At 69.3% G+C, this 55,949-nt stretch carries 57 protein-coding genes, 3 tRNA genes and 1 pseudogene (2 of these 61 running past the window's edge); 33 read left to right on the top strand and 28 right to left on the bottom strand.

What is annotated here, in order from left to right; genetic code table 11:
• The 4 genes in view from ACW4TU_RS22680 to pdhA are tightly spaced (at most 51 nt apart) and all read right to left on the bottom strand, a layout consistent with a single transcriptional unit that may run on beyond the window.
• Positions 1-632, bottom strand: partial view of an NTP transferase domain-containing protein gene (locus ACW4TU_RS22680; RefSeq protein WP_457416291.1) — the 5' portion only. It extends 307 nt beyond the left edge of the window; 632 of the gene's 939 nt are visible here — the first part of the coding sequence; its start codon is at positions 630-632; the stop codon falls past the left edge of the window.
• A gap of 51 nt (positions 633-683) precedes the next feature.
• Complete coding sequence (locus tag ACW4TU_RS22675; RefSeq protein ID WP_457416289.1) at positions 684-2,000, bottom strand: dihydrolipoamide acetyltransferase family protein; 1,317 nt, start codon at positions 1,998-2,000, stop codon at positions 684-686.
• Positions 2,000-3,004, bottom strand: coding sequence for an alpha-ketoacid dehydrogenase subunit beta (locus ACW4TU_RS22670; protein WP_457416286.1), 1,005 nt, complete (start codon positions 3,002-3,004; stop codon positions 2,000-2,002). The genes ACW4TU_RS22675 and ACW4TU_RS22670 overlap by 1 nt, the downstream gene beginning before the upstream one ends.
• Positions 3,004-4,137 carry a pyruvate dehydrogenase (acetyl-transferring) E1 component subunit alpha gene (gene pdhA / locus ACW4TU_RS22665; protein ID WP_457416283.1) on the bottom strand — a complete coding sequence of 378 codons (1,134 nt, stop codon included), beginning with the start codon at positions 4,135-4,137 and terminating at the stop codon, positions 3,004-3,006. The genes ACW4TU_RS22670 and pdhA overlap by 1 nt, the downstream gene beginning before the upstream one ends.
• A gap of 175 nt (positions 4,138-4,312) precedes the next feature.
• Between pdhA and ACW4TU_RS22660 the strand changes: the two genes are divergently transcribed.
• Positions 4,313-4,813, top strand: coding sequence for an Lrp/AsnC family transcriptional regulator (locus tag ACW4TU_RS22660; protein WP_457416280.1), 501 nt, complete (start codon positions 4,313-4,315; stop codon positions 4,811-4,813).
• Between the two features lie 42 nt (positions 4,814-4,855).
• Here the strand turns inward: ACW4TU_RS22660 and ACW4TU_RS22655 are convergent, their stop codons facing one another.
• Both ACW4TU_RS22655 and ACW4TU_RS22650 read right to left on the bottom strand, forming a co-directional pair.
• Entirely contained in the window at positions 4,856-5,446 is a 591-nt protein-coding gene (locus ACW4TU_RS22655; RefSeq protein ID WP_457416276.1) for a TetR/AcrR family transcriptional regulator, read from the bottom strand.
• Positions 5,443-6,957: a 3-hydroxyacyl-CoA dehydrogenase gene (locus ACW4TU_RS22650; RefSeq protein ID WP_457416274.1), complete on the bottom strand. Its 1,515-nt coding sequence runs from the start codon at positions 6,955-6,957 to the stop codon at positions 5,443-5,445. The genes ACW4TU_RS22655 and ACW4TU_RS22650 overlap by 4 nt, the downstream gene beginning before the upstream one ends.
• A gap of 184 nt (positions 6,958-7,141) precedes the next feature.
• Between ACW4TU_RS22650 and paaN the strand changes: the two genes are divergently transcribed.
• A complete protein-coding gene (gene paaN / locus ACW4TU_RS22645) occupies positions 7,142-8,833 on the top strand; it encodes a phenylacetic acid degradation protein PaaN (RefSeq protein ID WP_457416271.1) in 1,692 nt (563 codons plus the stop codon).
• Here paaN and ACW4TU_RS22640 read toward each other — a convergent pair.
• From ACW4TU_RS22640 to ACW4TU_RS22630, 3 genes are read right to left on the bottom strand one after another with little or no spacing between them, the layout of a single operon-like run.
• On the bottom strand, positions 8,830-9,606 hold the full coding sequence (locus tag ACW4TU_RS22640) for a TrmH family RNA methyltransferase (protein WP_457416268.1): 777 nt from the start codon (positions 9,604-9,606) through the stop codon (positions 8,830-8,832). The two genes, paaN and ACW4TU_RS22640, sit on opposite strands and share 4 nt — an antisense overlap.
• Positions 9,603-10,871, bottom strand: coding sequence for an HTTM domain-containing protein (locus ACW4TU_RS22635; protein ID WP_457416266.1), 1,269 nt, complete (start codon positions 10,869-10,871; stop codon positions 9,603-9,605). Before ACW4TU_RS22635 ends, ACW4TU_RS22640 begins: the two co-directional genes overlap by 4 nt.
• On the bottom strand, positions 10,868-11,653 hold the full coding sequence (locus ACW4TU_RS22630; RefSeq protein ID WP_457416263.1) for a DUF5819 family protein: 786 nt from the start codon (positions 11,651-11,653) through the stop codon (positions 10,868-10,870). Before ACW4TU_RS22630 ends, ACW4TU_RS22635 begins: the two co-directional genes overlap by 4 nt.
• Positions 11,654-11,967: 314 nt before the next feature.
• On the opposite strand from ACW4TU_RS22630, the gene ACW4TU_RS22625 reads away from it, so the two are divergent.
• A complete protein-coding gene (locus ACW4TU_RS22625; RefSeq protein WP_457416260.1) occupies positions 11,968-13,116 on the top strand; it encodes an acyl-CoA dehydrogenase family protein in 1,149 nt (382 codons plus the stop codon).
• A gap of 30 nt (positions 13,117-13,146) precedes the next feature.
• On the opposite strand, the gene ACW4TU_RS22620 is transcribed toward ACW4TU_RS22625, so the two are convergent.
• The 4 genes from ACW4TU_RS22620 to ACW4TU_RS22605 all read right to left on the bottom strand — a co-directional run bounded on the left by ACW4TU_RS22620 (position 13,147) and on the right by ACW4TU_RS22605 (position 16,191).
• Entirely contained in the window at positions 13,147-13,476 is a 330-nt protein-coding gene (locus ACW4TU_RS22620; protein WP_457430243.1) for a rhodanese-like domain-containing protein, read from the bottom strand.
• A 36-nt stretch (positions 13,477-13,512) separates the two neighbouring features.
• The gene (locus tag ACW4TU_RS22615; protein ID WP_457416257.1) at positions 13,513-14,361 is read right to left on the bottom strand and encodes a J domain-containing protein; all 849 of its coding nucleotides are present in this window, start codon (positions 14,359-14,361) and stop codon (positions 13,513-13,515) included.
• A 74-nt stretch (positions 14,362-14,435) separates the two neighbouring features.
• On the bottom strand, positions 14,436-15,887 hold the full coding sequence (locus ACW4TU_RS22610; protein WP_457430241.1) for a DUF2252 domain-containing protein: 1,452 nt from the start codon (positions 15,885-15,887) through the stop codon (positions 14,436-14,438).
• Between the two features lie 221 nt (positions 15,888-16,108).
• A tRNA-Leu gene (locus ACW4TU_RS22605) sits at positions 16,109-16,191 on the bottom strand.
• Between the two features lie 479 nt (positions 16,192-16,670).
• On the opposite strand from ACW4TU_RS22605, the gene ACW4TU_RS22600 reads away from it, so the two are divergent.
• The 7 genes from ACW4TU_RS22600 to ACW4TU_RS22570 all read left to right on the top strand — a co-directional run bounded on the left by ACW4TU_RS22600 (position 16,671) and on the right by ACW4TU_RS22570 (position 26,020).
• On the top strand, positions 16,671-17,531 hold the full coding sequence (locus ACW4TU_RS22600) for an FhaA domain-containing protein (RefSeq protein ID WP_457416254.1): 861 nt from the start codon (positions 16,671-16,673) through the stop codon (positions 17,529-17,531).
• A gap of 10 nt (positions 17,532-17,541) precedes the next feature.
• Positions 17,542-18,063, top strand: coding sequence for an FHA domain-containing protein FhaB/FipA (locus ACW4TU_RS22595; protein WP_457416251.1), 522 nt, complete (start codon positions 17,542-17,544; stop codon positions 18,061-18,063).
• Between the two features lie 98 nt (positions 18,064-18,161).
• Positions 18,162-19,727 carry a Stp1/IreP family PP2C-type Ser/Thr phosphatase gene (locus ACW4TU_RS22590; RefSeq protein WP_457430239.1) on the top strand — a complete coding sequence of 522 codons (1,566 nt, stop codon included), beginning with the start codon at positions 18,162-18,164 and terminating at the stop codon, positions 19,725-19,727.
• A 27-nt stretch (positions 19,728-19,754) separates the two neighbouring features.
• Positions 19,755-21,194: an FtsW/RodA/SpoVE family cell cycle protein gene (locus ACW4TU_RS22585; protein WP_457416249.1), complete on the top strand. Its 1,440-nt coding sequence runs from the start codon at positions 19,755-19,757 to the stop codon at positions 21,192-21,194.
• The gene (locus tag ACW4TU_RS22580) at positions 21,191-22,663 is read left to right on the top strand and encodes a peptidoglycan D,D-transpeptidase FtsI family protein (protein WP_457416246.1); all 1,473 of its coding nucleotides are present in this window, start codon (positions 21,191-21,193) and stop codon (positions 22,661-22,663) included. Before ACW4TU_RS22585 ends, ACW4TU_RS22580 begins: the two co-directional genes overlap by 4 nt.
• A gap of 169 nt (positions 22,664-22,832) precedes the next feature.
• Positions 22,833-24,824, top strand: a complete 1,992-nt coding sequence (gene pknB, locus ACW4TU_RS22575; RefSeq protein ID WP_457416243.1) for a Stk1 family PASTA domain-containing Ser/Thr kinase — start codon at positions 22,833-22,835, stop codon at positions 24,822-24,824.
• Positions 24,825-24,970: 146 nt separating this feature from the next.
• The gene (locus tag ACW4TU_RS22570) at positions 24,971-26,020 is read left to right on the top strand and encodes a restriction endonuclease (RefSeq protein WP_457416240.1); all 1,050 of its coding nucleotides are present in this window, start codon (positions 24,971-24,973) and stop codon (positions 26,018-26,020) included.
• A 103-nt stretch (positions 26,021-26,123) separates the two neighbouring features.
• On the opposite strand, the gene ACW4TU_RS22565 is transcribed toward ACW4TU_RS22570, so the two are convergent.
• From ACW4TU_RS22565 to ACW4TU_RS22540, 6 genes are read right to left on the bottom strand one after another with little or no spacing between them, the layout of a single operon-like run.
• Entirely contained in the window at positions 26,124-26,873 is a 750-nt protein-coding gene (locus ACW4TU_RS22565; RefSeq protein WP_457416237.1) for a class E sortase, read from the bottom strand.
• A gap of 59 nt (positions 26,874-26,932) precedes the next feature.
• Positions 26,933-28,351, bottom strand: a complete 1,419-nt coding sequence (locus ACW4TU_RS22560; RefSeq protein ID WP_457416234.1) for a class E sortase — start codon at positions 28,349-28,351, stop codon at positions 26,933-26,935.
• Positions 28,348-28,986 (bottom strand): aminodeoxychorismate/anthranilate synthase component II, encoded by a 639-nt coding sequence (locus ACW4TU_RS22555; RefSeq protein WP_457416232.1) that lies wholly within the window; start codon positions 28,984-28,986, stop codon positions 28,348-28,350. The genes ACW4TU_RS22560 and ACW4TU_RS22555 overlap by 4 nt, the downstream gene beginning before the upstream one ends.
• A complete protein-coding gene (locus ACW4TU_RS22550) occupies positions 28,983-29,165 on the bottom strand; it encodes a hypothetical protein (RefSeq protein WP_164315836.1) in 183 nt (60 codons plus the stop codon). Before ACW4TU_RS22550 ends, ACW4TU_RS22555 begins: the two co-directional genes overlap by 4 nt.
• Positions 29,166-29,209: 44 nt before the next feature.
• Positions 29,210-29,929: a class E sortase gene (locus ACW4TU_RS22545; protein ID WP_457416229.1), complete on the bottom strand. Its 720-nt coding sequence runs from the start codon at positions 29,927-29,929 to the stop codon at positions 29,210-29,212.
• A 46-nt stretch (positions 29,930-29,975) separates the two neighbouring features.
• Positions 29,976-30,755: a DUF881 domain-containing protein gene (locus ACW4TU_RS22540; RefSeq protein ID WP_457416226.1), complete on the bottom strand. Its 780-nt coding sequence runs from the start codon at positions 30,753-30,755 to the stop codon at positions 29,976-29,978.
• A 142-nt stretch (positions 30,756-30,897) separates the two neighbouring features.
• Here ACW4TU_RS22540 and crgA point away from each other — a divergent pair, with 142 nt between their 5' ends.
• Positions 30,898-31,152, top strand: coding sequence for a cell division protein CrgA (gene crgA / locus ACW4TU_RS22535; protein WP_164315848.1), 255 nt, complete (start codon positions 30,898-30,900; stop codon positions 31,150-31,152).
• Positions 31,153-31,439: 287 nt separating this feature from the next.
• Here the strand turns inward: crgA and ACW4TU_RS22530 are convergent, their stop codons facing one another.
• Both ACW4TU_RS22530 and ACW4TU_RS22525 read right to left on the bottom strand, forming a co-directional pair.
• The gene (locus tag ACW4TU_RS22530; protein ID WP_457416223.1) at positions 31,440-32,342 is read right to left on the bottom strand and encodes a rhomboid family intramembrane serine protease; all 903 of its coding nucleotides are present in this window, start codon (positions 32,340-32,342) and stop codon (positions 31,440-31,442) included.
• A gap of 158 nt (positions 32,343-32,500) precedes the next feature.
• Positions 32,501-33,034 (bottom strand): peptidylprolyl isomerase, encoded by a 534-nt coding sequence (locus tag ACW4TU_RS22525; RefSeq protein WP_457416220.1) that lies wholly within the window; start codon positions 33,032-33,034, stop codon positions 32,501-32,503.
• Between the two features lie 389 nt (positions 33,035-33,423).
• Here ACW4TU_RS22525 and ACW4TU_RS22520 point away from each other — a divergent pair, with 389 nt between their 5' ends.
• A complete protein-coding gene (locus ACW4TU_RS22520) occupies positions 33,424-34,128 on the top strand; it encodes a DUF5324 family protein (protein WP_457416217.1) in 705 nt (234 codons plus the stop codon).
• A gap of 149 nt (positions 34,129-34,277) precedes the next feature.
• Here ACW4TU_RS22520 and ACW4TU_RS22515 read toward each other — a convergent pair whose 3' ends face one another.
• Complete coding sequence (locus tag ACW4TU_RS22515; RefSeq protein ID WP_457430238.1) at positions 34,278-34,799, bottom strand: GtrA family protein; 522 nt, start codon at positions 34,797-34,799, stop codon at positions 34,278-34,280.
• Between the two features lie 297 nt (positions 34,800-35,096).
• On the opposite strand from ACW4TU_RS22515, the pseudogene ACW4TU_RS22510 reads away from it, so the two are divergent.
• Positions 35,097-35,512, top strand: a pseudogene (locus tag ACW4TU_RS22510) (tellurite resistance TerB family protein).
• A 217-nt stretch (positions 35,513-35,729) separates the two neighbouring features.
• On the opposite strand, the gene ACW4TU_RS22505 reads toward ACW4TU_RS22510, so the two are convergent.
• A tRNA-Ala gene (locus ACW4TU_RS22505) sits at positions 35,730-35,802 on the bottom strand.
• Positions 35,803-35,984: 182 nt separating this feature from the next.
• Between ACW4TU_RS22505 and ACW4TU_RS22500 the strand changes: the two genes are divergently transcribed.
• Both ACW4TU_RS22500 and ACW4TU_RS22495 read left to right on the top strand, forming a co-directional pair.
• Positions 35,985-36,533 (top strand): helix-turn-helix domain-containing protein, encoded by a 549-nt coding sequence (locus tag ACW4TU_RS22500; RefSeq protein WP_164315866.1) that lies wholly within the window; start codon positions 35,985-35,987, stop codon positions 36,531-36,533.
• 278 nt (positions 36,534-36,811) lie between these two features.
• Positions 36,812-38,725, top strand: coding sequence for a serine/threonine-protein kinase (locus ACW4TU_RS22495; RefSeq protein ID WP_457416214.1), 1,914 nt, complete (start codon positions 36,812-36,814; stop codon positions 38,723-38,725).
• Between the two features lies 1 nt (position 38,726).
• Here the strand turns inward: ACW4TU_RS22495 and ACW4TU_RS22490 are convergent, their stop codons facing one another.
• Together ACW4TU_RS22490 and ACW4TU_RS22485 are read right to left on the bottom strand one after the other, a co-directional pair.
• Complete coding sequence (locus ACW4TU_RS22490) at positions 38,727-40,082, bottom strand: hypothetical protein (protein WP_457416211.1); 1,356 nt, start codon at positions 40,080-40,082, stop codon at positions 38,727-38,729.
• Between the two features lie 288 nt (positions 40,083-40,370).
• Positions 40,371-40,499: a DLW-39 family protein gene (locus ACW4TU_RS22485; RefSeq protein ID WP_003999697.1), complete on the bottom strand. Its 129-nt coding sequence runs from the start codon at positions 40,497-40,499 to the stop codon at positions 40,371-40,373.
• 349 nt (positions 40,500-40,848) lie between these two features.
• Here ACW4TU_RS22485 and ACW4TU_RS22480 point away from each other — a divergent pair, with 349 nt between their 5' ends.
• From ACW4TU_RS22480 to ACW4TU_RS22395, 18 genes are all read left to right on the top strand, one after another.
• Positions 40,849-41,190 carry a DUF6344 domain-containing protein gene (locus ACW4TU_RS22480; protein ID WP_457416209.1) on the top strand — a complete coding sequence of 114 codons (342 nt, stop codon included), beginning with the start codon at positions 40,849-40,851 and terminating at the stop codon, positions 41,188-41,190.
• 1,649 nt (positions 41,191-42,839) lie between these two features.
• Positions 42,840-43,676: a nuclease-related domain-containing protein gene (locus tag ACW4TU_RS22475; RefSeq protein ID WP_457416206.1), complete on the top strand. Its 837-nt coding sequence runs from the start codon at positions 42,840-42,842 to the stop codon at positions 43,674-43,676.
• A gap of 58 nt (positions 43,677-43,734) precedes the next feature.
• Positions 43,735-44,154 carry a TIGR03668 family PPOX class F420-dependent oxidoreductase gene (locus ACW4TU_RS22470; RefSeq protein ID WP_457416203.1) on the top strand — a complete coding sequence of 140 codons (420 nt, stop codon included), beginning with the start codon at positions 43,735-43,737 and terminating at the stop codon, positions 44,152-44,154.
• Between the two features lie 55 nt (positions 44,155-44,209).
• The gene (locus ACW4TU_RS22465) at positions 44,210-44,980 is read left to right on the top strand and encodes a GntR family transcriptional regulator (RefSeq protein ID WP_457416200.1); all 771 of its coding nucleotides are present in this window, start codon (positions 44,210-44,212) and stop codon (positions 44,978-44,980) included.
• Positions 44,981-45,144: 164 nt separating this feature from the next.
• The gene (locus tag ACW4TU_RS22460; protein WP_457416198.1) at positions 45,145-45,480 is read left to right on the top strand and encodes an SCO3933 family regulatory protein; all 336 of its coding nucleotides are present in this window, start codon (positions 45,145-45,147) and stop codon (positions 45,478-45,480) included.
• Positions 45,481-45,482: 2 nt separating this feature from the next.
• Positions 45,483-46,805: an FtsK/SpoIIIE domain-containing protein gene (locus tag ACW4TU_RS22455; RefSeq protein WP_457416195.1), complete on the top strand. Its 1,323-nt coding sequence runs from the start codon at positions 45,483-45,485 to the stop codon at positions 46,803-46,805.
• A 9-nt stretch (positions 46,806-46,814) separates the two neighbouring features.
• Positions 46,815-46,988, top strand: coding sequence for a hypothetical protein (locus ACW4TU_RS22450; RefSeq protein WP_457416193.1), 174 nt, complete (start codon positions 46,815-46,817; stop codon positions 46,986-46,988).
• A 78-nt stretch (positions 46,989-47,066) separates the two neighbouring features.
• Positions 47,067-47,753, top strand: a complete 687-nt coding sequence (locus ACW4TU_RS22445; RefSeq protein ID WP_457416190.1) for a DUF2637 domain-containing protein — start codon at positions 47,067-47,069, stop codon at positions 47,751-47,753.
• A 19-nt stretch (positions 47,754-47,772) separates the two neighbouring features.
• Positions 47,773-47,958, top strand: a complete 186-nt coding sequence (locus tag ACW4TU_RS22440) for a hypothetical protein (protein ID WP_457416187.1) — start codon at positions 47,773-47,775, stop codon at positions 47,956-47,958.
• A 3-nt stretch (positions 47,959-47,961) separates the two neighbouring features.
• Positions 47,962-48,150, top strand: coding sequence for a mobile element transfer protein (locus ACW4TU_RS22435; protein WP_457416184.1), 189 nt, complete (start codon positions 47,962-47,964; stop codon positions 48,148-48,150).
• 9 nt (positions 48,151-48,159) lie between these two features.
• Positions 48,160-48,315 carry a hypothetical protein gene (locus ACW4TU_RS22430; RefSeq protein ID WP_457416181.1) on the top strand — a complete coding sequence of 52 codons (156 nt, stop codon included), beginning with the start codon at positions 48,160-48,162 and terminating at the stop codon, positions 48,313-48,315.
• Between the two features lie 22 nt (positions 48,316-48,337).
• Positions 48,338-48,640 carry a SpdD protein gene (locus tag ACW4TU_RS22425; RefSeq protein WP_457416178.1) on the top strand — a complete coding sequence of 101 codons (303 nt, stop codon included), beginning with the start codon at positions 48,338-48,340 and terminating at the stop codon, positions 48,638-48,640.
• A 94-nt stretch (positions 48,641-48,734) separates the two neighbouring features.
• Positions 48,735-48,920, top strand: a complete 186-nt coding sequence (locus ACW4TU_RS22420) for a hypothetical protein (RefSeq protein WP_457416175.1) — start codon at positions 48,735-48,737, stop codon at positions 48,918-48,920.
• Positions 48,913-49,113 carry a hypothetical protein gene (locus ACW4TU_RS22415; protein ID WP_457416172.1) on the top strand — a complete coding sequence of 67 codons (201 nt, stop codon included), beginning with the start codon at positions 48,913-48,915 and terminating at the stop codon, positions 49,111-49,113. The genes ACW4TU_RS22420 and ACW4TU_RS22415 overlap by 8 nt, the downstream gene beginning before the upstream one ends.
• Entirely contained in the window at positions 49,110-49,802 is a 693-nt protein-coding gene (locus ACW4TU_RS22410; RefSeq protein WP_457416170.1) for a DNA cytosine methyltransferase, read from the top strand. The genes ACW4TU_RS22415 and ACW4TU_RS22410 overlap by 4 nt, the downstream gene beginning before the upstream one ends.
• Positions 49,799-51,223, top strand: coding sequence for a replication initiator protein RepSA (repSA, locus tag ACW4TU_RS22405; protein WP_457416167.1), 1,425 nt, complete (start codon positions 49,799-49,801; stop codon positions 51,221-51,223). Before ACW4TU_RS22410 ends, repSA begins: the two co-directional genes overlap by 4 nt.
• Positions 51,220-51,408, top strand: a complete 189-nt coding sequence (locus tag ACW4TU_RS22400) for a helix-turn-helix domain-containing protein (protein WP_457416165.1) — start codon at positions 51,220-51,222, stop codon at positions 51,406-51,408. The genes repSA and ACW4TU_RS22400 overlap by 4 nt, the downstream gene beginning before the upstream one ends.
• A complete protein-coding gene (locus tag ACW4TU_RS22395) occupies positions 51,408-52,565 on the top strand; it encodes a tyrosine-type recombinase/integrase (RefSeq protein ID WP_457416162.1) in 1,158 nt (385 codons plus the stop codon). Before ACW4TU_RS22400 ends, ACW4TU_RS22395 begins: the two co-directional genes overlap by 1 nt.
• A 55-nt stretch (positions 52,566-52,620) precedes the next feature.
• Here the strand turns inward: ACW4TU_RS22395 and ACW4TU_RS22390 are convergent.
• The 3 genes from ACW4TU_RS22390 to gyrA all read right to left on the bottom strand — a co-directional run.
• Positions 52,621-52,697 (bottom strand) — tRNA-Ile (locus tag ACW4TU_RS22390).
• Positions 52,698-52,841: 144 nt separating this feature from the next.
• Positions 52,842-53,753 carry a DUF3566 domain-containing protein gene (locus ACW4TU_RS22385; protein WP_457416159.1) on the bottom strand — a complete coding sequence of 304 codons (912 nt, stop codon included), beginning with the start codon at positions 53,751-53,753 and terminating at the stop codon, positions 52,842-52,844.
• Positions 53,754-53,771: 18 nt separating this feature from the next.
• Positions 53,772-55,949 carry the 3' portion of a DNA gyrase subunit A gene (gene gyrA, locus ACW4TU_RS22380; RefSeq protein ID WP_457416156.1) on the bottom strand. It continues 429 nt past the right edge of the window, so the window shows 2,178 of its 2,607 coding nt (coding positions 430-2,607); the start codon falls outside the window, past its right edge — the gene reads right to left on this strand; its stop codon occupies positions 53,772-53,774.

Here is a 55,949-nt window from a genome sequence, read left to right as displayed (position 1 = left end):
AACACGTGCCCATGCTCCCTGATGCGTGCTCTGGCGGCGGCGATGTCGTCCCAGGTGTCGCAGTCGAAGGACGCGACGGGGTCGGACACCCGGGTGAGTTCGAGCGCGGCGGTCAGCCGGCGCAGCGGCAGGCCGGTGAGGCCGCCGTGTTCGAGGGCGAGCGCACCCAGCTCGCGGCGCAGCGCGGACGCCCGGTACACGGCCACGAGCGGCTGGTCCCGGCCGCCGGTGTCGGTGAGCAGCGCACCCTCGGCACCGCTCGTCCGCAGGGCGTCGAGGAGCCGCCGTACCGTCGCCGGTCCGAGGAACGGGAGATCGGCGGAGAGTACGACGACGTGTTCGGCGCCGGTGTGTCGCAGGCCCGCGTCGAGTGCGGCGACGGGTCCGCCGCCCGGCGGGTCCTCGTGGGCCCAGGTGACGGGCCGTGCGGTGGGCCGGGGGCCGGCCACGATCACGGTGGTGCCGGCGTCCGCGCAGGCGGCGAGCACCCGGTCGAGCAGCGCGCGCCCGCCCACCCGTACGCCGGGCTTGTCGGCGCCGCCGAGCCGCCGGGCGGCCCCGCCCGCGAGCACGACGGCGTCGTAGCCGTCGGCGCCGGGCGTCCCTGAGGGCTGGGGCTCGTGGGCGGTCACCCTCCGAGTATGCGCCCCCGCTGATCACAGGGAACGAGCGCGCTGCCCTGATCACAGCGTGCGCAGCAGCACCGCCGGCTGTTCGACGCAGTCCGCCACATAGCGCAGGAAACCGCCCGCCGTACCGCCGTCGCACACCCGGTGGTCGAAGGTGAACGACAGCTGGACGACCTGGCGCACCGCCAGTTCGCCCTCGTGCACCCATGGCTTGGGGACGATCCGGCCGACGCCGAGCATGGCCGCCTCGGGGTGGTTGAGGATCGGCGTGGAGCCGTCGACGCCGAACACGCCGTAGTTGTTCAGTGTGAAGGTCCCGCCGGTGAGTTCGGCGGGCGTGAGGGTGCCGGCCCGGGCCGCCTCGGTCAGCCGCGCGATCTCCGCGCTCAGCGCCTCGGCGTTCCTGGTGTGGGCGTCCCGTACGACGGGGACGACGAGTCCGCGTTCGGTCTGTGCGGCGAAGCCGAGGTGGACGCGGTCGAGCCGGACGATCTCCCTGGCCTCCAGGTCGACCGTGGAGTTCAGCTCGGGGTACCGGGCGAGGGCGGCGGTGCAGATACGGGCGAGCAGGGCGAGGAGGGAGATCTTCGCGCCTCCGGCCCCGTTCATGTGCACGCGCGTGCGCATCAGTTCCGTCGCGTCGGCGTCCACCCAGCAGGTCGCGTCCGGGATCTCGCGCCGGCTGCGGGAGAGCTTGTCGGCGACGGCACCGCGGATGCCCTTGAGAGGCACGCGCGTGCCCTCGGCGGAGGCGGCGGGGTGCACGGCGGGCACCGGGACCGCGGTCGGGGCCCCGGGTCGCGTGGCACCGGCGTGCAGGACACGTTCGACGTCGGCGCGGAGGATCAGTCCGTTGGGCCCGGAGCCCGTCAGCTCCCGCAGATCCAGGCCGTTCTCCCGGGCGAGCCTGCGCACGAGCGGCGAGATGACCGGAACGGGGCCGCCGCCCACCCGTGCCGGCGCGGGGGCCTGTGCGTCCGTGCTCTTGAGGGCGGCCGGAGCGGCGGGCGCCGCCTGTTCCCGCCGTACCCTCCGGCGCCGTGCGGGCGCCTCGGAGGTGCCGTATCCCACGAGCACGTTCCCGGAGCCCTCGGCCGCGTCGCCGGCGGCGTCGGGGTGGGCCGGTGTCCCGACGGCCACCGTCACCAGGGGCGACCCGACGGGCAGTTCGGTGCCCTCCTCGCCGAAGCGGGCGGTGACGACACCCCCGTACGGGCACGGCACGTCGACCATCGCCTTGGCCGTCTCGACCTCGACGACCGGCTGGTCGACGGCGACGACCTCGCCGACCTCGACCAGCCAGCGCACGATCAAGGCCTCGGTGAGTCCCTCGCCGAGATCGGGGAGCCTGAACTCCAGTACCTGTGCCATCAGCGTTCCGCCTCCCACTGCAACCGTCCCACGGCGTCCAGCACCCGGTCGACGCCGGGCAGGTGGTGCCGCTCCAGCATCGGCGGCGGGTACGGGATGTCGAACCCGGCGACGCGCAGGACCGGCGCCTCCAGGTGGTGGAAGCAGCGCTCCGTGACGCGGGCCGCGATCTCCCCGCCGGGGCCGCCGAAACCGCCCGACTCGTGCACGACGAGGGCCCGCCCGGTCCGTCGTACCGAGGCGCACACCGTCTCGTCGTCGAACGGGACCAGCGAACGCAGGTCGACGACCTCCAGGTCCCAGCCCTCCGCCTCCGCCGCCCGCGCCGCCTCCAGGCAGACGGGCAGGGACGGCCCGTACGTGATGAGCGTGGCACTGCGGCCCGGGCGCCGCACCACCGCGCGTCCGATCGGTTCAACGGCCGACGGCTCGTCCGGGTTCCAGGAGTCCTTCGACCAGTACAGCCGCTTGGGCTCCAGGAAGACCACCGGGTCGTCGGAGGCGATGGCGGCACGCAGCAGGCCGTAGGCGTCGGCGACCGTGGCGGGCGTGACGACGTGGAGTCCCGGGGTCGCCATGTAGTACGCCTCGGAGGAGTCGCTGTGGTGTTCGACGCCGCCGATGCCGCCGCCGTAGGGGACCCGGACGGTGATCGGCAGGGGCATGGCCCCGCGCGTGCGGTTGCGCATCCGGGAGACGTGCGAGATCAGCTGCTCGAACGCGGGATAGGCGAACGCGTCGAACTGCATCTCGACGACCGGGCGCAGGCCGTACATGGCCATGCCGACGGCCGCGCCGAGGATGCCCGCCTCGGCCAGCGGGGTGTCCGTGCAGCGGTCCTCGCCGAACTCCTTGGCGAGCCCGTCGGTGACCCGGAAGACACCGCCGAGGGTGCCGACGTCCTCACCCATGACGTGCACGGTGGGGTCGGTGGCCATGGCGTCGCGCATCGCGCGCGTGAGGGCCTGCGCCATGGTGGCGGGTTTGACGGCGACGGTGGTCATCAGTGCGTCCCCTCCGCCCCGGCCGCGAGCTCGGCCCGCAGCTGGGCCCGCTGCTCGCGCAGTTGGGGGGTGGGCTCGGCGTACACCTGCGCGAACAGTTCCATGGGGTCGAGCGCCGGGTCCTGGTTCATCCGGGCGCGCAGATCGGCGGCGAGCGTCTCGGCGTCGTCGCGCGCGGCCCTGATGCCGTCCTCGTCAAGCAGCCCGCGCGCGGTGAGCTCCTGTTCCAGGAGGTCGATCGGGTCGTGCTCGCGCCAGGCGGTGACCTCGGAGTCGGCCCGGTAGCGCTTGTCGTCGTCGGCGTTGGTGTGCGCCTCCACGCGGTAGGTCACCGCCTCGACGAGCGTGGGACCACCCCCCGCGCGCGCGTGGCGGACGGCCTCGCTCAGCACGTCGTACATGGCGACCGCGTCGTTGCCGTCGACCAGACGGCCCGGCATCCCGTAGCCGACGGCCTTGTGGGCCAGCGACGGGGCGGCGGTCTGCTTGGCGAGCGGCACGGAGATCGCGAAGCCGTTGTTCTGGACCAGGAAGACGACCGGCGCCTGCCACACGGCGGCGAAGTTCAGCGCCTCGTGGAAGTCGCCCTCACTGGTGCCGCCGTCCCCGACCATGGCCAGCGCGACCACGTCGTCGCCCTTGAGGCGGGCGGCGTGCGCGAGCCCCACGGCGTGCGGCAACTGTGTCGCGAGCGGGGTGCACAGGGGCGCCACCCGGTGCTCACGCGGGTTGTACCCGGTGTGCCAGTCGCCGCGCAGCAGCGTCAGCGCCTGTACGGGGTCCACGCCCCGGGCGACCACGGCGAGCGTGTCCCGGTAGCTGGGGAAGAGCCAGTCGCGGTCCTCCAGGACGAGCGCGGCGGCCACCTCGCAGGCCTCCTGGCCGACACTGGAGGGGTACACGGCGAGCCGGCCCTGCTTGGTGAGGGCGGTGGCCTGCACGTTGTACCGGCGCCCGCGCACCAGCTGCGCGTACAGCCGGCGAAGCAGCCCGGGATCCGCCTGCGCCGCCGCCTCGGTGCCGAGGACGCGGTACGGAGCCGCGTCGGGCAGCAGCGGCGCGGGGTCGGTACGGGGCTGCCAGGCGGGCGGCGGCGTGGGCCGGTATGCGCCCCGCTGCTCCATGACCGTCATGACGGCACCTCCTCGTGGGAGACGGCTTCGGGCGCGCCACGGATGTGACTCGCCTCACCTACCGATTGTTCGGTCGTCGGCACATTTTGGCTACAGGCACCGTCAGGCTGTGGACAAACGGTTCTCCACAGCCTGAGATGGACGCAGTACGTCCATGGTAGGGAGGCGGGGGGACATGGCACCTGAACAAATGGCCGAACGAGCCGAAAGCGGCGGGACCCTGCCGCCCCCTCGTCCGCTGGACGCCATTGATCAGGCCATCCTGCAGATGCTCCAGGCGGACGGCCGCGCCTCGATCCGCTCCGTGGCCGAACGCGTGCACGTTTCGCGGGCCAACGCCTACGCGCGTATCAACCGCCTCATCGAGGACGGCGTGATCCGCGGTTTCGGCGCCCGCGTGGACCACGAACGCGCCGGACAGGGCACGTCGGCGTACATCACCCTGAAGATCGTCCAGAACTCCTGGCGCACGGTCCGCGAGCAGCTGAGGGAGCTGCCCGGCGCGGACCACATCGCGCTGGTGGGCGGCGATTTCGACGTGCTCCTGCTGGTCCACACCCCCGACAACAAGGCGCTGCGCGAGCTGGTGCTGATGCGCCTCCAGGCGATCCCGGAGGTGCTCAGTACACGCACCCTGCTGGTGTTCGAGGAGGAGGACCTGGGACCGGAGGCCTGAGGTCTGAGGCCTCCCATGGGTCCCCCGAGCCCCCTGGGTGGCTCACTCCGGGTTGCGCAGCCCCCCGAAGACCAGGCGCACCACCGCGTCGGAGACCTCACGCTCGCCCATGCCGCGTCCGTCGGGCCGGTACCACTCCACGACCGAGTTGATCATCCCGAAGACGAGTCTCGTGGCGAGCCGCACCTCCACGTCACCGCGGATGTCGCCCTCGGCTGCGGCGGCCTTGAGCAGGTCGGCGACCCGGTGGTCGAAGTCGCGGCGCCGTTCCAGGGCCCGGCGCTCGGTGTCGGTGTTGCCGCGCATCCGCAGCAGCAGCGTCACGTACGGCAGTTCGGCGATGAGCACCTCGACCATGCGCCGTACGACGTACTCCAGGCGCCCGGCGGCGGGCCCCACGCGCGCGTGCTCCTCGTCGAGGATCCCGAAGAGGCCGTCCAGCGCCCGGCTGACGGCCAGGCGCAGCAGCTCCTCCTTGCTGGTGACGTGGTGGTAGATCGACGACTTGGAGATGCCCGCGGCCCTGGAGAGGTGCTCCATGGAGGTGCCGTCGTAGCCGCGCTCGTTGAACACCTGGACGGCGACCTGGAGCAGCGTCGCCGGGGTGTACGTGTCGCGCTTGGCGGTGGTCATGGGGTGCCCTCCCGCTTGTCGGTGGCGTACGCGTGGCGGTAGAGCGCGAGGGACGGCGCGTACCGTCCGCTCGGGTCGCGCTGGTGCAGTTCGTCGAGGATCTCGTGCGCCCAGCTCCGGCCGAGCCTGCGGCTCCACTCGAAGGGCCCGAGCGGGTAGTTGACGCCGAGGCGCATCGCCGTGTCGACGTCCTCCTCGGTGGCGACGCCCTTGGCGACGGCGTCGTGCGCGAGGTCGACGATCCGGGCCACCGTACGGGCGACGATCATGCCGGGGGTGTCCCCGAGGACGCTGACGTCCTTGCCGAGCGCCTGGAAGAGGCCGATGGCCTCGGAGAGGGTCTGCGGCTGGGTGTCCTGGGAGGCGGACAGGGCGATGCGGGTGGCCCGCCGGTAGTCGAGGGCGAGGTCGAAGTAGACGACGTCGCGGAACTCGACGCTGGTCTGTCCGTCGGCGAGGACCAGCTGACCGCCTCCGGGCAGCACCAGCCGGGTGCCGTGGTCCTCCTCGTCCTCGCGGACGGGAACGCCCGCCTCACGGATCAGCGCGAGGAGGTCGGACGCGGGGCCCAGGTCGCCCTCGGCGACGACGTACGCGGGCGCCTGGGCCTTCTCCGCGGTGTGCGGTTCGGCGCGCTCGGCGTCGTCCCCGTACTCGTACCAGCCCTGCCCGGTCTTGCGGCCGAGGCGGCCCGACTCGACGAGCCGCCGCTGGGCGAGCGAGGGCGTGAACCGCACGTCCTGGAAGAAGGCCTGCCACACGGAGTGGGTGACGGCCTCGTTGACGTCCTGCCCGATCAGGTCGGTCAGCTCGAAGGCGCCCATCCTGAACCCGCCGCACTCGCGCAGCACCGCGTCGATGGTGGCGGGGTCGGCGGACTGGGCCTCGTACGCCGCGAAGGCCTCCGCGTAGAAGGGCCGGGCGAGGCGGTTGACGATGAAGCCGGGGGTGTCGGCGCAGGCGACCGGGGTCTTGCCCCAGGCGCGGGCCATCTCGTACGCGCGCGTGGCCGACGTGACGTCGGTGGCGAACCCGGAGACGACCTCCACGAGGGGCAGCAGCGGCGCCGGGTTGAAGAAGTGCAGTCCCACCAGCCGCCCGGGGTTGCGCAGGACGCCCCCGATGGCGGTGACGGACAGGGAGGAGGTGTTGGTGGCGAGCAGACAGTCGTCGTCGACCACGTCCTCCAGGTCACGCAGGAGCTGCTGCTTCACGTCGAGCTGTTCGAGGACGGCCTCGACGACGAGGGAGCAGTCGGCGAGTTCGGTGAGGCTCCCGGCGGCGTGCAGCCGGCCCCGGGCGGAGTCCCGGTCGGCCGCCGTCAGCCGGCCCTTCTCGACGAGCCGGTCGAGACGCTCGACGATCGCGTCGGCGGCGTCCTGGGCCCGCCCCGGCGCGGCATCGAACAGCCGTACGTCATGACCGGCGACCAGCGCGACCTGGGCGATGCCCTGGCCCATGGTGCCGGTGCCGACGACGGCCACGGGGCTGCTGAGGTCGAGTGCTGTCATGTGCGCGATCCTCCCGCACGGCGTTGTCCACAGATGCGGCGGACCCCCTTGTCCCGACCGATCGTTCGGTTACTCTAACTCTGTCGTCCCTTTTCTGCCCAGGTCATGTCCCTGTTCATGCACCGGGTCACGCCCCAGGTCATGAGCTCAACGAAGTGCTCTTGAGAAGAGGAGTTGGTCCCTGATGGCCGCCGAACTCACCGCGCACCAGCTGATCGCCCAGCACCGGCCCACCCTCGACCAGGCGCTGGAAGCGATCCGCACGCGCGCGTACTGGTCCCCGCACCCCGAACACCCCAAGGCCTACGGGGAGGACGGCAGCCTGGACCTGGCCGCGGGCAAGGCCGCCTTCGACGCCGTCCTGAACACCCGCCTCGACCTCGGCCAGCCCGGCACGGACGACTGGGTGGGCGGCGAGGTCTCCCCGTACGGCATCGAGCTGGGTGTCACCTACCCGCACGCGGACGTCGACGTGCTGCTGCCCGCCATGAAGGCCGGGCAGCGCGCCTGGCGCGACGCGGGCGCGGAGGTCCGCGCGATGGTCTGTCTGGAGATCCTGAAGCGGATCAGCGGCCGGACGCACGAGTTCGCGCACGCGGTCATGCACACCAGCGGCCAGGCCTTCATGATGGCGTTCCAGGCAGGCGGCCCGCACGCCCAGGACCGCGGCCTGGAGGCGGTGGCGTACGCGTACGCGGAGCAGGTCCGCACCCCCGGCACGGCGGAGTGGAGCAAGCCCCAGGGCAAGCGCGACCCGCTGGCCCTCACCAAGGAGTTCACGCCGGTCCCGCGCGGCGTCGCCCTCCTCATCGGCTGCAACACGTTCCCCACGTGGAACGGCTATCCGGGCCTGTTCGCGTCCCTGGCCACGGGCAACGCGGTCCTCGTGAAGCCCCACCCGCGCGCGGTACTGCCGCTCGCCCTGACGGTCGGCATCGCGCGCGAGGTCCTGGCGGAGGCCGGCTTCGACCCGAACCTGGTGGCGCTGGCGGCCGAGCGTCCCGGTGAGGGAATCGCGAAGACCCTGGCGACCCGCCCCGAGATCCGGATCGTCGACTACACGGGCTCGACCTCGTTCGGCGACTGGCTGGAGGCCAACGCCCGCCAGGCGCAGGTCTACACGGAGAAGGCCGGCGTCAACACGGTGATCGTGGAGTCGACCGACAACTACAAGGGCATGCTGTCGAACCTCGCCTTCGCCCTCTCCCTGTACAGCGGCCAGATGTGCACCACCCCGCAGAACCTCCTCGTCCCCCGCGACGGCATCCGTACGGAGGAGGGCCACAAGTCGTACGACGAGGTCGTCACCGGCCTCGCCGCGGCCGTCGGCGGCCTCCTGGGCGACGACGCGCGCGCGAACGGGCTGCTGGGCGCGATCGTCAACCCCGATGTGAAGGCACGGCTGGAGGCGGCGGCCGGGCTCGGCGAGGTCGCCCTCGCCTCACGGGAGATCGTGAACCCCGACTTCCCGGACGCGGTGGTCCGTACGCCCGTCATCGTGAAGCTCGACGGGAGCAAGCCGGACTCCGAGGCCGCCTACATGAGCGAGTGCTTCGGGCCGGTCTCCTTCGCCGTCGCGGTCGACTCGGCGGCGGACGCGGTGGAACTGCTGCGGCGGACCGTCCGGGACAAGGGCGCGATGACGGTCGGCGCGTACACGACCGACCCGGAGTTCGAACAGTCCGTCCAGGAGGCCTGCCTGGAGGAGTGCGCCCAGCTGTCGCTGAACCTGACCGGCGGGGTGTACGTCAACCAGACGGCCGCCTTCTCCGACTTCCACGGCTCGGGCGGCAACCCTGCGGCGAACGCGGCACTGTGCGACGGGGCGTTCGTGGCGAACCGGTTCCGGGTGGTGGAAGTACGCCGCCAGGCCTAGAAGGCCCGTCCCCCGGTGACGCTCCAGTGGTACAGCGTCATGGCCACGCTGGTCGCGAGGTTGTAGCTGGAGACCTGGGGGCGCATCGGGAGGGACACCAGATGGTCGCCGCGTGCGCGTAGTTCGGGCGACAGCCCGCCGCGCTCGGAGCCGAAGGCGAGTACGGCGTCGTCCGGGAGCTTCAGCCCCCGGATGTCGTCGCCCTCCGGATCGAGCGCGAACACCGGCCCGGACGGCAGCTCGGCCACCGCGAGGTGCTCCACGGCGGTCGCGAAATGCAGCCCCGCCCCACCGCGTACGACGGTGGGGTGCCAGGGGTCGAGCGTCCCGGTCATGACGACCCCGGTCACCCCGAAGCCGGCGGCGAGCCGGATCACCGCCCCGGCGTTGCCGAGGTTGCGCGGGTTGTCGAGGACGACGACGGGCGCGGTCCGGGGCGTGCGCGCGAGCGCCTCCAGGTTGGCCTCACGGGAGGGCCGGACGGCCAGGGCGGCCACTGCGGTGGGGTGCGGGCGCGGCACGAGGGACGCGTACGTCGGCTTCGGGACCTCGGTCAGCAGGGCGTCCAGGGCGCCCCCTACGTCCGGGGCCAGCTCGTCGGCGAGATCCAGGGCCGCCCGTCGGTCGGTGGTCACGGCCACCGGGATCCGCGCGCCGAAGCGGACGGCGTGCTTGAGGGCGTGGAAGCCGTCGAGCAGGACGGAAGCGCCCGCGAGCCGGTGCCAGTCGGCTACCGCCGCGTCGATCGCTGTCCCTGTCGCCGCGTCCGTCATGCCGTGAAGCCTACGTGCGGGGGCTCCGCCGTCTCGTCCACCGCACTCCCCTCGGCCCCCTCGGAGGTCCCCGGGTCCGCCGCAGCCCGTCCGCCGTCGCCCGGCAGACGGGCGAGAAGGCGCACCCGCGCGCGCGTGGCCCCGTCGCCGAGTCGGCGAAGGAAGGACGTCGGCAGGAACACGGCGTCCGCGGCGATCATCGCGAGGGAGAAGAAGGGCAGTCCGAGGACGACGGCGATCACGGCGTGCTCGGTCATCATCACGGCCAGCAGGATGTTCTTGACCCGCCGGTTGAAGAGCGTGAAGGGGAACGCGACCTGCACGGCCACCGTCCCGTACGTCACCAGCATCACCATCGTGCCGCTCGACGACATCAGGTCGGAGAGCGCGGGCCACGGGGAGAAGTAGTCGAGGTGGAGCGGGTAGTAGACGGCCGTGCCGTCCTGCCAGCGCGAGCCCTGGATCTTGTACCAGCCGGCCGTCGCGTAGATCAGACAGGCCTCGGCCATGATCACGAAGAGGGCCGCGTTGTGCACGAGGTTGCCGACGATGTCCAGGAGCATCCGGGGCTCGCCGCCCTGCCCACGGCGCGCCACGAGCCACCACACGCCCTGTGCCAGCCACATGCCCCAGAGGATCACCGGGACCAGCAGGTCGCCGTCGAGCTTGCCGGCCGCGATACCGCCCAGGAGGAGCACCCCGAGGACACCCCAGAGCACGGGACCCACCCGGTCGGGGGCGGCGTCGAGGAGCACGCGTGCGCGTGCCTTCCGGGCCCGCCGGGCGTCCAGGGACCACACCTGGCCGCAACGCGTGAACACCAGGTAGAGGGACATCAGGTGCAGGACGTTGTCGCCGCCGTCGCCCATGAAGATGCTGCGGTTCTGGAGCGAGAGCACGCCGACCATGAAGAGCACGGACAGGGTGCGGGTCCGCCAGCCGAGCAGGAGGAGAAGACTGGCGAGCACCGCGAGCGCGTAGACGAGCTCGAACCAGACCTGGCTGCCGGACCACATCAGGACCGTGAAAGCGCCGTTGTCCGCGATGAGCTGCTGGGCGAGATCCCAGCTCCAGGGGCCGTCGGGGCCGTACAGCTCCTGCCGGTGCGGCAACTCGCGCAGCAGGAACAGCAGCCAGGTCGCGGAGAACCCGATACGCACGACGGCGGTCTGGTAGGGACCCAGGGCGGTCTCGGTGACGCGGCCGATACCGCGGGAGACCGAACGGGAGAGCGAACGGGCGGTCTCGGGCACGAAGCGGGTCATGAACCGTCCCCCTTCGCCGCGCCGGCCGCGCCGGCCGTGCCCGCCGCCTCGGCGGCCTTCTCGTCGTCGGGGACGGGCCACCAGGACAGCACGCGGTAGGTGGGCGTCTCGGGCACCTGCTCCTGGCTCCACTCGGGGGGTCGGACGTTCGTGCTGCGGGAGCGGACCTGGACGCGGTCGATCGTGCCGCCGGGGCCGGCCGCGTCCTCGCGGTCGAGACGCGGGACGACGATGCGGCGCAGGTACTGCTCGGCGAGGGCACCGCGCAGGCCCGAGGGACGGTTCTGGGCGTCGTGCGAGGCGAGGAAGAAGTCCCAGGCCCGGCGCAGCTCGTTCTGCTGGGTGTGACTCGGTACCGGATTGCCGTCGATGGCCTTGCCGTCCAGCGCGGAGAGGTCGTACCAGCCGGTCGTGCGGGCACCGCCGTCCGCGGTACGGACATCGGCGCGGACCTCGACGGCGACGTTCTGCTGGAGCGGGTTGGGGGCGAAGAGCTTCCAGTTCTGTTCGAACTCCGGGTAGATCCAGTCGTCGATCGCCCGGGCGTGCTCCTTGGTCACCGTGTTCGAGGGCGCGACGTGCAGAAAGACCATGCCGAGGTGAACACACGCGGCCACGGCGACGACCGCGACGGCGAGGGCGGCGCCGATCTGGTACGGGAGGGAGAGGGCGGCCAGTGCCGGACGGGGGGCCTCCCCGGCATCGGGGGAGCCCTCGGCCTCGCCGGGCTCGTCGCGCCCGTGCCCGTGCCCGACGTCCGGGCCTGCCTCGTACGCGTCCATTCCGCCCCGTCTCCCGATACCCGGTCCCACCGCGCCCATGGCGTGCGCACGGGCACGGTACTCAGAGCCACCCGCCCGGCGCAGCCCTCTTCGCACACCTGCGCGACCGATGAGCAGCGCCCGGGAGGCCCGGCCCCGTGAGTTGTCCACAGCCGTTGACACCCTACGGCTCTCCGCTGGACCATCGACCCGGACAAACCGAACGATCGGTCGTCGCCGCGCACCCTCCGGTCCCGCCCGTTCCCTTCTTCTAGAACCTGTTCTATCTTGACGCCCCGTCAGGTCACCCGCCCCCGGGCCGAGAGGACAGCACCATGGACTTCAGGTTCAGTGAGGAGCAGCAGGCGGCGGTCGAGGCGGCCCGGGCGGTGTTCGGCGGGGTCGCGCCGGACGGAGTGCCCAGTCCGTCGCTCGTCCCGGGTGCCGTCGCGGACGACTTCGACCAGGCCCTGTGGGAGAGGCTCGCCGGCGCCGATCTGCTGAGCCTGCTGCTCGACGAGGAGTTCGGCGGGGCCGGCCTCGACGCCATCGCCCTCTGCCTCGTACTGCGCGAGTCCGCGAAGGTACTGGCCAGGGTGCCCCTGCTGGAGAGCTGCGCGGCAGCGGCGGCCGTACAGGCGTACGGGGGCGGGGAGCTGCGGGGCGAGGTCCTGCGCCGGGCCGGGACCGGCGAACCCGTGCTCACCGTCGCCGCGCACGGCCGCACCGGCCACGACCCCGCCGAACTCGCCGTGAGCGCGAGCCGGGACGGCGACGGCTGGGTCCTCGACGGAGTCCAGACCGCGATCCCCTGGGCGCACAACGCCGACTTCGTCCTCGTACCCGCGCGCACGAGCGCCGACCGGACCGTCCTCGCCCTTGTCCCCCTCGCCGGCGAAGGCGCCCCGCTCGACGGCGTCGCACTCGCCGAGCAGATATCCACCGCCGGTGAGCGGCTCGGCGAACTGCGCCTGGAATCCGTGCGGTTGCCGGACCGGTATGTCCTCGACGCCGATGGCGCCTGGCCGTGGCTGCGCGATCTGCTGACCGTCGGGACCTGCGCGCTGGCCCTCGGACTGGGCACGGCGGTGCTGGGCATGACCAGCGACTACACCGGCAAGCGGGAGCAGTTCGGGTATCCGCTGGCCACCTTCCAGGCCGTCGCCGTGCAGGCCGCCGACCGGTACATCGACCTGCGCGCGATGGAGGTCACGCTGTGGCAGGCGGCATGGCGGATCAGCACGGGGGCAGGAGGGGCACTGCCCGCCTCCGGGGATGTCGCCGTCGCCAAGATCTGGGCCTCGGAGGGGGTACGAAGGGTCGTGCAGACCGCGCAGCACCTGCACGGCGGTTTCGGCGCCGACACCGACTACCCGCTGCACCGGTACCACGCCTGGGCCAAGTACCTGGAGCTGTCCCTCGGCCCGGCGGCGGCCCACGAGGAGGCGCTGGGCGACCTGCTCGCGGCACACCAGCTGGGCTGAAGCCGGCCGTGGGCCCTCAGGTACCCGGTGTCAGGCGACGAAGCCCGGCGCACCCTCGTCGGTGACGACCGGGCGGCCCGCCGCCTCCCACCCCTGCATGCCGCCGGCGACGTTCACCGCGTCGATGCCCTGCTGGACCAGGTAGTTCGTCACCTGGGCCGAGCGGGCGCCCGAGCGGCAGATCACGTTGACCCGGCCGTCCTGCGGTGCCGCCTCGGTCAACTCGCCGTAGCGGGCGACGAATTCGCTCATGGGTATGTGCGACGCTCCCGCGGCGTGACCCGCCTGCCACTCCTCGTCCTCACGGACGTCCAGCAGGAAGTCGCCGTCCTTGAGGTCCGCGACCTCGACCGTGGGCACACCAGATCCGAAACTCATGCCCCGACGATACCCAGGTCACCCCCCGAGCAACGCCGCGAGTTCCGCCTCACGCTGCGCGACCTGGGCCAGGAGCTGCTCGGCGATCTCCTCCAGGAGACGGTCCGGGTCGTCCGGAGCGAGCTTCAGCATCGCCCCGATCGCACCCTCCTCCAACTCACTGGCGACCAGCGTGAGCAGCTCCTTGCGCTGGGACAGCCATTCGAGCCGGGCGTAGAGCTCCTCGCTGTGGCTCGGCTTCCACTCGGCGGGCACCGGACCGGCCGCCCACTCCTCGGCCAGCTCCCGCAGCAGCGGCTCGTCGCCCCGCCCGTAGGCACTGTTGACCCGCGAGATGAACTCGTCGCGCCGCGCCCGCTCCTCCTCGTCCTGCGCCAGGTCCGGGTGGGCCTTGCGGACCAGTTCGCGGTAGAGCTTGCGGGCCTCGTCGCTCGGACGGACCCGCTGCGGAGGCCGTACCGGCTGCTCGGTGAGCATCGCCGCCGCCTCCGGGAACAGCCCCTCCGAGTCCATCCAGCCGTGGAACAGCTCCTCGACACCGGGCATCGGCATGACCTGCGCCCGAGCCTCCCGCGCCGCGCGTACGTCTTCGGGGTCGCCGGAGCGCGCGGCCTTCGCCTCGGCGATCTCGGCGTCCAGTTCGTCGAGGCGGGCGTACATCGGGCCGAGTTTCTGGTGGTGCAGCCGGGAGAAGTTCTCGACCTCGATACGGAAGGTCTCGACCGCGATCTCGTACTCGATGAGCGCCTGCTCGGCGACCCGCACGGCCCGCTCCAGCCGCTCCTCGGGCCGAGGCGCGTCAAGAGGCTCCCGCGGCCCTTCGGCTTCGGGCACGGACGAGGACTGCTCAGCTTCCGGGGTCGTCACCCGCCCAGCCTAGGCCACGGCTCACGCGCCCACCGAGGGTCACCGGACAGACCCCCGAAGTGACCCCGGAGCCGTCACACGCCCATCTCCGCGGCGATCCGCCCCGCCCGCACCGCCGCCACCAGATCCGCGTGGTCCGACTCCGTGCGGTCGGCGTAGGCCGTGGCGAACGCCGCCACCGCCTCGTCCAGCTCGTCGCTCTTCCCGCAGTAGGCGGCGATCAGCCGGGGGTCGGCACTGTGGGCGTGGGCGCGGGCCAGGAGGGCGCCCGTCATCCGGCCGTAGTCGTCGATCTGGTCGGCGGACAGGGCGGCCGGGTCGACGCTGCCCTTGCGGTTGCGGAACTGCCGTACCTGGAACGGCAGTCCGTCGACCGTGGTCCAGCCGAGGAGGCTGTCGCTGACGACCTGCATGCGCTTCTGCCCGAGCACCACCCGGCGCCCCTCGTGCACCGAGCCCGCCGCCTCCACCGGATCGAAACCGGCGGTGGCCAGATGCGGGACCAGCGCCGAGGGACGGGCCTCCTTCACCTGGAGGACGAGGGACTCCCCCTTGTGGTCGAGGAGCAGCACGACGTACGACCGCGTGCCCACACTCCCCGTGCCGACGATGCGGAACGCCACGTCGTGCACCGAGTGGCGGGCCAGCAGCGGAAGGCGGTCCTCCGAGAGCGTGCCCACGTACTCGTCCAGGGACGCCGCCACCACCGCGGCCTCCTCGTCCGGCACCCCCCGCAGCACCGGCGGCGCGTCCACGAAACGCCGCCCGCCATCCTCGGTGACCTCGGTCGACCTGGCCGCGAAGCGCCCGCTGGTGTTGCCCCGCGCCTTCTCGGAGACCCGCTGCAGCGTGCCGGCCAGGTCCTGTGCGTCCGCGTGGGAGACGAGCTCCTCGTCCGCGATGGCGTTCCACGCGTCCAGCACCGACAGCTTCGCGAGCAGCCGCATCGTACGGCGGTACGCGCCGACCGCGCCGTGCGCCGCCTTGCGGCAGACGTCCTCGTCCCCGCCCACCTCCCGGCCCGCGAGCACCAGCGAGGCCGCGAGCCGCTTGAGGTCCCACTCCCAGGGACCCTGGACCGTCTCGTCGAAGTCGTTCAGATCCATGACCAGGCCGCCGCGCGCGTCCCCGTACAGCCCGAAGTTGCCCGCGTGGGCGTCGCCGCAGATCTGGGCGCCGATCCTGGTCATCGGGGTACGCGCCAGGTCGTACGCCATCAGGCCCGCCGAACCGCGCAGGAAGGCGAACGGGGTGGCCGCCATCCTGCCCACCCTTATCGGGGTCAGCTCGGGGATACGACCACTGTTGGACTCCCTGACCGCCGTCTCCGCGTCCGGACGGGAGCAGTCCGTGCCGGTGTCCAGGGAGGCATGCGCGCTGCGCGGAACCTGCCGCCGCAGCGCCTTCCCCTCCTCCTTGGGCGAACCCTCCGCCGGCCACTGGGCGAACCCGCGCACCTGGGGAAGCTTGCGCGCCAAACTCCGCGCCACCGTGGCCCCCGCCGACCCCGTACCGACCTCGGTCATCGCGACCGCCTCCCCCGCTCCACTCACCGCCGCCAACATCAACTGGCGAAGACCGTACAGCCACACACCGCATCAGGTCAGACCCTGTGGACAAGTCGGGCAACCAGCGGGACATACTCCACAGTGAGAGAGACCTCACATCTGCACGACACAGGAGACCCGACGCAGGAGGACAACGCGAAACGGCCCTCATCGTGATCCCGATGAGGGCCGTTCACCTGTGCGCGAGGGGGGAGTTGAACCCCCACGCCCTTGCGGGCACTGGAACCTGAATCCAGCGCGTCTGCCATTCCGCCACTCGCGCATTCGCTGTGTCCTTGGGCCCTGCTCCCTGCGGGGCTGGGGCCTTCCGACATCGAGAAGATTAGCACGCTGGAGGTGGTGGGTTCACATCCCTTTCCCTCCGCCCCCGGCCCGCCCGACCGGCCCCGACCGGCCCCGACCGAGCCGCACCGGCTACGACTTCGTATCAACACGAGCCGGTTCACGTATCAACCTCGTACCGGTCCAGCCCATCTCCCAAGGAGGCGGGCAAGGTGCACAGTCAGGTGCGGGACACTGGTTCGGCGCCGCCTCTACGATCTGGGTACGGCTCGGGGAGTTCGAAGAGGAGCTCCACAGGGAACTCCGTCAGGCGTCGACACCCGTCGACCGGCCCGACAGGGGGAACCAGCCGATTTCCCGGCGCGTGGATACGATCAGTAAGCAGTACCAGGCACGGCACGCGTCACACGCATGGCACGCAAGGCTTTGGACAGAGCAGCAACAAGGAGGAGGTGCCCCATGGGAGTCCTGAAGAAGTTCGAGCAGCGTCTCGAAGGTCTGGTCAACGGCACCTTCGCCAAAGTGTTCAAGTCCGAGGTCCAGCCCGTGGAGATCGCGGGAGCGCTGCAGCGCGAGTGCGACAACAACGCGACCATCTGGAACCGCGACCGGACCGTCGTACCCAACGACTTCATCGTCGAGCTGAGCACACCGGACTTCGACCGCCTCAGCCCCTACTCCGGACAGCTCGGCGACGAGCTCGCCGGGATGGTGCGGGACTACGCCAAGCAGCAGCGGTACACCTTCATGGGCAACGTCAAGGTGCACCTGGAGAAGGCCGACGACCTGGACACCGGTCTGTACCGCGTGCGCAGCCGTACGCTCGCCTCCTCCACCGACCAGCAGGCCCCCGGCGGTCCCGGTCCTGGCGCAGCCGCGCCCGCGGCTGCGCCGAGAGGCCGGCCCGGCGCGGGCGGTTACGGCTATCCGCCCGCCGCCGGAGCGCCCCCCATGCCACCCGCACCGCCGCCCGGCGGACGCCCCGGCGCCGCCCCGGCAGGCCCACCCATGGGGCAGCGCCCCATCGCGGGCGCCGGCCGGATGCGGTGCTGGGTCGAGATCAACGGCGCCCGCCACCAGATCACCGGCCCGACGCTCGTTCTGGGCCGCAGCACCGAGGCCGACGTGCGGATCGACGACCCCGGCGTCTCGCGCCGGCACTGTGAGATCCGGCCCGGAACACCCCCGACGATCCAGGATCTCGGGTCCACCAACGGCATCGTGGTGGACGGGACGCACACCACCCGCGCTACGCTCCGCGACGGCTCTCGAATCGTCGTGGGCAGCACCACCATCATTTACCGGCAAGCCGAAGGGTGAAGCGGGGGCAATGTCAGAGCTGACCCTCACGGTCATGCGGCTGGGTTTCCTGGCCGTACTGTGGCTGTTCGTGATCGTGGCCGTGCAGGTCATCCGCAGCGACCTCTTCGGTACGCGTGTCACCCAGCGGGGGTCGAGGCGTGACAGCGGCCGCCAGCAGCAGGCGGCCGCCCGACAGGCCGCCGCGCCACCGCCGCAACGCCAGCAGCAGCCGTCCGGCGGCAGGCAGCGCCGGGGCGCACCCAGCAAACTCGTCGTCTCCGAGGGCACCCTGACGGGCACCACCGTCGCCCTCCAGGGGCAGACGGTCACGCTCGGCCGGGCGCACGACTCGACCATCGTGCTGGACGACGACTACGCCTCCAGCAGGCATGCCAGGATCTACCCGGACCGCGACGGCCAGTGGATCGTCGAGGACCTCGGGTCCACCAACGGCACCTATCTCGACCGGACCCGGCTGACGACTCCCACACCGATTCCGCTGGGCGCGCCGATCCGCATCGGCAAGACCGTCATCGAGCTGCGGAAGTAGTGCTGCATCATGAATAGGCGCGAGCGGAGCGAGCACGCAGCGGCGGTCCATGTGAAGGCCACCGGCGCGCTCACGACCGGAGGGTGGGCACCGTGCGGATGTACCCGGAGCCGACGGGTGAGGTGCGCATGAGTCTGTCGCTGCGCTTCGCCGCCGGATCGCACAAAGGCATGATCCGCGAGGGCAACGAGGACTCCGGCTACGCCGGTCCCCGCCTCCTCGCGATCGCCGACGGCATGGGCGGCCAGGCCGCCGGCGAGGTCGCCTCCTCCGAGGTGATCTCCACCATCGTCGCCCTCGACGACGACGTCCCCGGCTCCGACATCCTCACCTCGCTCGGCACCGCCGTACAGCGTGCCAACGACCAGCTCCGGATGATGGTCGAGGAGGACCCCCAGCTGGAGGGCATGGGCACCACGCTCACCGCCCTCCTGTGGACGGGCCAGCGCCTCGGCCTCGTACACGTGGGCGACTCGCGTGCGTACCTCCTCCGGGACGGCGTCCTCACCCAGATCACCCAGGACCACACCTGGGTGCAGCGCCTCGTCGACGAGGGACGCATCACCGAGGAGGAGGCCACCACCCACCCGCAGCGCTCGCTCCTCATGCGCGCGCTGGGCAGCGGCGACCACGTCGAGCCCGACCTCTCCATCCGTGAGGTCCGGGCCGGCGACCGGTACCTGATCTGCTCCGACGGGCTGAGCGGCGTCGTGTCCCACCAGACCATGGAGGACACCCTCGCCAGCTACCAGGGCCCCCAGGAGACCGTGCAGCAGCTCATCGAGCTCGCGCTGCGCGGCGGCGGCCCCGACAACATCACCGTGATCGTCGCCGACGTCCTCGACCTCGACACCGGGGACACCCTCGCCGGCCAGCTGTCCGACGTACCCGTCGTGGTCGGCGCGGTCGCCGAGAACCAGCACAACCAGCACAACCCGCACGACGGCGGCGCCATGCAGACACCCGCCGGACGCGCCTCCGGGCTCGGCCGGCAGCGGCCCACGCACGGCGGGGGCGGCGAGTTCGGCCCGCCCGGATCCGGCGACACCACCGGCTACATCCAGACCGGCGGCTTCGGCGGCTACACCGACGAGGACTTCGTCAAACCCAGCGCCGGCCGCAAGTGGTTCAAGAGAACCTTCTACATCACGCTCGCCCTCGCCGTCATCGGCGGAGGCCTGTACGGCGGCTACCGCTGGACACAGACCCAGTACTACGTCGGCGCCAGCGACGAGCACGTCGCGCTGTACCGGGGGATCAGCCAGGACCTCGCCTGGGTGTCGCTCTCGAAGGTCGAGAAGGACCACCCCGAGATCGAACTCAAGTACCTGCCCTCGTACCAGCAGAAGCAGGTCGAGGCCACCATCGCGGAGGGCGGCCTCAAGGACGCCCAGTCGAAGATCTCCGAACTGGCCACCCAGGCCTCCGCGTGCAAGAAGCAGGAAGCACGGCGCGCGGCCGACAACGCGAACAACGCCAAGACCGGCGAGGGCGAGGCCGGCGGCACCACGGGAACCACCCACACCGCCGCCGCGTCCAAGGCATCGCCGAGCCCGACGCCGTCCACAACGGCGTCCCCGTCCACAACCGCACCCACTCCCACACCCGGCCCCAGCCTCTCCGAGGATGAGCAGAAGCTGGTCTCGCTGTGCGGTAAGCAGTAGGCAAGCCGTGAGGGGCCACTTCATACGATGAGCAGTACAACCAACACCTCGCAGCACCACACGTCCACGATCGGCGCGATCGGCACCCCGAGCCGGCGCAACACCGAACTGGCACTCCTGGTGTTCGCCGTCGTCATCCCGGTCTTCGCCTACGTCAACGTGGGCCTGGCCATCAACGACAAGATCCCCGCCGGCCTGCTCAGCTACGGCCTCGGCCTCGGCCTGATCGCCGGCGTCGGCCACCTCGCCGTACGCAAGTTCGCCCCGTACGCCGACCCACTGCTGCTGCCCCTGGCCACGCTGCTCAACGGCATCGGCCTGGTCGTCATCTGGCGGCTCGACCAGTCGAAGCGGCTCCAGCGGCTCAACATCTACGTCGAGGCTGCACCGCGCCAACTCCTGTACTCCGCACTGGGCGTGGCCCTGTTCGTCGCCGTGCTGGTCTTCCTCAAGGACCACCGCATCCTGCAGCGCTACACCTACATCTCCATGGCCGGCGCGCTCGTCCTGCTGGTCCTGCCGCTCGTCCCGGGCCTCGGCGTCAACATCTTCGGCGCCAAGATCTGGATCAAGATCCCCGGCCTGGGCACCGTCCAGCCCGGCGAGTTCGCGAAGATCGCCCTCGCGATCTTCTTCGCCGGCTACCTGATGGTGAAGCGCGACGCGCTCGCCCTCGCCAGCCGCCGCTTCCTGGGCCTGTACCTGCCCCGCGGCCGCGACCTCGGACCGATCATCGTCGTCTGGATCATCTCGATCCTGATCCTGGTCTTCGAGACCGACCTCGGTACGTCGCTGCTGTTCTTCGGAATGTTCATCATCATGCTGTACGTCGCCACCGAGCGGACCAGCTGGATCGTCTTCGGTCTGCTGATGTCGGCGGCCGGCGCGGTCGGCGTCGCCGGCTTCGAGTCGCACGTCCAGCAGCGCGTCCAGGCCTGGCTCGACCCGATGAACGAGTACCTCCTCAGCCAGAAGGGCATCGGGGGCCACACCGAGCAGTCCATGCAGGCCCTGTGGGCCTTCGGCTCCGGCGGCACCCTCGGCACCGGCCTCGGCCAGGGCAACTCCGACCTCATCGGCTTCGCCGCCAACTCCGACTTCATCCTCGCCACCTTCGGCGAGGAACTCGGCCTGGCCGGCGTCATGGCGATCCTGATCATCTACGGCCTGATCGTGGAACGCGGCGTCCGCACCGCCCTCGCCGCCCGCGACCCCTTCGGCAAGCTCCTCGCCATCGGCCTCTCCGGCGCCTTCGCCCTCCAGGTCTTCGTCGTCGCCGGCGGCGTCATGGGCCTGATCCCGCTCACCGGTATGACGATGCCCTTCCTGGCGTACGGCGGTTCCTCCGTCATCGCCAACTGGGCCCTCATCGGCATCCTGCTCCGAATCAGCGACACCGCACGCCGTCCGGCGCCCGCCCCGGCCCCGAACCCCGACGCCGAGATGACCCAGGTGGTCCGACCGTGAACAAGCCCCTGCGCCGGATCGCGCTCTTCTGCGGGCTCCTCGTGCTCGCCCTGCTCCTCCGCGACAACTGGATCCAGTACGTCCGGGCGGACGACCTCAAGAACGACACCCTCAACCGCCGCGTCGCCATCGAGCGCTACGCCACGCCACGCGGCAACATCATCGTCGACGGCAAGTCGATCACCGGTTCCACCACGTCCGACAGCAGCGACTACGAGTACAAACGCAGCTACAAGGACGGGCCCATGTGGGCCCCCGTCACGGGCTACGCCTCGCAGGCGTTCGGCGCGACGCAGCTGGAGTCCATCGACGACGGCATCCTCACCGGCAACGACGACCGGCTCTTCTTCCGCAACACCCTCGACATGATCACGGGCAAGAAGAAGCAGGGCGGCAACGTCATCACCACCCTCAACGCCGCCGCCCAGAAGGCCGCGTACGACGGCCTCAAGGGCCGCGGCAAGGGCGCGGTGGCCGCGATCGACCCGTCCACCGGCGCGATCCTGGCCCTGGCCTCCTTCCCCTCGTACGACCCCTCGGTCTTCGCCGGGAACTCGAACAAGGACTCGGAGGCCTGGACAAAGCTTCAGAAGAAGGCCGACCCCAACGAGCCCATGCTCAACCGGGCCCTGCGCGACATCTACCCGCCCGGCTCCACCTTCAAGGTCGTGACGGCGGCGGCGGCTCTCGAGAACGGCCTCTACACGGACGCCGACGAAAAGACCGACTCGCCGCTCCCCTACACGCTGCCGGACACCACGACCGAGCTGAAGAACGAGGGGACCATCCCCTGCAAGAACGCGACCATGCGCGTCGCCCTCCAGTTCTCCTGCAACACCGTCTTCGGCAAGATCGGCGTCGACGTCGGCAAGGACAAGATGCTGGAGGAGGCCAAGAAGTTCGGCTTCAACTCCGAGCAGTTCGTCCCGGTCCGCTCCGCCGCCTCCAACTTCCCCGAGAAGATGGACAGGCCGCAGACCGCGCTCAGCTCGATCGGCCAGTTCGAGACGGCGACAACCCCGCTGCAGATGGCCATGGTCGCCTCCGCGGTCGCCAACGACGGCAAGCTGATGAAGCCGTACATGGTCGACAAGCTCCAGGCCCCCAACCTCGACGTGCTCCAGCAGACCGAGCCCGAGGAGATGAGCCAGCCGCTGACCTCCAAGAACGCCCAGACCCTCCAGTCGATGATGGAGACGGTCGTCAAGGACGGCACCGGCAAGAACGCCCAGATCAGCGGCGTGACCGTCGGCGGCAAGACCGGTACCGCCCAGCACGGCGTCGACAACAGCGAGAAGCCGTACGCCTGGTTCATCTCCTACGCCAAGCTCGCCGACGGCACCTCACCGGTCGCCGTGGCCGTCGTCGTCCAGGACGAGGGCGCCATCCGCGACAACATCTCGGGCGGCGGTCTGGCCGCGCCCATCGCCAAGAGCGTGATGGAGGCGGTCATCAACAGCAAGCAGTGACCCCCGTCACGTCCCCTTCACATCGGTGCACGTTGCGATACCGGTCCGGTATCGGCTGACGGGCTTGGCCAGGTCACACAAATGAACCCGGGTACCGTAGGCCCGGACGGCACACCGCCGGACCACACACAGGTGCGGTCGGGACCGACGGAGAGGGCTGGTAGGAAGCATGGAAGAGCCGCGTCGCCTCGGCGGCCGGTACGAGCTGGGTCACGTGCTCGGCCGTGGTGGCATGGCAGAGGTATACCTCGCACATGACACCCGCCTGGGCCGCACCGTGGCAGTGAAGACCTTGCGCGCCGACCTCGCGCGCGACCCTTCCTTCCAGGCCCGGTTCCGCCGGGAGGCCCAGTCGGCCGCCTCGCTCAACCATCCCGCGATCGTCGCCGTGTACGACACCGGCGAGGACTACATCGACGGGACGTCCATCCCGTACATCGTCATGGAGTACGTGGACGGCTCCACCCTCCGCGAGCTCCTCCACTCGGGCCGCAAGCTGCTGCCCGAGCGGACGCTGGAGATGACCATCGGGATCCTCCAGGCGTTGGAGTACTCCCACAGAAGCGGCATCGTCCACCGCGACATCAAGCCGGCCAACGTGATGCTCACGCGCAACGGCCAGGTCAAGGTCATGGACTTCGGCATCGCCCGTGCGATGGGCGACTCCGGCATGACGATGACGCAGACGTCAGCGGTCATAGGAACAGCCCAGTACCTGTCGCCGGAACAGGCGAAGGGCGAACAGGTGGACGCGAGGTCCGACCTGTACTCGTCCGGCTGCCTGCTCTACGAACTCCTGACGGTCCGCCCGCCGTTCATCGGGGACTCCCCGGTCGCGGTCGCGTACCAGCACGTACGGGAGGAACCGCAGCCCCCGTCGGTGTTCGACCCCGAGATCACGCCCGAGATGGACGCCATCGTCCTCAAGGCCCTGGTCAAGGACCCGGACTACCGCTACCAGTCCGCCGACGAGATGCGCATCGACATCGAGGCCTGCCTCGACGGCCAGCCCGTCGCCGCCGCGCACGCCATGAGCTCGGCCGGCTACGGCGGCTACGGCTACCCCGACGACCAGGCCACCACCGCCCTGCGCTCCGACGCCGGCGCGACCACCATGCTCCCCCCGATGAGCCCGGACGACGGCGGCTTCGGCTACGACGACCGCTCCCGACGCCGCCAGCCGAAGAAGTCGAACACCTCGACGATCCTGCTGGCTGTGGCGGGCGTCCTGGTGCTGGTGGGCGCGATCCTGATCGGCAAGTGGGTGTTCGACGGGCAGGCTGTGAACGACAGCGCCTTCAAGAACCCCAACTTCGTCAGCCAGTCCAAGAAGGATGCGCAGCAGGCAGCCGTGAACGTCGAGCTGACACTGACGTTCACCGAGAAGCCCTGCGAGAACGAGCCCAAGGGCAATATCTGCGAACAGGACCCGAAGGCCGGGGTCGACGTCAAGAAGGGCGACACGATCGCGCTGGTGGTGTCCACCGGGGCGCCGAAGGTGGTCGTACCGAGCGTGCTCGGGGACGATGTCGACGACGCCACAAAGGAACTCGAGGGCGACAAGTACCAACTCAACGTCAAGACGGTGACCAAGGAGTCCCCCGAGGACCCGGGGAAGGTCCTGGAACAGTCTCTGGACGTCGGCGACGAGGTGGAGAAGGGCACGACGATCACCCTCACCGTCGCCAAGGAGGAAAAGAAGTCGACGGTCCCGGACGTCACCGGCCAGGACTGTGACACCGCCAAGCAGCAGATGCAGGACAACGACCTCGTCGGCGAGTGCACGGAGATCGCGACCGAGGACGACAACCAGGACGGCAAGGTCATCGCGACCTCACCGTCGGCCAACACGCAGGCCGACCCGGGCTCCAAGGTGACCATCCAGATCGGCAAGAAGGCCGAGGAGCAGAAGACCAAGGTCCCGAACGTCGTCGGACAGACCGTGGGACAGGCCAAGCAGACCCTCCAGGCGGCCGGCTTCACCCAGATCCAGTTCACCCAGGGCAGCGACCAGAGCGACAACGCTCTCGTCACCGGCCAGGACCCGCAGCGGGACACCGAGGTCGAAGACCCGGGCAGCACCCAGATCACGCTCCAGAGCTTCGGCTTCGGAAACGGCAACAATGGCGGCAACGGCAACAACGGTGGCAACGGCGGCTGACCCCGCCTGTCACCTGAATGAGCCCCGGCACCCGCGAAAGGCGCCGGGGCTCATTCATATCCATGTGCGAAATCCGACCAGAACTTCGTATGCCTGAACTCGTTGGGCGGGTGAGGAAAACCCGACGAGTTGAGGAGAAACGGAACGTGATCAACGAAACGGCCCTGCTGGAGTCGAAGGCACTTCGCGACAGTGCGATGGAACGCACAGACGTACTCGACAGGGTGAAGGCACTGTCGCTGCTGCCGGACGGGTTGCATGTGACGACGGCGATGGTGGCGACCTACTTCGAGGTCGCCGAGACGGTCGTCAACAACCTACTGAATCGTCACCGGCAAGAACTCCAGTCCAACGGGCTGCACGTTCTCAGGGGTGCTGACCTGCGGAAATATCAGGAACTCAACGTGAGTTCCTCTTCCGGCAGTTATCCACAGCGACGCTCGAGCCTGGCCCTCTGGTCCCGCCGCGCAGTCCTCAACGTCGCCATGCTCCTCCGCGACAGTGCTGTGGCCCGCCAAGTCCGCACGTACCTCCTCGACATGGAGTACCTGGCACGTACGCAGCTTGTGGAGACCCCTGCCCGCAAAGACGCTCTCTCCCTCGACGACCACATCGACCAACGCATCACCCACATCCTCGGCAAGACCGTCGTCCCGATGTTCAACGCCCTGATCGAAACCTCGGGCGAGCACCGCAAGGAGCTGATCGCCCTGCGGACTGGAGTCCAGCGAGTCGAGCAGCGGCTCCGGCAGCACCACGCACGGCTACAGAGGCTCGAAAGCCCGCTCGAAGGCCGTCCCCTCCCCGGAGTCATGGCCTCCATGGACGCCATGAACGGCCGCACGTTCGAGCGCCACATCGCCAAGCTGCTGCGCCGCGACGGCTGTACGAACGTCGTCGTCCAAGGCGGTCACGGAGACCGGGGCGTCGACATCATCGCGCTCACAGCCGACGGACGACGCCTCGTCGTCCAGTGCAAGAGGTTCGCGCCGTACCTGTCCATCACCAGCCCCGAGCTCCAGAAGTTCGTCGGGGCGGCCAAGGTGCTGTACGCCGCGGAAGTGGCGCTCTACGTGGCGACCTGCCCCTTCACGCCTGAGGCCCTGAGCATCGCCGCAGACGGCGGCATCACCGCCGTACACCGTGGGCTGCTGGAGGAGTGGAGCGCCGGAGCGCCGCTGGAGATCCTGGAGTAACCACGTCGTAGCTTGGAAAAGGCCCGAAGCCGCAAGAGAAAGTTGCGGCTTCGGGCCTCCGCCATGCTAAACGACTGCCCTCCTTTCAAGGAGGGCAGTCACCTCACCGCAACTCCGCAGGAACCGTCCGCTTCGAGTCCACCTTCTCCACCCGCACCAGCTCCCCCCACACGATGTACCGGTACTCCGACGTGAACACCGGCGTGCAGGTCGTCAGGGTGATGTAGCGGCCGGGTTTCCGCTTTCCCGATTCCTTCGGGATCGCCGACAGGACCTGGACGTTGTACTTCGACGTCTCCGGGAGAGTGTCGTAGACCTTGTAGACGTACCAGTCGTTCTTCGTCTCGAAGACGATCGGGTCGCCCTTCCTCAGCTTGTCGATGTTGTGGAACTTGGCTCCGTGGCCGTCCCGGTGGGCCGCCAGCGTGAAGTTGCCCTGCTTCGACTGCGGGAGCGCCGACTTGATCGGGTCCACGTAGTAGCCGGCCACGCCGTCGTTCAGGACCTTCGACGACGTGCCCTTCTTGACCAGGACCTCGCCGTTCCTCATGGCCGGGACGTGCAGGAAGCCGATGCCGTCCTTGGTGTCCAGGGCGCCGGGGCCCGAGTTCGCGTCGGCCCAGTGATCGCGTACCTCGTCACCCTGTTTGTCCGCCTCGCGGTCCGCGACGACGTTCGTCCACCAGAGCGAGTACGCGACGAACAGGCCGAGCACCAGGCCCGCCGTGATGAGGAGTTCACCGAAAAGGCTCACCGCGGTGGCCAGTTTGCCGACCGGCCTCCGCGCGCGGGCCTGCGACGGGGAAACCGGGGCGTCGGCGGTCTGCTCGTCGTGGTCCGTCGTCGCTGCCACTCTTCATCTGCCCTCACTGCTACTGCACGGGCCCGCCGCCGTCACCACCACTGCAACAACTACTGCAGCAACGCATCCGGCTTGCCCTTGCTGCGCGGCCGTTCCTCGACCATCTTGCCCCACACGATCATCCGGTACTTGCTCGTGAACTCCGGCGTGCATGTCGTGAGGGTGATGTAGCGGCCGGGCTTGGTGAAACCCGAGCCGGTCGGAATCGGGTTCAGCACGCTCGTGTTGCTCGGCGACGTGACCGGCAGGATCGCTTCCATCTTGTAGACGTAGTACTTGTCCTGCGTCTCCACGACGATCGCGTCGCCCTTCTTCAGCCGGTTGATGTACCGGAACGGCTCACCGTGCGTGTTGCGGTGGCCCGCGAGCCCGAAGTTGCCGGTCGCCGCGGACGGCATCGCCGTGTTGAGGCCGCCCTCCGCGTAGTGCCCGACCATGCCCCGGTCCAGCACCTTCTTCTTGCTGGTGCCCTCCGCGATCGGCACCACCACGTCCAGCTCGGGGATGTCCAGGATGGCGAAGCCCTGCCCGGGCTCGAACACTCCCGGAGCCCGCTTCCCGCTCGCCCAGTCGTCCTGGAGGCTGTGCGTCTCGTTCCCGGCCTGCGCGTGCGCCCGTACGTTCGTCCACCACAGCTGGTAGGTCACGAACAGCAGCATCAGTACGCCGGTGGTGATGAATACCTCACCGATCGCCCGGCTCGCCATCACCGCCATGCCCGGCTTCTGCGCCCGCGCCGCCTGCCGCGCCGCTACCCGCGAGAGGGGCGCTCCTTCCGCCGCCGTCTCGGCGGGCAAGCCCTCCGATGCCTCCTGCAGGCCCCCAGGGCGCCCGTGGCGGGCCCTGGCGGCCTTCCGGCGCGCCGCGCGCCCACCAGCCACAGAAGGGCCCTCAGAGGCGCCTGTGGCCTCTGCGACGGCCGGGGCCGCGGACTTCGGGTTCTCGTCACCTATTCGCGGCGCCTCGGCACGCAGCTCGGCGGGCAGGTCCGCCAGCCGCAGCGCCATCGTCTCCTCGTCTGTGGGCGGGAGGACGACGGTCGGCGGCGCGGGAGGCGTCACCGGAGGGACCGCGGCAGGGGGCGCGGGAGGCGCGTACGGCACCTGCTCCTCGTACACCCCCACCTGCCAGTCCTGCGCGTACCCCCGCGCCTCGTAGCCCGACTCCGGTCCGGGGTCCCGGTGCTCCGCCGCCCCACGCTCGGCCGAGGCGTCGTAGGGCCGCGCATGACTGCTCTTCCGCCGCCGGCCCCGCGCGCGGGCAGCCGACGGAGGCACAGGTGTGGACGGAGGCGGATCGTTCCGCTGCCCCGGCAACGGGTCGCTCAGCGGATCCGCCAGGCCGTCCACCGCCGCCTCGAACGCGCCCGGTGCCTCGTACGGCTGCTGCTGCCCGTACGAGGTTCCCTGGTCGCCGGTGTCTCCGCCGTAGGCGGAACCGGACTCGCGCTCGGGGCGCACGGCGGTCACGCCGAGGCCCTGCCCACCACTGGGGCGAGCCCCGCAGACCTCGCCACAGCGTCCCGGTCACCGCACTCCACCAACCAGTTGGCCAGCATCAGGTGGCCGTGCTCCGTCAGCACCGACTCGGGGTGGAACTGCACCCCCTCGACGGGAAGCTCCCGGTGCCTGAGGCCCATGATGATGCCGTCGTGCGTACGGGCGGTCACTTCGAGCTCGGCCGGGACCGTGTCCGGCTCCGCAGCCAGGGAGTGGTAGCGGGTCGCCGTGAAAGGGCTCGGCAGGCCCGCGAAGACACCCCGTCCCCCGTGTTCCACGAGGGACGTCTTGCCGTGCAGCAACTCGGGGGCACGGTCCACCACACCGCCGTACGCCACCTGCATCGACTGCATGCCCAGGCAGACACCGAACACCGGCACCCCGGTGACCGCGCAGTGGCGGACCATCTCGATGCAGACGCCGGCCTCCTCGGGCGTACCCGGGCCCGGCGACAGCAGCACACCGTCGAAGCCGTCCTGCGCGTGCGCCGTCGACACCTCGTCGTTGCGCAGCACCTCGCACTCGGCGCCCAGCTGGTACAGGTACTGGACCAGGTTGAAGACGAAGCTGTCGTAGTTGTCGACGACGAGAATCCGGGCGCTCACTGGTCGTTCACCGTCACATCGTTGAAGGGGAGGAGCGGTTCGGCCCACGGGAAGACGTACTGGAAGAGCACGTAGACAACCGCCAGCGCCAGTACGAGGGAGAGCAGCGCCCTCACCCACGCGTTCCCTGGCAGATGCCGCCAGATCCAGCCGTACATGCCGTCCCTTCCGTCGCCCACGGCACCCGACTCGCGGCACCGGACTCACGCCGTACCCCACCAGATTAACGGCGCAGCGCCGCGGGTTTCCCGGCCTCCACAGGCTGTGTGGAATCCAGGTGTGCCCAGACGATCAGCCGATGACTGTGTCCCCACTCCGGATCGCACGTGGTCAGCGTGAGATAACGACCCGGATGCGTGTACCCGCTCTTACGTGGCACAGGGTCGATCACCTCAATGTCCGTGGGCACGGTTTTGTAGGGGCCTTTGTCGATCCGATACGTGAACCACGTCGTCCCGTCCGTCAGCACCACCGCGTCCCCACGGCGCAGCCTCGGGAAGTCCTTGAACGGATCGCCGTAGGTACGCCGGTGGCCGGCGACCGAGAAGTTGCCCTCCTGGCCGAGCCGCGCGGTGGTGGCGTAGTGGCCGAGACCCTTCTTCAGGGTGTTCGTCCTCGTGCCTTCGAGCACGGGCTTGTTCCACGTGAAACCAAGTCGCGGGATGTACATGATCGCGAAGGGCCTGGCCGAGGTGTAGGGCCCGGGGGACTTCGGGCCGGTCGTCGGACTCGTGGTGCTCGCGGGGTTGGCCGGCGTCGCCGTTGGCGCCCGCGTCACCGTGCCCCTCGACCACTGTTCCTGCAACTGGTGGATCTGGTCGTCCATGACGTCGTCGGCCTTCACGCCCGTCCAGAACAGCGCGTACACGACGAAGAGCACGATCACCGTGCCCACCGTGACGCACAGTTCGCTGACCGTCCTGATGATCACGCGCCCCGACACAGGCCCCCCAGCGGTGAGCTACCGGCTGCTTCAGCTGCTGTTCCAGCTACTCCACAGGCTTCGCGTAGTGCAGGTCCACTGTGCCCGAGTAGCCGGGCAGAGTCACCGTCCCGTCCTCGTCGACCTGCCAGCCGAGCCCGTAGACGTTGACGTACACCATGTAGTTCTGGATCGCCTTGGACGCCGTGAGCGCGCTCCTCAGCTTCTCCGGGTCGCCGATCGCCGTGATCTTGTACGGGGGTGAGTAGACGCGGCCCTGGAGGATCAGGGTGTTGCCCACGCAGCGGACCGCGCTGGTGGAGATCAGTCGCTGGTCCATGACCTTGATGCCCTTCGCCCCGCCCTGCCACAGGGCGTTCACCACGGCCTGCAGGTCCTGCTGGTGGATGACCAGATAGTCGGGCTGCGGCTCAGGATAGCCCGGGAGCTTCGCGGTGGCGTTCGGCGGAGCGTCGTTGAGGGTGACCGTGAGCGCCTCGCCCTTGAGCTTCTGGGTGCCCGCGGCCTTCTCCAGCGCCGCCAGCTTGGCGTCCTCGGCCTCGGTGCTGCCGTCGTCCCGCTCGGCGAGCGCCTCGACGTCGTCACGCAGGGCCGCGAGGGACTCGTCGAGCCGGCCGTTCTTGTGGCTGCGGTCCTGGATGAGGTCCGAAAGCTTCAGCAGCGAGGCGTCCGTGCGGATGTTCGTGCCCTTGGCGGTGTCGAAGCTCGTGAAGAAAATCAGCCCCGCGAGGGCGAAGACCCCCACAGTGAGCACCCGCACCGGGCGGAATCGGCGGTTACGGGTGGGACTGGGATCCGTCCCGGGAGAGTCGGCAGAATTGCTCAACGTACCCTTATCTCCTTCGGCGCCGCGGAAGCACTACGCTAACGGACGCCCGGGGGAGCACTAAGTGTCCCCTTGTACGCTGCTCCGGAGCCCGACCCAGTTCCCTGCGCGGCCACGCAGCGCATCGACAGGAGAGACCCTCGTGCCGAAGTCACGTATCCGCAAGAAGGCCGACTACACGCCGCCGCCCGCCAAGCAGGCGACGGCCATCAAACTGAACACCCGCGGCTGGGTCGCACCGGTCATGCTGGCCATGTTCCTCATCGGCCTGGCCTGGATCGTTCTGTTCTATGTGACCGACGGCAAGCTGCCGATCGACTCACTGGACAACTGGAACATCGTGGTGGGCTTCGGCTTCATCGCCGCCGGATTCGGTGTCTCCACGCAGTGGAAGTAGGGCTCTGCCCAGGGCCTTTCGCTGAGTTATCCACAGACAGGCTGCATTTTCCACACCCCGCCTGGGGAAAAGACGACGATCTGTGGATAACTCATCGAGCGTTGACGCCGGTACGACTGCCACACCGGTAATCGCAAGCTTGTTCGCCCCCTGCCTGACCTGGGAAAACTCCGGTCGGTGACAGGGGGCACAGCTGTTCCCGCACACTGTGCACAGGTAGCGCCACGGACTGTGGAAAACAGGCACTCAGTGACAGGTGGGATGGGCTGGACGGGCGGGACGGGCTGCTAGACGAGCTGGCCCGTGCGGATCAGGGTCATGGCGACCACCGCGACCAGGACCACCGCGCAGACGCCGTACTGGACCAGTGACCGGCGCTCGCGCGGGGCGTGGACCATGGCGTAGCCGATGACGACACCGCCGACCAGACCGCCGATGTGGGCCTGCCAGGCGATGTTGCTCGCCCCGAAGGTGAAGATCAGGCTGATCACCAGCAGCGCGAGGATCGGCCGCATGTCGTACTGGAGGCGGCGCACCAGGACTACGGTCGCGCCGAAGAGGCCGAAGATGGCACCGGAGGCACCGAGCGACGGCTGGTTCTGGGCGGCGATCAAATACGTCAGCGCACTGCCCGCGAGGCCGGAGACCAGGTACAGCGCCAGGTAGCGGGCGCGGCCGAGGGCGGCTTCCAGAGGGCGGCCGATCATCCACAGGTTGAGCATGTTGAAGACGATGTGCATGGGATTGGCGTCGGAGTGCAGGAACATCGACGTCAGCAGCCGGTACCACTGTCCCTCCGCGACGCCCTCCAGCGAGCCGAAGCTCTGGTAATAGGCGCTACCGACGAGCTCGAAGCGTTGCGTGAAGTCGTCGCCGATCGACAACTGGAGCAGGAAGACGGCGACGTTGAGGCCGATGAGGATCTTGGTGACGAGCCTGGGGTCGGCCGTGACGGTGCCGCCAGCGAGGGTACGGGGGGTGGAGGCGCTCGGGGCGTGTCCCGTGCCGGAGCCGTTGCGCACGCATTCCGGGCACTGGAAGCCGACGGAGGCGCTGACCATGCACTCGGGGCAGATCGGGCGTTCGCAGCGGGTGCAGCGGATGCCTGTGTCGCGGTCCGGGTGGCGGTAGCAGGTGGGCAGGCTCTGGGCGTCCTGCGGTCCCGGCGGGCTGCCTGGCGCCTGATCCATGGGGTCCCCCAAATCCGTCGTTCCATCGGTGCGTCGTCCGTGCAATGCACCGCCCCGCTCATCCTTACGGATGGGCGGGGCGTTTGGTTCCCTGCGTGTTTCCCGTGGGGATCGCTTGGGTCCCCGGGGAAAGAGCCGGTGGGAGGGGCTCTGCGGTCTCAGCCCTGGCGCGTCTCGACGACGACCGACTCGATGACGACGTCGTTGACCGGGCGATCGGTGCGCGGGTTGGTCGCCGCGGTCGCGATGGCGTCCACGATCTTCTGGCTGGCCGCGTCGGTGACCTCACCGAAGATGCTGTGCTTGCGGGTCAGCCAGTCCGTCGGGGAGACGGTGATGAAGAACTGCGACCCGTTGGTACCCGGGCCGGCGTTGGCCATGGCCAGCAGGTACGGCTTGTCGAAGCGGAGGTCCGGGTGGAACTCGTCCTCGAACTGGTAGCCGGGGCCACCGGTGCCGTTGCCGAGCGGGTCACCGCCCTGAATCATGAAGCCGCTGATCACCCGGTGGAAGACCGTGCCGTCGTAGAGCTTGTCCTTGGACTTCGTCCCCGTGCTCGGGTTCGTCCACTCACGCTCACCGGTGGCGAGCTCGACGAAGTTCCGGACCGTCTTGGGCGCGTGGTTCGGCAGGAGCCGGACTTCGATGTCGCCGTGATTGGTCTTCAGGGTGGCGTAAAGCTGCTCAGCCACGATCTGCCTTCCGTTGTCCTCTTGTGACTCCCAGATCCTCGCACGGTCCACGCCGCGCGTCGTCCGGCGTCCTCCTCCGAGCGGAAATCCGGCGCTTTCGCTTGTGCTCCGCCGCTCCGGAGAAAACCGGCCGAGTAGGCACGGGACGGGGGCATGGCGCCGCGATCCGTGGCATTGTCGACGACAAGCTCCCGATGCCCTGTATTCATCGCTATTGCATGTGATCGTCATCCGCTGTCACATGCGATCGGTTCGGTGCCGGCAGTCCCGTGCGATCGGCCGTCCCTGACCCGGATGCCCGCCCTCACATGCCTCACGGTGTATTGCCGGGCATGATCCGTAAAAGGGTGGAGAGTCGATAACCGTACGCCACCGACGAGGAGGATCCCGTGACCCGCATTGACAGCGTGCGCGCCGCTACCGGCTCGGCCAAGGACAGCGTCCTGCACGCCGCGGACGTGGTGGCGCCCTACGCCGACACAGCCAAGGACAGGGCCACTCAGTACGCACACGAGGCACGCGTACGGCTTGCGCCCAAGGTGTCCCAGGCTGCGGAACAGGCCCGTGTCCAGTACGGCGCGCATCTCGCGCCGCGGCTGGAGCAGGCCCGTGCCCATGTGCCGCCGAAGGTCGACCATGCCGCCCATGAAGCCGCCGTCCGTACCGCCAGGGCCGCCCGCCAGGCCGCCGACTACACCGGGCCGCGTGTGGAGCGCGCGGTCGCGGCGGCCGGACCCGTACGAGAGGAAGCCGCCGCGCGTGGTGCTGCGGCACTGGCCGCGCTGCGCGGTCAGGTCACACCGCAGGAGATCAGGAAGCTGGCCCGCAAGCACCATCGGCGGGCCCGGGCCGCCCGGCTCGGCAAGGGGCTGGTCGTGGCGGGCATTCTGGCCGGCGGCGCCTATGCCGCGTGGAAGTGGTGGGACAAGCAGGCCAACCCCGACTGGCTGGTCGAGCCGCCCGCCGCGACCGAGGTTCCGGAGACAGGCCGTCTGACGTCCGTGGACGGCACTGGTCAGTCGGTCCTGGATCCCGAGGTCCAGGTGAAGGAGGCCGAGTCGGAGGCTGCGGAGGACGAAGAGAACCACCGCTGACGGTGCCTGTGGGGTGCCGTCCATGAGATCGCTGCGGGGTGGGGAGCCTGAAGGCTCCCCACCCCGCAGCGATGTTTCACGTGAAACGTGACGGGACGGTGTTTCACGTGAAACACCGTCGCTGGCGCTCTCCCGGCGAGGTCCCCTCGTCAGGCGGCGGCCGAGACGGCCAGTCGCGTGCTCGTCCTCAGGCCGCCGATGCCCTGCACGGCCGGTGCCCGGCGGATGTCGCGGCCAACCGGCTTGTTCCGGCCGACGGCGAAGACGAACAGGCGCAGGACCAGGAAGCGGCCGATGCCGGCGAGGCCGGAGGCGCTGAGGTAGACGATCTGCTCGGTCAGCATGCCCGGCGAGGACTGGAGCAGATGCAGGGCGAGCATCGCGACGCAGGTGATGACGTAGGCGGCCGTGGCCGAGCCCGCCGACTGCCAGTGCTGGCGCCATCCGGCACGCCGGCCGGCCCCGAAGGTGAAGCGGGCGTGGAGTTCGGTGCACAGGATGGTCGAGGCAACCGCGATCAGCGCGTTCGCCAGCGCCCAGGGCATCGTCGCGGCGAGCAGCGCCACGGCGCCGCTGGAGAGCAGTCCGACGCCACCGCCGCACAGGCCGAACCGCGCGAAGGAGGCAAGCGGCCCGGGAGCGGCGGCGGTTGCCCCCGCCGTTCCGGACACCTCTGTGCACACTTCGGCGCCGGTCGTCCTGGGCTTCGACGGGAGCAGCGACTTCACGGCGGTTTCCTTACGGGCGGTGGGCTGTGAACCTCTGTGGATCACGGGGATCAACCGGGTTCAACGATGCCGTCGCGAGCTCATGGAAACGATGACGTGTGCTCCCCAACCGGGGGTGTGGCTAGCCCCACCTCCGGGACCCGGCAGGCACTACCAGGCGGGGCCGCAGCCGTCCGTACCGGCGGCCCCAACGCCCCTGGCTCCGCGTGGGAAGGGAGCCGGCAGGAGTCCGCATCGACGATGCAGACCCAACTGGAGGCGAAGAAGAGCGACTTGAAGAGCGGCGCGTTCCGGGACGCCAGCAGCGCGATGTGCGCGCTGGTGGCCGCGGCCGACGGCACGATCGACCTGGCGGAACGGCAGCGCGTGGCCCAGCTCATCGCCACGAACGAGGTCCGGCGGAACTTCCCCGCCGACGATCTGCGCCGCCGGTTCGACGACAACATCGGCGAGCTGACGGCCGACTTCGCCTTCGGCAAGGGGACCGTGCTCAGGAGGTCGCCAAGGCCAGGAAGAAGCCCGCCGAGGCCCGTGCTGTCGTGCCGATCGGCATGGTCATCGGTGGCGCGGACGGCGACTTCGACAAGACCGAGCAGGCGGTCGTACGGGAGGCCTGTTTCGCCCTCGACCTGCCGCCGCACGAGTTCGACCTGTGAGCACCCGCTGAGTGACTCTGCCCCGAGTCCGGCGGAGGCATCCGTCCCGGCCACGCTCCTCCGCGTCCCGGAGGAGCGTGGCCGCGCGCGTTCCGGCCGGGTCACGGCCTCGCGCAGCAGGCACCACGCGCGGTAAGCACCGGCCTCCAGGAGACAGAGCCTTACGAAAAAATGCCCTCCGGACCGCGTTTCCGCAGTTCAGAGGGCATTTCGGGGGTGGAGCCTAGGGGAGTCGAACCCCTGACATCTGCCATGCAAAGACAGCGCTCTACCAACTGAGCTAAGGCCCCGAACGGAAGGCGTCCGCCCAGAACAACCAGGTACTGGTGGGCGCCGACGACCAGAGTACCGGGTCATCCCCCGTATCTCGCAAAAGGATTGGGGGTCCCCGTGGACGACCACTCTCCGTAAGATGCTCGACGTGGTTCGCTACAGCGAACCGCGGTATTTGGGGAAGCGATGGGGAGACGCAATGGATGCCGCACAGCAGGAAGCCACCGCAAGAGCGCGGGAGCTTCAGCGGAACTGGTACGGGGAGCCGCTGGGGGCGCTCTTCCGTAAGCTCATCGACGATCTTGGACTCAACCAGGCTCGTCTCGCGGGGGTACTGGGGCTGTCCGCGCCGATGCTGTCACAGCTCATGAGCGGCCAGCGGGCCAAGATCGGCAATCCGGCAGTGGTGCAGCGCGTGCAGTTGCTGCAGGATCTGGCCGGTCAGGTCGCGGACGGCAGCGTCAGCGCGGCCGAGGCGACCGAGCGGATGGACGAGATCAAGAAGTCGCAGGGGGGATCCGTGCTCAGCAACACCACGCAGTCGACGACGAGTTCGGGGGCGCCCACGGTCAAGCGGGTGGTCCGCGAGATCCAGTCGCTGCTGCGCTCGGTGTCCGCCGCCGGGGACATCATCGACGCGGCGGACACCCTCGCCCCGACCCACCCGGAACTGGCAGAGTTCCTCCGGGTGTACGGCGCGGGCCGCACCTCCGACGCCGTGACGCACTACCAGTCCCACCAGAGCTGAGCCGCCGGCCCGGCCGCCGACCGGGGGTTCGGCGGCCGGGCCACGGTTCAGGGGCACAACCGGGGCAGGCGCACGAGATCAGGCCTGGACGGGCGAAGAAGGCGGGCCACGACACGAACCGGGGGCGGACAGCGACCAGCAGTCAGGGAAACAGGTACGGAGACAGGTTCTGGGCGAGCAGGGTGACAGCGGGCTCCGCAGTGGGGTAGGAGGAGCCGTACCACCCGCCGGTCCGGAACCGACCGAGCGGTGATCCGAAGGGGGATCGACGCAGAGCCATGGGTGAGGTCTTCGCCGGCCGGTACGAACTGGCCGACCCGATCGGGCGCGGGGGAGTCGGCGCGGTCTGGCGTGCCTGGGACCACCGCCGCCGTCGGTACGTGGCCGCCAAGGTCCTGCAGCAGAGCGACGCCCACTCACTGCTGCGCTTCGTCCGCGAACAGGCCCTGCGGATCGACCACCCGCATGTCCTGGCCCCGGCCAGCTGGGCCGCCGACGACGACAAGGTCCTGTTCACCATGGACCTGGTCGCCGGCGGCTCGCTCGTCCACCTGATCGCGGACTACGGCCCCCTGCCGCCCGCGTTCGTCTGCACCCTCCTCGACCAGCTCCTCTCCGGCCTCGCCGCCGTGCACGCGGAGGGCGTCGTCCACCGGGACATCAAGCCGGCCAACGTGCTGCTCGAAGCGACCGGTACAGGCCGCCCGCGGCTGCGGCTGTCCGACTTCGGTATAGCGATGCGGCTGGGCGAGCCCCGGTTGACGGAGACCGACTACGTGGTGGGCACCCCCGGATACTTCGCCCCCGAGCAGATGCTGGGCGCGGACCCGGACTTCCCCTCCGACCTGTTCGCCGTGGGTCTGGTCGCCCTCTATCTCCTGGAGGGCGCCAAACCGGACTCCAAGGCCCTCATCGAGTACTTCGCGGAGCACGGCACGCCCAGCGCCCCGCAGGGCATACCCGAGCCGCTCTGGCAGGTCGTGGCCACGCTGCTGCAACCGGACCCGCAGGCGCGGTTCCGCACCGCCACGGGCGCCCGCAAGGCCCTTGCACAGGCTGCCGAACTCCTGCCCGAGCCCGGCCCCGACGACGAGCTGATCGAGATCTTCGACCAACTCGGCCCTCTCCCCAAGGGCTTCGCCCCGACCGGCCCCCTCAAGCCGTCCCCCGGCGTGACCACGAACGGCCGCGCGCGCACCGGCCGAGCCACCAGCGGGCCGGACACCGGCGCCGGACACGGCGAGCCGGACAGCGTGCACACCGGCGTGGAGACCGGCCCAGGAGCAGCCCGCCGCTACGACCCGTACCGCGAACCGAACCCCGACGGCACACCCACCGGCCCGGCGACCGGCGGCACGCACACAGGGCCGGGACTCGGACCGACACCGGGAACCGTCTCCCCGCTCTCCGGGCCAGGCACAGGTGCCGTACCCGCCAAGCCGGTCAGGGACCCCATGCCCTCAGGCGCCGGCTCCGGTGCCGGGCAACCCTGGCAGTCGACCGGCGCTGCCCCGGTCCGGCCCGGAGGCGACTCCGTACCGGGCCGTCCCCCGCGGCCGGACAGCGCGGGCACTTCTGGGCAGGGACCGCAGGCTCCGCCGGCATACCCGGCGCACCCCTCTCACCCCGCTCAGCGGGACGGCGCCCCGCCCCAGCCGGACGTCACACCTCCGCGTCCTCCTCACCCACCGGCGGTGGTCCCGCCCCAGCCGTCCGCCATGTCGGACACGGGGAGCTTCCACCTGCCGCCTCCCCAGGTCGCCGTCGCCTCCGGCACGCCGCAGCACCAGCACTCCCACCACCGGCCGGCGCAGCCCTTCACTCCTCCCACGGCTGTCCCGCTCCCGGCGCCGGGAGCCGTCCACGTACCTCCGCCCTTCCAGGTCCCGTCCTTCGGGCACCCGCCTTTCGAGCCCGCGCATACGCACTCCCCCCAGCCGCACATGCCCCGGACCGCCACCCAGATCCCGACCGCGACCGCGACTCCGACGCTGCGGCAGGACGCGTACGCCTCGTCCCCTTCGTACGCCGTCAGGTCCCCGCAGACCGCGCTCTCCCCGCAGGCGGCTCCGCAGCACCGCGGCCGACGCCGTCAGCGTCGTCCCGGCCCGCCCGCGAAGGTGGCGATACCGGTCCTGTTCCTCGCCCTGGCCTGCTACGCCGTGGGTTTCTGGGCTCTGTTCCGTATCTGAGCTAGGCGCGTCGGACCCGCCGCCGAGCGACCGCCGTCCACAGCCCGAGCCCCAGCACCAGCGCGCTCCCCGCCCCGATGCCGCTCACCGCGACGACCCGCATGGCGGCGTCACCGCCCCCGCCGCCGCCGTCCGCCCCGTCGGCTCCCGTAGCGGCGGCCACCCCGCCGGACGTCCATCCGCCTGCAGCTTCCCGGTCCTGTTCCGTCACCGCGAACGTGTCCCGGGGTACGGACTGCCCCAGATATCCGGGGGCGTCCTGCGCCGTACCGCTCACCTGCACCCGCAGTGTCAGTCCGTACGGTCCCGTGCCGAATCGTTCCGTCATCTGCTCGGCGAGATGGACGACCAGGTAGTACGAGCCGGCGAACCGCATCCCGCTCGTCCGGTCGCCGACGCCGTAACGGTTGGCGTAGGCGGCGGGTGGCAGCGGATCGAGGGCGGCCGAGCTCTGGCGGCCGTCGTAGACGAGGCCCTCGTCGTCGACGTACCCGCGCGCGGGGTTGTAGAGGGACATGACGAGCGCGCTGCTGACGTACCCGCTGCCGCCGGAACCACTGCTGGAACTGCCCAGTTCGGCAACCACATGGAGCTGCTGCCCCCAGTCGACCGGCACCCGGTAGAACAGTGTCCGACCGGGCGTGATGTCGTCCTGCCAGACTCCCTGCCCCACCGGGGCGGCCGTGGCGAAGCCGGCTCCGCCCTCGCGGCGGACGGCGTCGCCGGTGAGCGGATCGGGCGGGGCGGAGTCCCAGGACTCGGGTGAGGCGGGCGCGGTCGTCGCAGCCTTGTTCGCGAGGCCCGGCTCCGACACGTACGTCAGCTCCAGGTCCCAGTCGTCCGACGACGAGCCCGCCGAGTCGATGCGGTCCACGACCACGTAGTACGTACCGGCTCCCTGACACGCCGTCGTCTCGCCGTCGGTCGCGCGTGCCGCCCAGGCGGCGACCGGATGCGGGCTGCGTGAGGCCCCGAAGCGTGTGCTGTCGTAGGAGCAGGAGCGGGCGTCGGCGTCCTGCATGGCCACCTTGACGCCGTCGGAGGAGGACACCGTCGTGCCCTGCCGGGGGACGGCGGTCGCGGAGACGTACGCGTTCGACGTGGCGTCAAGTGCGAGGCGGAAGTAGATCCTTCCGTTGACCGGGAGGGTGCTGCGGTAGGTCCCGCCGGGCTCCAGCCCCACGGCGTCCGTGGTGCTCGCGGCTCCTTCGACGGCCTGGGCGCCCTCGGCGAAGTCGTACGCGTACGCATCCTGCGCGGCGACCGCCTCGGAGCCGGCCCCCGGGCCCGCTCCCAGCCCCGCCACAACGCACAGCATCGCCGCCACGACCGCGCCCCGAACCGTGCGCCGCCCCATCACGCGCCCCCTCGTCATGCCTCGCCGCTGCCCGAACCGTCCGCCGTTCCCGCCGCGCCCGGGCACGGTTTCTGCCCGGACCGTCGCCCATCCTGCCCCGCCGGGCGTCCCGGCACGCCCGCAATTCGTACGAGCGCCCGAACCAACCCGCCCCGAGGCGCTCGATTTGCCTCAGCAATCTATTCGTTCACGACGGCGAACCGCGCACCGCCCGCGACAACACCCCGGACAACACAAAACCCCGACCGCGTCGGCGGCCGGGGTCTGTTCACAGACTGCTGTCGATACTCACGAACCCGTGGGCACGGAGTCGGTCGCCTCCGTCCACAGATCCTGCTCGGCGCGATCCGCCTGGATCTGGCGGTACACGAGGAGCCCGCCGATGGCGGCCAGTGCGACCAGGAGAAGCTTCTTCACCGTGCGACCTCGTCTTTCCTTGACGTAGGGGACCTCTGGCGCCCGACTATACCCTCCGGCCGAGACCGATCGGTGACCTGCGCCGACCCCCAACTCCCGCCCGGCGCACAGCAGTAGAAGCGGATGCCACCTCTCCGATCGGAGGGTGATCACATCTCCACGTACCGTGACTATTCGCCCTACTGGACCCCGTTTCCGCACTTCTCCTCCGCTTTTCGCACCTCTTGCACCCATCCGAGTGGTGTTCATCGGAAGATCGACGCGCCGCGGGCGTCGGTCCACCACTTCGCGGTCGCCATACACATCATGAGGAAAGTACGCAAATCGCCCAACCTGAAAGTGAGGGGCCATGGCCCAGAACAAGGTCATGAAGCTGTGGACCGTCGTCGTCACCGCCTTCCTGGCGCTGTGCACGATGCTCGGCCTGATCACGACGACCGCCGCCGCGGCGGTAGCCGAGAGCCACCCGGCGCGCAACTGCACCGCTCCCGCGGTCGTACCGCCAACAGCCGCTTGGGCCTGGTCCTACGCCCGGTCCCTGCCTCCCACGATGAAGCAGCGCATCCGAGCCGAGGCCCACGGCTCCTCCCCGAGCTGCCGCCACCGCTCACCCGCCGACACGGACGCGGAGACGGAAGCCGGCCAGGAGACCGGCACGGACGCCGAGACGGCGGCACAGCCGCCATCCTGACCCCGCTCGCAGACCCCTCGTGTGATCCCTCGCGTGACCCTCGTGTGATCCCCCTCCCCATGTAGCGGCGAACTTGCGTACAAAGCCACAAGGAGAAGCACCAGGACAAACGAAAGACCCCCAACCATCACTGGCTGGGGGTCATTTCACTGTGGGGCTAACAGGATTTGAACCTGTGGCCTCATCCTTATCAGGTCGATCATGGGCAACCGCCAACGTCGACCAACCAGTCCCGCGCTTCGGTCGATCGTCCGCTGCGGTCCGGTGTCGACCGCTGCTGTCCGCGCCTGTTGGTGTCAGCCACTGATGTCAGCGCACCGTCCCGGTCTTGACAAAACTGGGCCCTGCATCCCTAAGACGAGGCGCACGCTATAGACGTTAACGAGCCCTGCGAGGGCACCAGACAAGCTGGACGCTTCGCCGATGATTGCTTAATTGGAGAGAGATCCGTATGGCTGTAGCTACAGGCGAGAGCAGCTTGTAGCTACACGGCGGACCGTCTTGGCTGGCCAGTCAGGTCAAAGCGGAGGTATCGTAGTAGACAGATTGTCTCCGGCTAGGGCCCCGATCAGGGCTTTTCTAGTAACTACCGTAGACAGAGGGGGTTTGGCCCCGGCGCCAACCAGGACCAAACCCCTTGCCTTAGCGAGTCCGGTCGAGCTGATACCGACCGGACTCGCTGCATTTACAGCTCATCACGATCGCCTCCGACCGGCTGCCTGTCGGGTCAGAAAAACCAACCCGCTCGCTCGACGATCGCGAACACCAGTGCCACGGCCGTCAAGCCAACCTGCCACTTCTCTGGGCAGGTCCACTTGTGTCGGCGCGTCTTAGGGTTCTCGCTCATCTAGCCACCTCCTTCCGCTCTCCAGACCGACCCGCTATGGGCCGGAGACCATGAACTCGTCTCCCCCAAAGAGCAGTTCACATGAGAGCTTCGCGAAGTAGCTGCGCTCATCTTACCGGTCACCTTTGACAACGCCGGAAGTCACACTATTTCTGCAGGTCAGATGCATAGAAGCCAGTGGCGATGCGTCAGGACGGCGCAACTCAGACGCTATGAACCTTGAGAACCAGCTGCTGGTAGGCGTACGCGGGTGGTGGTTTCACGTGAAACATCCCGGCAGGATCCAACCCCGACTCAACCCACCACTCACCCCAGCTTCCGTCCCGTCCGCCGTCGACCCACACACCGTGGAGCAGGCGTGGTTCAGGGCGTCAAGGTGGAGCGCGCCACTGTACGAACGACCTTGACGCCCTGGGCCTCGTCTGCTCGGCTCTGCCTGGGTCGATGGCGGTCGGGATGGAAGCTCCCCGCGCACGCCACTACGGACCGGCAGCCGGGAACGGCGCCCCCTCCGCCCCGGTGCCGGCCGATCCCCCGCCGGAGGCTCGTTTTGACCGTGGCTTGCCCGTACAGCGTTTCTACTCAGGGCCGTAACCCGTTGCGGCCCAGGGGCACGGCCCGGCGCCGTAGGCGCAGAGGGCCGGGCCCAGGGGCCAGCCCGCGCTTGCGCGGGCACTTGATGAGGTAGAGAAATCTGTAACAGCTCAGGCTTGCCTGCGAGTTGATCACTGGACGCCTTCTTGCTGATCGGCACGGGAGCTGATGCCATCACGGGGATGCGTCGTCATCCAGCGAGGTGGGAATGTCCGGCTTAGTGGTCAAACGGTGGAAGCGCCATGGGCACGATCGGCTCTACGTGACCACTGAAGGAGGCGAAGCTGTTGCCTGGTACGACTGCGCTTCTGGGTATCTGAAGGTGCACGAGACGTTGTACCGGGACCAAGTGCTGGATGCCTTGGCACCGCACATGGTCGGCATCTCCTCTCAGGTTTCCGGTGCGTCGCTTTCGTCGGCTGCACTCCCTCCCCTATCCGTGGCCGATGATCTAGCCGTGAACCGGCCTGGTGACTCCCTCCTGCCACAACTGGAGGGAGCTCCAACCTGGATGACCCGGCAAGTGATGCGCCTGTGGCGTCAGAAGGATGACCGCGACTCCTGGCGGAAGGGGGTCGCTGGGGAACGGATCGTTGGCGCCAAGCTTGATCGACTCAAACGGCGGGGCTGGCATCCGCTCCACTCCATACTTCTGCCAAGCGGGGCAGATGTCGATCACTTGCTGATCGGACCGGGGGGCGTCTTCTGCCTGAACACCAAGTACTTTCGCAACGCCCGTATCTGGGTAGGCGATAGCTCGGTAAAGGTGAACGGCGGTCCAACGCACCCGTACGTCCGCAATAGTCGCCATGAGGGCAGCAGGACGTCGGCGGTGCTGACCAGGGGTTGCGGCTTCTCGGTGAAGGTGACTCCGGTGCTGGTCTTCGTCGCTGCGGCCGACGTGTCCGGCCCCGGGACCCTTGGCGACGTCAAAGTGATCAGGGATCGAGAGATCTCGGCTTTCCGGCGGCAAGAAGGGGTACTCAGGCCGGAGGAGATCGAGTGCGTCTATGCCGTCGCTCGTGATCGGCGAACCTGGGCTTAGCCCTTGATCAAGTTGGACGGATTCCCCCGTCGCTTGCCTGCCTGAATACGGTGACCACGTGAAACTTGCTTCTTCCGATGCTCGTACGAGGTTCGCCTCGTCGCCGGTCGCGCGCCTGGCGACTGCTGGCGCTGACGGTGTCCCCCACGTCGTACCGATCACGTTCGCGCTCAGCAATGACGCCGTGTTCTTCGCGATCGATCACAAGCCCAAGACCTCATGGAACCTGCGGCGACTCCGGAACATTCGAGAGAACCCCCACGTCGCGGTCCTCGTTGATCACTACGCCCCCGACTGGTCCACGCTCTGGTGGTCGAGGGCCGATGGCCAAGCGGAGATCTGGGACAGTGGCGACGAGCGGCAAAAGGCCGTTGAGCTGCTGCAAGACAAGTATGAGCAGTATCGCGATCACCCGCCTGAGGGGCCGGTAGTGATCGTCCGCGTTGAGCACTGGAGCGGCTGGGCGTTCATTGGGTGACGTTCTCAGTGCAGTCACGTAGGCTGGCTTGCATAGCCAAGTCGAGGTGACCTAGATGGCAGAGAAGGATCTTCCTACATTCAGGAAGATTGCCGAAGATCTGCGCGAGCTGATCCTTTCCGGAGATCTACCCCCGGGCGAGAAGCTGCGCTCGGAGAACGAACTCAAAGATCAATACGAAACGACGCGCGTCACGGTGCGGAAGGCTCTGGCGCTGCTGAAGGCTGACGGCCTGCTCATCAGTGAGCAAGGGCGCGGGGTGTTCGTCCGTCCCCGCCCGAACGTCCAGATGCTCACCACAGGGGCGAACTTCAGGGAGCGTCGGCAGACCGGCGTCAGCAACTTCAACGCCGAAGCTGCCGCCCAAGGCCTGCGCCCCGAGCAACGCATCTTGGAGGTTGGAACGGTACCGGCTCCCGCAGACATCGCGTCACGGCTCGGAGTGGAGGAAGGTGCGTCCGTCATCGTCCGCCGGCGCGCGTTCTTCGTGAACGACGCACCGATGCAGCTCGTTGACGGCTACTACCCCGCCGACCTGTTCAGTGGCACAGAGGTGGAAGCACCTCGTCGGATTCGCGGGGGAGTGAGCCGGCTGATCGAAGATCCGGAGGGGCCGGTCAGGCAACGGATCGTCCAGTTCGTGGAAGATCTTGAGATTCGCATGCCGGGCCCGTCCGAGGTGGACGCGCTGAGCATCCCGCCCGGCGTGCCGCTGGCCCGTGTCTTCCGAACTGCCCACACCGCCGCAGGTCAGGTGGTTGAAGTGCTGGATTCACGCGTCCCTTGTGACCGGCACGTCTTCCGGTACGTGATCGACGTGCCCTGAGTCGGCAACCCGCACGATCGCATCCAGAGGGCCTTCGGGCCCTCTTTTTTTGGCTCCGCACTTGCATATCCAAGTTGCGACCCCTACGGTGATGACACAGCTTGGATATACAAGCTGACGCCAGCGGAGAGCTTGCGCTTTTCCGCCGTACAGGGGAGTGACGCATGCCGTCCTTCAAGATCGACACTTCGACTGCTGTGGTGTTCGTGGCGACTGCGCCCGAACCGAAGATGGTCAACAAGAAGACCGGTGAGCGGGCTATGGACCGCGAGAACCCCGCCGTGGCTCTGTCGACGGTGGGCCTGTTGGTCTCGGACGAGGGGGAGGGGAACCTCTACCAGGTCACGATTCCGGAGACCGGTTACCCCGAGGGTCTGGCGCCGGGCACGCCGGTGATCGTCACGGGACTGAAGGCGCGTGACTGGGAGAACGAGTTCAACGGCCAGAAGCGGCACGGGATCTCGTTCCGCGCGGTGGCGGTCACCCCGCTGGGGGCCTGATCATGGCCGACCTGACCATATGGCTGGAGGCGACGGGCGCCATAGGCGGCGCTGGTGGTCTCGGCTACGCGAAGTACCGGGCGCCGCGGGTGTACTGGTCGCTGGTGGGACTGCCCGCCACATGGGGCCGGTTCACCTTCTCCTACCGCTCGACCATGGATGTGTGCGGTCTGACGGTCCAGCCGTCCGGCCTGCGGGCGTTCATGGCGCGCAACGTCGCCCGCCGTGAGGTGCAGCCGGTAGCCCCGAAGATCCGCCGCATGCGCGGCACCATGACGGGACTGCGGGTCACGCTGCGCCTTCCGGCCGGCCTGGAGCCCGCCGACGTGATCGCCTCCACCGAGCGTCTACGGCACGCATGGGGTGTGCACGCGGTGCGGGTGGTCGTCACCAAGCCGGGGTTCGTCGAACTGCGGATGACCGGCTATGACGTGCTGCGCCGGGTGCGGATGCCGCGCAAGGCGGCTCAGCCTCACGACCTGTGCGTACCGGTCGCGCTGCGGGATGACGGGACCGTGTTCGAGCGGGACTACCGCAAGGTGCCCATGGCCCTGACGCTGGGCGCGAACTTCTCGGGCAAGTCCATGTATCTGCGCAACCTGGTCAAGGGGCTGGCTCAACTGCCGGTGGCACTGGTGGGGATGGACTGCAAGCGCGGGGTGGAACAGTCCGTGTTCGCACCGCGTCTGTCGGCCCTGGCCACCACCCCCGACGCCGCCGCCTCCCTGGCCGATGTGCTGGTGGCGGAGATGGAATCCCGCTTCGACCTCATCCAACGGCACGGCGTCTCGGACATCTGGGAACTCCCCGAAGCGCTCCGGCCGGCTCCGATCGTGGTCCTGGTCGACGAGATCGCCGAACTCTTCCTGATCTCCCGCAAGGAGGATGAGGACCGTCGTACGCGGATCGTCACGGCGCTGATCCGGCTGGCGCAGATGGCCCGCTCGGTCGGCATCCACCTGGAGATCTGCGGGCAGCGCTTCGGCTCCGACCTCGGCAAGGGCGCCACCATGCTGCGCGCTCAGCTTACGGGCCGTGTCGTGCACCGGGTCAACGACAAGGAAACCGCCGAAATGGGCCTCAAAGACGTGGCCCCCACTGCGGTCCCGGTCGCCTGCGTCATCCCCGCCCATCGCGCCGGTACGGCCGTGGCCACGGAAGCGGACGGCGGCTGGTCCCTGATCCGCACACCCCAGGTCTCCCGTGAGGAAGTCGCCGCCGTCTGCCGGGACTTCGCCCACCTGGTGCCGGATCTGCCGTTCCTCGACGCCTTCCGTCCGGACGTTCCCACACCATCCGCCGACGCCCTGTCCCTGGTCAAGTAGGGGCCCGCGATGGCTGCGACCAAGACCACCGCACCCGCGCCGGCTGAACCAGCGAAGTGCCCGGCCTGTGAGGGCTCCGGTGAGGTCTCCCGCACCGTCCACGTCGGCCGCAAACGCCGCGCTGTCGGCCAGCAAGCCGGCATCTGCCTCGCCTGCCTGGGCTCCGGCGAAGCCACCGACTGAACCCGCCGGGGCTGGGCGGCTGGAGATCCGTTCCCCGCCCGCTTCCTGGCCCAACTCCCCAGAAGGGAGGTGCAGATCATGAACCGTACGATCCGCCCCGACGCCGTTCTCGTACAAGCCGTCATCGCCGGCGCCCTGTCCTTCGCCCACCTACACGACCTCGCCTCTGCGGCCGGACAATCCGGCTGGAAAGCCTGGGCCTACCCGGTCTCGGTCGACCTGCTCCTCGTCGCCGCCTGGCGCCGACTGCGCACCGCCCGCCGGGACCGCTCGGCCTGGACCTGGTTCACGATCGCCCTGGCCGCGTCACTCGGCGCGAACATCGCCACCGCCGGACTCCTCGACCTCCAACAGGTGCCGCCCTGGCTGCGCATCCTCGTGGCCGGCTGGCCCGCCCTGGCCTTCCTCGGCGGCACCCTCCTCGTCCACTCACCCGTGGACTCGGCACCGGATCACGACGTCCCGCCCGGCCTCGCCCCTGTCGACCAGCCGGCCGCGCCGGAAGTCGAGGTACACCGCACCGCGGACCCTGCCCCGGACCCGGTACCGGTTCCGGTTCCGGTACCGGAACTGGCCCCGGCACCCAAGCCCGTCCCGGTCGACGTGCCCACGGTCCCGGCCGCGCTGCTCGATCACGCCAGGAAGATCGCCGATGCCCACCGCAACGCCACCGGGTCCCCGATGCCCGCCGCGGCTCTGTCGGCCCGTCTCCAACTGCCCGCGCCGATGTCCGACGCGATCACCGCACAGCTCCAACTCACCTGATCTGAAAGGAGATCCGCTCATGCCCCGGTTCACCTTCGACCGCCCCACGGACTTCGTGGACGCGGCCCGCGAGATGGTCGACGTCGGCCGCCCGACCCTGGCCCGCCTGCTCGCCGAGGAGGCGGCCGACCGCACCCCGGACCCGGACACGGCGGCCCGCATCCTCGCTGAGTTCCCCGGCCGCAGCCTCCGACAGGAGGGCTGACCCGTGACCGCCTATCGCCGCTTCCGCGACGTGATCCGTATCGGCCCCGTCCAGGTCGCCACGTACTACGACGGCCGTGGCCGCGACAAGCACGCGGCTGCCTGCTCGGCCCCCGGCTGCGGCTTCTCCGGCGACTACACCGACCGAGCCGGCGCCGAACTCGCCGCCCGCACCCACCGCTGCAAGGCCTAGGAGATCGCCATGGACGTTCCGCTCTGGCTCGCCGTGATCATCGTCGGCTACCTCGGAATCAAGCTCACCCGCCCGCCGATGTGGCTGGTCGTGCTGCTCCTGCTCGGTGGCTACCTCGTCTCCGACAGCATCCTCAGCCCCGCCCTCGACTCCCTCGTCAAGTAACCCGGCCCGAAAGGACACCATCGTGTTCACCCCGAAATACCCCCCGCAGGACACCGCCCCGGCTCCGGCCCCGTACATGCCGACCGCCGGCGCCCCGGTACCCGCTCCTCAGGCTCCTGCCCCGGTTCCGGTGTCGAACCGGCCGACCGTTCAGCTCACCCCGGGCAGTGCGCTCACCCTCGCGGCCGGCGGCGGTGCCGTGGTCCTCGTCGTCGGCGCGGTCCTGGTCTCGCTGCTGCTCGCCGTCGCCATCACCGGCCTGTCCATGGCCGTGGTCGCGGTCGTCCTGCGCTCGATGCTCAACGACTTCAACAACCACCGCTGAACGGCCCCCGGAGCGGCCTCCGTCGCCAAACTTCCGCCGCTCCGGGCGCCAACCCACCTTCCAGATCCAACGGACCCGAAAGGGCTCACTCATCATGCCTCAGCTCGTCCCGAACCTGCCCGTCTGCCGTGACTGCGACGGCTTCGCCACCGCCGCCATCACCACCGGTACCCGTCACCGCGACGGCTCCCGCGTCACCCTCCGCGTCACCTGCCCGGCCTGCCAGGGCACCGGCACCACCCGCCGCCCGATCCGCACACGGGAGGCCTCCCGTGTCTGACCTGACCCCGACGCATGAGTTCCCCGGCATCCGCATCGGCCAGCACTCCGCCTACTCCGAACCCTTCGCCGACTACGCCTGCGGCAGTTGCGGCGCAACCAACCAGGCCACCGGCACGGACAACGTCAAGGCGCTCGTCCAGCGCTGGGAGGAAAACCACGGCCCTGCCCACCGGACGGGCGGCCGGCGATGACCACGCCCCGCGTTCTCGACCTGTTCTCCTGCTCGGGTGGCGCCGGCATGGGCTACCACCGTGCCGGGTTCGAGGTCGACGGCTGCGACATCGCCGACCGCCCCCGCTACCCCTTCGCCTACCACCGGGGCGATGCCCTCGAATACCTCGCCCACCTGATCACCACGGGCGAGATCGGCCGCTACACGATCGTGCACGCCTCCCCGCCCTGCCAAGCCGGCTGCGCCCTCACCGTGGGCACCAACCACTCCCAGGGCTGGGGCGGCACGCACGAAGACCTCGTGGCACCCACCCGTGCCCTGCTCGACAGGACCGGACTGCCGTACGTCATCGAGCAGCCCAACGGCCGTGCCGCGATCCGCAAAGACGTCAGCCTGTGCGGCGTGATGTTCGGGCTCGGCGTCTTCCGTCACCGCAACTTCGAACTCGGTCGCTGGTCGACCGCCACGCCCAAGCACGTCAAGCACGACGGTTACGTGCGCGGCTGGCGTCACGGCGTCTACCGGGACGGCCCGTACATCGCCGCGTACGGCAAGGGAGGCGGCAAGGGTGACACCACCGAGATGCAGACGGCCATGGGGATCACCTGGACCGATGTCCGCGAGGAACTCACCGAAGCCATCCCACCCGCCTACACACACTGGCTCGCCACTGCCTTCCTGACCACCCGTCAGGAGGTGCTGGCGTGACCGACTCCGCCACCGCGGCGGGTCTCGACCCGGCCACCCTCGCCGATGTGCTGAGGGTGGCCGGCTCGGCCGACTTCGACCGCTGGAACGAACAGATCCGCCGTACCGGGGGATGCTCCGACCCCATCCGCCTGACGGGCGCGACCAAGACCATCGATCCGGCGACCAAGACCGTGCTGCACGCCTACAGCACCGACAGCGAGCCGGGCGGCATGCTCCGCATCGCGTGCGGCAACCGCCGTGCCTCCCGCTGCCCCGCCTGCGCCTGGACCTACGCCGGCGACACCTACCACCTCATCCGAGCCGGCCTGACCGGAGATCCCTCCAAGGGCACGCCTGAGACAGTGCGCGAACACCCCCGCGTCTTCGCCACCCTCACCGCACCCTCGTTCGGGCCCGTCCACAACCGCCCCGGCACCCGGCCCTGCCGCTGCGGCACCCACCACCCCGACGACGACCCCCAGCTCGGCACCCCCCTCGACCCGGCCACGTACGACTATCCGGGCGCGGTGCTGTGGAACAACCACGCCTCCGACCTGTGGCGCTACTTCACGATCTACCTCCGCCGCGAGATCGCCAAAAGGGCCGGCCTCACCCAGAAAGACGCTCACGAACAGTCCCGCCTCGCCTTCGGCAAGGTCGCCGAATACCAGAAGCGTGGCGCCGTCCACTTCCACGCCGTGATCCGCTTCGACGGACCCGAGGGACCCGACACCCCGCCCCCGTACTGGGCCACCCTCGGCCTGCTCACCGACGCCATCCATGCCGCCGCTGCCCGCGTCCAGGTCGACGTACCCCCGGCCCGCTTCCAGCCGGACCCCGACCAACCCGCACGCATGGAGCCGGCCCGCACCCTGCGGTGGGGTACCCAACTCGACGTCCAGCCGATCGGCGCCTTCGGCCACGGTGAGGAGATCACGGAACTCGCGGTCGCCTCCTACGTCGCCAAGTACGCGACCAAGGCGGCTGAGACCACAGGCACCGTTGATCGCCGGATCGGCAACACGGAAGCGCTGATCCTGCTCGGCGTGCCCGACCACCCCCGCCGGCTGATCGAGGCATGCCTCGACCTGCACGCGCTCTACCCGGAACGCAAGCTCCGCGACTGGGCGCACATGCTCGGCTTCCGGGGCCACTTCTCCACCAAGTCCCGCCGCTACTCGACCACCCTCGGCGCCCTCCGCCAGGTGAGAGCCGACTACCGAGCCGCTCAGCAACGCGCTGCCCTCGGCCTGCCCGATCCCGACGACCACCCGGAGACGACCACGCTCACGCTCGCCCACTGGACCTACGCCGGCCACGGATACACCCCCGGCGAATCCTGGCTCGCCGCCAACATCCGCCGGGACATCCAACTCAACCGCGAAACCGCACGCGAAGCCCTCGCCGATCTGCCCGACCTGGAAGGAGTCGCCGTATGACAACCGTCGTCCCCGTGCTGCTGACCGTGGATGAGGTCAAGGTGGCGCTCAAAATGGGCCGGACCAAGGTGTACGACCTGATGCGAACACACCGCCTGGTCTCGATCAAGGTCGACGGATGCCGCCGTATCCCCGCTGACTCGGTCGCGGAGTTCATTCGTGGGCAGATTGAGAGGGCTGCCTGATGGCCAAGCGTCGACCCAACGGCGGCGGAACGATCGCCAAGCGCGCTGACGGCCGTTACCAGGGTGCCGCGTACGTCACGGACACCGAGGGCAACCGCGTCCGGAAGTACGTCTACGGCGCCACCTGGGATGAAGCCGCTGAGAAGCTCGGCAAGCTCCAAGAGCAGGAGCGCAACGGCATCCCGGTGCCGTCCCGGTCCTGGAGCCTCGGGGAGTGGCTGGCCTACTGGCTTGAGCACATCGTGAAGCCGGATCGCGAGCACAACACGTACGTCAAGTACGAGTCCAAGGTGCGGCTCTACCTGGTGCCTCACCTCGGCAAGAAGCCCATGGTCAAGCTCTCGCCGGCTCAGATCCGTACGTGCATGGCCGCGTTGACTCGCGAGAAGGTTCCCGCGGCTACCCGCTTCGAGGTGCTGCGTACGCTCCGGAATGCCCTCAACCGTGCCATGCGCGAGGAGCTGCTGACGCGCAACGTCGCGCTGCTGGTCGACATGCCCAAAGTCAGCAAGGACAAGGGAAGGGCCTGGAGCGCGCGTGAGGCGATCAGCTTCCTGCGGACTGCCCGCGCCCACCGCTTCTACGCGGCGTGCGTTCTGATCCTCGTTCTCGGGCTCCGCCGCAGCGAGGTGCTGGGCCTGCGCTGGCAAGACATCGACTTTGAGAACCGGCAATTCACCCCGACCAAGCAGGTGCAGCGGGAGAAGGGCATGGGACTGATCCTTAAGGACCTCAAAACCGATTCCTCGACCGCCGTGCTGCCGCTTCCGGAGTTCTGCGCCCGTGCCCTGGAGGAGCGTCGGGAACTGCAAGAGTTGGAGCGGAAGATCGCCGGTGATGGCTGGGAACAAGCCCCGGATCATGACGTGATCTTTTCGGCGGAACGCGGCGGGCTGACCGACCCGGTGGGCTTCTCCCGAGCCTTCAACGCCCTCGTGAAGCGGGCCGGTGTGCGTCGGATCACAGTGCGGCTCGCCCGACACACCTGCGGGACCCTGCTCGCCTTCCTGAAGGTGCACCCCAAGGTGGCTCAGACGATCCTCCGGCACAGCCAGATCAGCATGACCATGGACGTCTACACACACGTGGTCGGCTCCGACCAACGCGAGGCAACCGAGATGCTCGCCGAACTGCTGGAAGATCAAATCATCGGTTGATGTCAGCCGTAGATGTCAAAGGCCCCCAAGCGTGATCGCCTGGGGGCCTTTGTGCTGGTGGGGCTAACAGGATTTGAACCTGTGGCCTCATCCTTATCAGGGATGCGCTCTAACCAACTGAGCTATAGCCCCGCCGCGCTCTGCGGTGTATGTCCCGCGCGCTGACCTCTGAAGATTAGCGCACGACGCGGTCAGTCCCAAAATCGATAGTCCGGCGGCAGGTGAGGGACGTTTGAGGACGCCCCTCACCTGCGCTTCACCTGCTCACCGCTCAGTTCACTCGTCCTCGGCGAGCGTCAGCTCGATGCCGCCGACAAAGCCCGCGGAGAGGTTGTAGATGAACGCGCCGAGCGTCGCCAGCGCCGTCGCGAGGACGACGTCGATGACCGCGATGACCGACGTGAACATCAGGACGTGCGGAAGCGACAGGAAGGACTGGAGGTCGAAGCCGTTCGACTCGTTGGACCCCGTGGCCTCCGAGATCGTGCCACCGACCGTCGAGAAGACGCCCATCGCGTCCATGACCATCCACAGGACCACCGCCGCCACGATCGTGCAGATGCCCAGCGCGATCGACAGCAGGAAGCTGACCTTCATCACCGACCACGGGTCGGCCTTGGACACGCGCAGACGTGCCTTGCGCGTGCGGGGCAGAGTGCTCGCCCCCGTACGCGGACGCCGTACGGCCCCCGCCGGAGTGCGGGCCTGAGCGGGCGCCTGGACCGGGGCCGCGGGGACGGCCGACGGGTAGGCCTGCGGCGGGTGGTAGGGCCCGGCAGGCTGCTGCGGCTGCCGCTCACCGGGCAACGGCGACTGCTGCGGCGGCGCGGGGGCGCGCTGCGCGGCGGGTTCCGTCACCGGCATGGCACCCGGGGCTCCGGGGCCGGCCGGGCCCCCGCCGGCCCCGTACTGCTGGGTCTGCGGACCTCTGGCGTCCGTCACGGTTCCCCCCTGGGATCCTTGGGATCCCTGGGATCCACGTGTGTCGGGCGAGCGCTTGCCGGTCGTACGCGGCTTGATGGCCTGCAGGTTGGTCGTGTGCGGATCTGTCGCACTGTGCGCGTCCCCCGCACCCTGCTGCCCGTCGGTCGCCCGCGCGGCGGAGCCACGACCGCCGCCGTCTTTGTCCGTACCGGTCGAGGGACCGGACGAACTGCCGGACGAACCGGCGCCCGTGGCTCCGCTCACGTTGACTCACTCCTCGCGCTACTCCGACGAGGACTGATCGCCCTCGTCCGTGCCGTTGGTCGCGGTACCGTCGGCCGACTCGTCCACGGCGTCCTCGCCGTCGACCGCCTCGGCCAAGCTTCCCGCCTCGGCGTTACGTGCGATGCCGACGACGGCATCGCGCTTGCCCAGGTTGATCAGTTGGACGCCCATGGTGTCACGGCCCGTCTCCCTGACCTCATTGACCCGCGTACGAATCACACCGCCCGAGAGCGTGATGGCGAGGATCTCGTCGGTCTCCTCGACCACCAGCGCACCGACGAGAGAACCGCGGTCCTCGACGATCTTGGCAGCCTTGATACCGAGGCCGCCGCGACCCTGGACGCGGTACTCGTCGACGTTGGTCCGCTTCGCATACCCGCCGTCGGTAGCAGTGAACACGAACGTACCGGGTCGAACAACATTCATCGAGAGCAGCTGGTCTCCCTCACGGAAGCTCATGCCCTTGACACCCGAGGTGGCCCGGCCCATCGGACGCAGTGCGTCGTCCGTCGCCGTGAACCTGATCGACTGTGCCTTCCTGCTGATCAGCAGCAGATCATCCTCGGACGAAACGAGTTCGGCTCCGATCAGTTCGTCATCGGAACCGTCCTCCGTCTCACGGAGGTTGATCGCGATGACACCGCCCGAACGCGGGGAATCGTAATCCTTCAGAGGCGTCTTCTTCACCAGACCGCCCTTGGTGGCCAGCACCAGGTAGGGCGCAGCCTCGTAGTCACGGATCGCGAGGATCTCCGCGATCGCCTCGTCCGGCTGGAAGGCCAGCAGGTTGGCGACGTGCTGGCCACGCGCGTCACGTCCGGCGTCGGGCAGCTCGTACGCCTTCGCGCGGTAGACACGGCCCTTGTTGGTGAAGAACAGCAGCCAGTGGTGCGTGGTCGACACGAAGAAGTGGTCGACGATGTCGTCTTCCTTGAGCTTCGTGCCGCGTACGCCCTTGCCGCCGCGCTTCTGCGAGCGGTAGTCCTCGGTCTTGGTCCGCTTGACATAGCCGCCGCGCGAGATCGTGACGACGATGTCCTCTTCGGCGATCAGGTCCTCGATGGACATGTCACCGTCGAACGGGACCAGCTTGGAGCGCCGGTCGTCGCCGAACTTCTCGACGATCGCGGCGAGTTCCTCGCTGATGATGCCCCGCTGACGCACGGGCGAGGCGAGGATCGCGTTGTACTCCCGGATCTTCGCCTGCAGCTCGTCGTGCTCGGCGACGATCTTCTGGCGCTCCAGAGCCGCCAGCCGGCGCAGCTGCATCTCCAGGATCGCGTTGGCCTGGATCTCGTCGATCTCCAGGAGGCCCATCAGGCCCTCGCGCGCGATCTCGACGGTGTCACTGCGCCGGATCAGCGCGATGACGTCGTCGATGGCGTCCAGGGCCTTCAGCAGGCCACGCAGGATGTGCGCGCGCTCCTCGGCCTTGCGCAGCCTGAACCGCGTACGCCGGACGATGACCTCGATCTGGTGCGTCACCCAGTGCCGGATGAACGCGTCCAGGGACAGGGTCCTCGGTACGCCGTCCACCAGCGCCAGCATGTTCGCGCCGAAGTTCGTCTGCAGGTCGGTGTGCTTGTAGAGGTTGTTCAGCACGACCTTGGCGACCGCGTCCCGCTTCAGGACGATGACCAGGCGCTGGCCCGTACGGGACGACGTCTCGTCGCGGACGTCGGCGATACCGCCGACCTTGCCGTCCTTCACCAGGTCGGCGATCTTCTGCGCGAGGTTGTCCGGGTTGACCTGGTAGGGGAGTTCGGTGACCACCAGGCACTGGCGGTTCTGGATCTCCTCGACGTCGACGACCGCGCGCATCGTGATGGAGCCACGGCCCGTGCGGTACGCCTCCTCGATGCCCTTACGGCCCACCACCAGGGCACCACTGGGGAAGTCGGGGCCCTTGATCCGCTCGATCAGGGCGTCGAGCAGCTCCTCGTGGGAGGCCTCGGGGTTCTCCAGGTACCACTGGGCGCCGGACGCGACCTCGCGGAGGTTGTGCGGCGGGATGTTGGTCGCCATACCGACCGCGATGCCCGCCGAACCGTTGATCAGCAGGTTCGGGAAGCGCGCCGGCAGAACCGTCGGCTCCTGGTTGCGGCCGTCGTAGTTGTCCGTGAAGTCGACGGTGTCCTCGTCGATGTCACGGACCATCTCCATGGACAGCGGCTT

This window comes from Streptomyces kryoterrae, assembly GCF_054072135.1.
Note: the sequence above shows the minus strand (reverse complement) of the source record. Positions and strands in the feature narration are given on the sequence as shown.

Coding starts and splice junctions, on each gene's coding strand:
- ACW4TU_RS22660 (WP_457416280.1), top strand. CDS start 4,313: ATGGCACCTGAACAAATGGCCGAACGAGCCGAAAGCGGCGGGACCCTG.
- ACW4TU_RS22480 (WP_457416209.1), top strand. CDS start 40,849: ATGGCCCAGAACAAGGTCATGAAGCTGTGGACCGTCGTCGTCACCGCC.
- ACW4TU_RS22500 (WP_164315866.1), top strand. CDS start 35,985: ATGGATGCCGCACAGCAGGAAGCCACCGCAAGAGCGCGGGAGCTTCAG.
- ACW4TU_RS22490 (WP_457416211.1), bottom strand. CDS start 40,082: ATGGGGCGGCGCACGGTTCGGGGCGCGGTCGTGGCGGCGATGCTGTGC.
- paaN (WP_457416271.1), top strand. CDS start 7,142: ATGGCCGCCGAACTCACCGCGCACCAGCTGATCGCCCAGCACCGGCCC.
- ACW4TU_RS22395 (WP_457416162.1), top strand. CDS start 51,408: ATGGCCAAGCGTCGACCCAACGGCGGCGGAACGATCGCCAAGCGCGCT.
- ACW4TU_RS22625 (WP_457416260.1), top strand. CDS start 11,968: ATGGACTTCAGGTTCAGTGAGGAGCAGCAGGCGGCGGTCGAGGCGGCC.
- ACW4TU_RS22595 (WP_457416251.1), top strand. CDS start 17,542: ATGTCAGAGCTGACCCTCACGGTCATGCGGCTGGGTTTCCTGGCCGTA.
- ACW4TU_RS22610 (WP_457430241.1), bottom strand. CDS start 15,887: ATGACCGAGGTCGGTACGGGGTCGGCGGGGGCCACGGTGGCGCGGAGT.
- ACW4TU_RS22675 (WP_457416289.1), bottom strand. CDS start 2,000: ATGGCACAGGTACTGGAGTTCAGGCTCCCCGATCTCGGCGAGGGACTC.
- ACW4TU_RS22440 (WP_457416187.1), top strand. CDS start 47,773: ATGCCCCGGTTCACCTTCGACCGCCCCACGGACTTCGTGGACGCGGCC.
- ACW4TU_RS22450 (WP_457416193.1), top strand. CDS start 46,815: ATGGCTGCGACCAAGACCACCGCACCCGCGCCGGCTGAACCAGCGAAG.
- ACW4TU_RS22655 (WP_457416276.1), bottom strand. CDS start 5,446: ATGACCACCGCCAAGCGCGACACGTACACCCCGGCGACGCTGCTCCAG.
- ACW4TU_RS22455 (WP_457416195.1), top strand. CDS start 45,483: ATGGCCGACCTGACCATATGGCTGGAGGCGACGGGCGCCATAGGCGGC.
- ACW4TU_RS22410 (WP_457416170.1), top strand. CDS start 49,110: ATGACCACGCCCCGCGTTCTCGACCTGTTCTCCTGCTCGGGTGGCGCC.
- ACW4TU_RS22650 (WP_457416274.1), bottom strand. CDS start 6,957: ATGACAGCACTCGACCTCAGCAGCCCCGTGGCCGTCGTCGGCACCGGC.
- ACW4TU_RS22465 (WP_457416200.1), top strand. CDS start 44,210: ATGGCAGAGAAGGATCTTCCTACATTCAGGAAGATTGCCGAAGATCTG.
- ACW4TU_RS22600 (WP_457416254.1), top strand. CDS start 16,671: ATGGGAGTCCTGAAGAAGTTCGAGCAGCGTCTCGAAGGTCTGGTCAAC.
- ACW4TU_RS22430 (WP_457416181.1), top strand. CDS start 48,160: ATGGACGTTCCGCTCTGGCTCGCCGTGATCATCGTCGGCTACCTCGGA.
- ACW4TU_RS22590 (WP_457430239.1), top strand. CDS start 18,162: ATGTACCCGGAGCCGACGGGTGAGGTGCGCATGAGTCTGTCGCTGCGC.
- ACW4TU_RS22640 (WP_457416268.1), bottom strand. CDS start 9,606: ATGACGGACGCGGCGACAGGGACAGCGATCGACGCGGCGGTAGCCGAC.
- ACW4TU_RS22400 (WP_457416165.1), top strand. CDS start 51,220: ATGACAACCGTCGTCCCCGTGCTGCTGACCGTGGATGAGGTCAAGGTG.
- ACW4TU_RS22495 (WP_457416214.1), top strand. CDS start 36,812: ATGGGTGAGGTCTTCGCCGGCCGGTACGAACTGGCCGACCCGATCGGG.
- pdhA (WP_457416283.1), bottom strand. CDS start 4,137: ATGACGGTCATGGAGCAGCGGGGCGCATACCGGCCCACGCCGCCGCCC.
- ACW4TU_RS22530 (WP_457416223.1), bottom strand. CDS start 32,342: ATGGATCAGGCGCCAGGCAGCCCGCCGGGACCGCAGGACGCCCAGAGC.
- pknB (WP_457416243.1), top strand. CDS start 22,833: ATGGAAGAGCCGCGTCGCCTCGGCGGCCGGTACGAGCTGGGTCACGTG.
- ACW4TU_RS22585 (WP_457416249.1), top strand. CDS start 19,755: ATGAGCAGTACAACCAACACCTCGCAGCACCACACGTCCACGATCGGC.
- ACW4TU_RS22460 (WP_457416198.1), top strand. CDS start 45,145: ATGCCGTCCTTCAAGATCGACACTTCGACTGCTGTGGTGTTCGTGGCG.
- ACW4TU_RS22670 (WP_457416286.1), bottom strand. CDS start 3,004: ATGACCACCGTCGCCGTCAAACCCGCCACCATGGCGCAGGCCCTCACG.
- ACW4TU_RS22445 (WP_457416190.1), top strand. CDS start 47,067: ATGAACCGTACGATCCGCCCCGACGCCGTTCTCGTACAAGCCGTCATC.
- ACW4TU_RS22635 (WP_457416266.1), bottom strand. CDS start 10,871: ATGACCCGCTTCGTGCCCGAGACCGCCCGTTCGCTCTCCCGTTCGGTC.
- ACW4TU_RS22420 (WP_457416175.1), top strand. CDS start 48,735: ATGCCTCAGCTCGTCCCGAACCTGCCCGTCTGCCGTGACTGCGACGGC.
- ACW4TU_RS22630 (WP_457416263.1), bottom strand. CDS start 11,653: ATGGACGCGTACGAGGCAGGCCCGGACGTCGGGCACGGGCACGGGCGC.
- ACW4TU_RS22475 (WP_457416206.1), top strand. CDS start 42,840: ATGTCCGGCTTAGTGGTCAAACGGTGGAAGCGCCATGGGCACGATCGG.